We start from the raw sequence: 57,671 nt of genomic DNA, 5'->3' as shown, positions 1-57,671 counted from the left end.
TGCCCAGAAACGTGACCCAAAGCCTTCCAGCGAGCCATCCAGTTGGTGCGATAAATTGATTCGAACAACTCCTGCAGGCAACTCAGGTAACAGTTCTTCCGGGGAGAACGCATCTCCAGGAAGCACCTTAGCAACATGCACCGGACAAGATACAACAGGACTCGTTGCGCTCTGTCCCCAGCTTTCACCAGGGGTGGTAATGGCATCAATGCCTGCAGCCCACTGTAGGCAATGATCATCACCAACAATTTGCGCCAGCCAGTGACCTTTACCCTGGGTAAGTTGGCTCTCAGTGATAGGGCGGATGCATAATGTATTACCCGGCATACCTGACAATGCCGACAACTGATGGCGTATTTTCTCAGGTAACTCAGCTAATACAGTAGTGATTAACAGCTCGACCTTGCCTCCCGAGGATGCAAACCGCAATGCATCCTTCAATAGTGGCCACTGTGCAAAATCCCACTCTTCTGTCACTCCGGATATCACCAATGAGAGAGCACCGTAACGCCCTGAACTGATACTCTGCGATAAACGCAGCATCAGGGGGATAGTTTCAACTCGGCTGCTCTCCCCGAAGAATTGATATTCCGGTGCTAGTTTTAGCATCTGCAAACGCGTGCTGGCGAGCAATGGTAAGGGACGATGACGATCCAACTTACTGACATAGTGCTGGCTGTCGTAACTGAGTAAGCAGTGATGACAGAATTTATCGCATGAGCAATCCAGTAATTTTTTTGCGTAGTTAAAGACTTCGCCCCAGAGGTCAATTAGTTGAACCGCATAACCCGCACCACCAGCGTTATTGTCATAGATAAAAATGGAGTATCCATAAGCATTGTTACTGTCGCGGGATTGCTGTGTAGTGATGCCCAGCTCGGTATTTTCAATACCTAATTTATGCGCCAATCCTTCACGTAATGCGACAGCCAGGGAACGTGCAGCAACATCATCAGTAATCAGCAAACCGTTTTCGTCATTAAGCTGCAGTTCAACCATGTCTGTACGGCTGCTGTAACCTAACCACAAATCTTTATGAACATGACCATGGCATAGCTTGCTGCTGCCCTGCCGATCATTACTGCCGCCACGTAACAGAAGATGCGTATTTTCTAGTGCAGGATTTTTGAGTGCTGTCGGTGTGCGTTCAGCTTCCGTTTGTGACTCAGTGCGACCACAAGACAAGCAAATGGCATAGCCTTTACCGAACTCACCATCGCTGAAATGGAATAACTCACCACTATTACTGAAACGGTAACGCCCCAGTGATGTATCTGGCAGAGAAACCCATACAGCTGAAGGTACCAACACCCGAGGGTCCTGATAAGGCAATTGTGCGGGCATAGACACATCGTTATGGGCCTGATAGCGGATATCGGTTGCAAAACCAATCGGTTGCAAATATCGCCTCACAGTAAGTAGTGATTTTTCTGCACCACAATGGCTACAACCTGCAGGATATGTTGCGCTGGTAGACCCCGCGCCACATTGGCGGCAGTGCCAGAACCACGGAATATGATGGTCGCCTTTTAGCTCCTGCCCACTCCCCAATACTTTACCGAGCATAATTCCTGCGGACCGGTAGACTTTTCCGCCTAAAACCACATCAGCACCCGGTGCATATTCACGCAATGCTGTAGGCAAATCACGACTTGGCAGTTTCTCGAGACTACGTGAAAAGTTCTCTGTCCCCTCTTTCTGATCCAATTGACTGGCTTTTAAAGCTTTACGCTTTTCAAGTTCATCAGCTGTCAGGAAGTTAAAGTTAACCACCCCCACAGGGAAACCGTGTCCAGGAAGAAAAGCTTCACTGATCAGTTTTGAAAAAAGATATGCGCTACGATAATCACGTAATTGATAGGCAATTGCTTTACCGGCAGGGGTCTCTTCCCAGGCAATATTGTCTGCTTTCAAAGATTCAATATTTTGCAGCAAAATAGCGAGTTGATTACGCCAGTGAAGCTCCGCTTTCTTCATCATTGTATTGGTACGGGAAAGTAGCTGGGAAGCAGTCAGAGACGTTAATATCGTTCCCTGAACCAGCCGCTTCAGCTTGTTAGCCAATGCTTCTGATTGACCATCCATCCAATTCAAGAAACGCTGGCACTGGCTATCTTCCCCCTCAAAAAACCATTTACAACTCAGCTTCGTCGCATCCGGCACTTCTGCTCTTAAAAACAGACCGAGCACCAGCGCATTGACGTGGCGCTGGACAATGCTGTCGCTCTCAAAGCGTACCTGTGGTGCCTTGGAACTTGTATTAAACGGCCAGAGAGGGTCCTTGAAGACTTCCATACCATGAGCAGTATTTTTGCATAAGGTGATTGCTGCTGAAGCCGTTTCCCCTCTACGCCCGGCACGGCCAGCACGCTGCAAATAGTTAGCAGGAGCAGGGGGGACATTGTTCATCGCAACCAAACTCATACCGCCAATGTCTACGCCCATTTCCATAGTGGTAGAACAATTCAACACGTTCACTTTCCCTGTCTTAAACTGTTTTTCGTTAAACTGGTTTTGTTGTGGTGTACGCTGCGCCGAATGCTCTTCCAGACGATACCAGCCATCTTTCAGTGCCAGCCTGTCACTTCGGGTAGACCACACACCTTCACGACGAGCACTCTTGATTTGCGGATCATTTTCCAACCATTGCAACCGCTCATCTCTAGGCAACTCACCGCCACCAGATAACCGCCAGTGACGCATTGGCAATTCCGGCATCTCAACCAATACGGCTTTCTCAGGAGCAATGCCTTCGCTTCCAGGTAAATAAGGTGAGTGACCTAACAGAGTTACATCAAGTGCGCGCCGGGTATAAGGACAACGCCAGATCTCTTTTGGGCTATAAAAATAAGCTTGTTCTTTAATATCAAATTGATAACCCGACTCAAATTGACGTAGATTTGGCCTGATGGCATCCCAGGCCTCTTTCATTAAATTGTTAACTAAATCTTTCCAGTAAGTTTGATCTGGCTGAATAGCTGGGAATACAGCCACCAGTAACTTAATAACCCGGTTGTAATGGCGATCCCGAATTTGGGGCCAAAGTTGATCACGCTTCTGTTCTTTATATTTTTTATCCGGCCCTTGCAGCATTTTTACTGGGAAACGTGCCCCCATCCAACGGGGATATTGTTCATTTTCGTAAAAGACAGCACTGTTTTCGCGAATAAAGAAATCAAGGGTAATTTTCAGTAGATTACGCCATTCGGCAAGTTGCTTATCAGGATCTGGCAGAAGGCCTTTCCAATCCTGAGGACAACGATTCACGTTATCAATAAAAGGATAATGAATAGCAACGAGACCCAAATTTTCTAACGTCCATGCATTTTTAGGACGGCGTCCAAATTCACTGTACAGACAAAAATCGGCAAACTGATGTTTGGTTAAATCAAGCCCAGAGATTTCTTTGAAACTACCTCGCATTCGGTCAGCCAGATCTACACTACCGGATAGCTGCTCGACCAATGTTTGCCAGGAAACAGATTTAACCTTTTGACCACCCGAACCAGAAAGTAACACTTCCATTGCCTGAGCATGTGCTTCGCTTTGTGAACTGATGGCTGCCGCAATGGTATTCAAAGCGAGAATTTCATTTGGGCTTAACACTTCATGTGAGGCTATCGCCTTACTTAAAGCCTCGACTGCACTCTTAAATATTGGAACTACAGAAAATTGGGCAATATAAGGTTTGAGCAGTTCTTTCTGCTCATCGCTCAAACCAGCAGAATGCTCTGTTATGTTCGCTAACTCTTGATAGCAAAGGGTTCTTAGGGTTGATTTATCTGCATTTTGCTGTAAGCGTGCAGAAATTCGTGCCGTACCCTGACGGGAATCGGTAAAAGTCAGTAACCGACGACCATTGAAAGGCCCTTGCTGTTCTTCCAGGTTTTTTGGTAATGGGGAGAATTCAAGTAACGTTGGAATGATGTCACTTAGAAAGAAAGGTGCCCCCAAACGCAGTGGGCGAAATAAAGGGTTATTTTTCCGCTCAGCATCACCACAGCAAATACAAGTAAAAAACGTCGATTTCCCTGCATCACGGTTTTCCGGTCTCTGCAAATTCACTTCATAACCAACTGCGGAATTACTGACTATTTTCCCTTGGCTGTTCTCTTCGAGTGAGACAAATGTTTTCTCACCGGTATCAGCTAAAAGACGATCAAACTGGTGACCGCTCTCTTCGCTGTCTTCATCTTCATCATCACGATATAAGTCTACTTCAAGAGCAAACTCGTCTTCATCGGCAACAGTTGGTTGTGCAGACAACCATGTAGTGCCATCGTTTTTTAATTCTTCCTTTGCCGATAAATAAGCTGTGCCACAGCCGGAACAACGGAGTACTTCGAAGACTGGTGCACCACAATCACAAAACAGGCGTTGCTCAGACCAAATTTGTCCAAATGACCAATCCTTATTCTGTAATTCATGAGATTTATGGGCACATTGCCGATTTGAACACGCCCATAGCCCAGCCAGAGTTCGAATAAACCCGTGCATACGTAAAGGGGTAAAAGCCAGCGAATTATCTGATGTATCTGCACGTGCTTTAGCCATCAGATCAAGTAATTGCAATAATTCCCTGTTGGAAATTTCAGGCCAAATATGCCGAGCAATCGCCAGTAATTCACTTAAACGCACTGCTGGGTTCTTTTGCTGAGTTAAGGCTCGCCGTAGTTCTTGTGTCACTCGGTACTGACAAAGCTGCTGATAAAGTTCTTTCGGGGTAAGATTATTAAGTGAAGTTAATGACAATGGAAATTCAGCTCGAATATGCGTATCAGATATAGGTGGGATCTGACGGTAACCACGTACTACTTTTACATTCCGCTCAGTCACACCGGCCAAATCAGCGACAAATTTTGCCAATTCTTGATTGCCCTCGACTGAATCTTCACCAATCGTGGCCGATGTTGCAATGACCTGAACAGGATTATCAGTCCCTGGACCGACATTAAAGGCCTGCATGACACGGCGCAGTAATAATGCCAGCTCTGCCGCCTGGGAACCAATATAGCTATGCGCCTCATCAAGAACGATATATTTCAACATCCCCTGTGATTTATCAACGATAGGAGCATCTTTACGTCGAATAAGCATATATTCCAGCATGGTGGTATTCGTTACCATAATAGAAGGTGGGGACTCGTATATTTCCTCTCTACTCAAAGCTTGTTCTGGAACTTTTTTCTGCTCTTCCTGAACCTCATATTTCGTGTGTTTCGTTTCACCGTTATAAAGCGCAAAACGAATTTTTCCTTTAAACCCTTTGGTCCAGTCACGTAACCGTTCCTGTTGGCTGTTGATTAGGGCATTAAGAGGATACAAAAAAATAGCCTGAGTACCTATCAGTGGCTGCCTATGAGCCTCTTGCTGACGAATCAGATCTTCCAGTACAGGGACCATGAAACATTCTGTTTTTCCTGACCCAGTACCACTGCTCACTAATAAGGACTGTTTATCTTCAAGAATAGTACGCCAGGCTGTTAGCTGGTGGGAAAAGGGCACTGGTGCATGACTGAGTGCATTAACCAAATGGTTAGATATGAGCTTGTCTCGAAGCCCATCCATTGTTTCACTGGCAGGCATCCAACCAAAAGTACTTTCAAATACGGGATCGGCAAGCAGAGAACCTTGTAGCCCTGGTGCTCTGAAGTACTGAGATTCCAGATACTCAGTCAGCGATTTGCTACGCAATGCCAGTTGGCTCACCACCGAACGCACTGCACGCTGATGAAGTTGATTTAAAAGCGGCGCATAATGTAGTTGCTGGACTTTCATCAATGACAAACTCCTGCTTGCTCAAAATAATACTGATAAATGATCCCCAACTGTTGCGGGGCTTGTTGATAGTGTATTTCGAATAGTGAAGAAAGCTGGTGCATTACATTATTATCTTTATGAGATAACAACGCGGCGACCAACATCAAATTAAATAGTTTCTCAAATTTTTGTTGGTAACTGTCTTCGATCCAAAACTTTTTAAATATAGATTTCAGGTCAGGCGAGATAGCAGTTAACCATTGTTCCTTGGTAAAGGTTCCAACACGGCCAAAACTATCCGGAGTACGTAACAGCATCTGTTTTGCTTCATTAAACTGCTCACGATCAACAGATGTAATTCCGACACAGGCTGATTGTGATAATTTAAAATTCATTTGAAGCATATTGGCAATCGCTGCGAATCGACGGTCAATCGCTGCTCTATTACTAATAAATACAACAAATGGCTGTAATACATTTAACGCCAGCGCTTCATCACCAAATTGAGTTGTAAGAGAAACATAACAATCATGAAAAGATTTTCTCCAATGTTCGAATGGAATCCAACCCCATGAGAATGGCAATTCATTTTGCATGTCGTAAATAAGCTCACTATCACCAGACAAACAGGATGTGATTAAGAGCTGAATTAAAGCCAGTGGGTCCTTGGATAGTTTATTAAACAAATCGTGCACATGCAGAGGTAAGTCATCAGAGCTTTTATATTTTTTTAAATACTCGACTATTGAATAAGCAGACTGCTGTAATGGATTGTTTTTTACTTCGGAGAGCAGTGAGTTTATCTCACTCTTACGTTTTGACTGCTCCGGCTCACAAAGTGATTTTATTAACAATTCATCGTGTACGGGTAATATATCGCTCCATCTTAATAATGGTTCAACCCGAATATAGTTATCTAGCTTGCCAATTATTAACCAAGGTCCACTGCTATCACTCTTTGACGAAAAATCATAACCTAATGCATCTTTCGGTAAGGTCATAACGCATGAAGCAGGATCTGTAAGTGAAACTGCTTGTACAATTATTTCACTAGCTCGATCTTGTGGAAAGCTAATTGCGTCCTGAACATCAATATGTAGACGATCATCTCGTTCAATAAACTTACCATCATATCGTTTTATGTTTAGCGTTGAACCGACTTTTCCTAATTTTTCAGCGTAGAAATCAAGATGTAATGAGCTATATTTCGCCCATGAGCACGCTAGAAGTGATTTTAAGAGATTATATTTCTCATATAGAGAAATTTGTTGTAAGTTTTCATTTCGCCCAGTAAATAATGGAATATCCATAGATAAAAAATGAAGATCTTTAGAAAGTGGATTCTCATCTTTTAACTCAACGTTTAGAAAACCTTTCCCTGCTGGGGATATTGTAAGTAAATCAGCACTCACCCCATGTAAATGGTCTACTGATGCAATACCTTCAGAAAATGTCTCACCTTCTTGATTAACAAATCGACCACCGGCCACTGGAGAGGGTAATAATAGCTTAAGGTTACAACCATCCCGCCAGGTAACACGCAGGTCCATTGTGATATTTTTGGAAACACTACCATCGAAAGGAACTATGCACTCTTGAGCCAGATAGTCAGTTTTTAATAAATAATTTTCATTATTTATGTAACGTTCTACCCGCGTTTCAGCAATCCCGGAAAGAGTAATAATTCCTTTTTGGGCTGAGTCGGGAACAATTTTAATATCAAAATCTGCTGGTAGAACAACCATCCGACCACTGAATAACACTTCATTATTAACCACATGCCGTACTTCAATTTGCCCTTTAGGTATTGAAGTTGAGACTGAGGACCATGTCATATTCCCTGAACGTATTGAACGCCAATAAAGTTCCGGCTCGGGAACAATCCCATGCTGAAGGTCTTTTTTCCAGGCAATTTTAGGCCAGGCTCGATGAACAGGATAATCCGACTTAACAAGATCGACCTCTGATGGTTTAATAAAATATTCAGTGGATGAATCAGATATCTGCCGAGTACGAATAGTACAGATGGCACCATCTTGCAAAATAACGCTAAAAACACCACTGACTTTCGTGAGACTACGTGCACTATTCGTCAAAAGTCGTGGAATATCGAAGTCTCCCTCACCACTGATATCCAGATTGCTATTTGCTGGCAATGAGATAAATAGAGCGGCTTGCACAGAACTAACAGAACCCATTCCGAATAATTTCAGCTGTGACTCGCTCTCGTTCATAGCTTCAAAAACCCAAGGGAGATCTTCTGCCAGTTCGTATCCTCCTTTCGGGATGCCTTTGCCTATGAGCGCTGGCCCATCAAACAACATTAATGATATTTCTCCCAACGCTTCCATGCCTGAGATTTTTTGTGTCGCAGCTGGCAACAATTCAACCCGCCAATCTTGGTGTTCATGACGGCTTAGCATTGCCAGACGTGCCCCACCATTTATCCATTGTGCGGAAATAATCAGTCGCGATTGATCTTGTTGTATTTCACATTCAAATAAGGCTTTAAGCTGTTCATTACGTAGCATCCCAGGAAAACGGAATCGCGCATCACAGAACCAACTGTCATCGACATCGATCCACATTCTTTCTACTAAGATGCCAGAAGCGACTCGGGTTTCTGATGTTTGTGAAAGTAAACGCCTAACTATTTCTGCTGCATTTTCTTCCAGGAGAACGAGAGGTAGTTGGTGATGCCAGTTTGGCAATGTCTTGCGTAGTGAGGCAATAGGATCTCCCCCCTGATGACCACTTTCGTTAAGAAGTTTAGAAAGCGTCCAACAAAATTCACCCGCTACTTCATAGACAAGCTCGTTTTGCATTGTACCAGGAATAGTGTCACTCAAGTCTTCCGCAATCTTAACTGCTGAGACATTACCTTGTGACCCTCTCAACCCCTGATAAATCCGCCTAAAGTAGTTTATTAAATAACCACTCTCGTTTTCTATCATACGCACTGGCAATCCACCTTCGCAGGCCAGTGTATGTAAGTAGCCTGAAGCTTGCCCCAGACTCCTCACTTCTCTTTTCCAGTAGCGTATACCTTCACTGACAAGCTTCTGGCGATGCTGATATGGAATTTGCCAGTTTATGGACTGTAAAATAGCATCCCATTTGGGATGGCCAGCAGTGTGATTCCGACGAATAAATTCGGCTGCATAAAGACAGAACAAAGCATCGCTGTAAGAAATAAAGACCGTTTTGGGATAGGTCCGAGGGATATGACTGCTAAGAGTCTGAGCCAGTTTAGCGAATTCGACATCGTCACATCGATAGGCATAGAGAGCTCTACCATCTGTTAGTGCCAGCTTACGTTTTTTGAGAAATTCTTTAAGCCACAGCAGAAGGGGATTAGTTAACGTCTTCACAAGCATCCTTTTGTACGGAATCAGATTTCTTCACACATTACTACCATGAATGAAAAGCTCAATGGATAACCACCTTCAAGAGGCTTTGTTGAATAATTCGGATTTAGATAAAAGCGCCTCCCGTCACTGACCTCATCAGGCAATCCGCACGCTTTCTGGCATCCCTGCGCGCGTCATTTTGTTCAAGGCACGGATCATGGCCATAGCTTCTCCAACCTGCGCATCATAATCCCGCAGCGTCAGATGCCCACCAAACAGCTGTTTGACCCGGTACATTGCCGTTTCAGCCACCGACCGCCGGTTATAAGCCGTGTGCCATTTCCAGTAAGCATTGCTCCCGGTAATCCTCTGCCTGGCCACCGCCTGATTTCTGTCGGCATACTCCGCCGGCCAGTAACCGGCCCTCGTCCGCGGCGGGATTAATGCCTTAATTTTCTTGCGCCTCAGCTCGTTGTAGCACCTTTTTGTGTCATAAGCCCCGTCGGCGCAGGCGACCCTGATTTTCCTGTGCGTCTGACGGATCAGGCCCGGGAATGCCTCTGCATCCGTCACATTGTTCAGGGAAAGGTCAGCGCAGATAACCTCATGCGTTCCGGCGTCCACCGCCAGGTGCAGTTTACGCCACACGCGGCGTTTTTCCTGGCCGTGTTTTTTCACCTTCCATTCGCCCTCACCGAAGACTTTTAATCCGGTGGAGTCGATAACAAGATGGGCTGTTTCGCCGCGCGTGGGGGTTTTGAACGGAATATTGACGGATTTAGCCCGTCTGCTGACGCAGGAGTAATCCGGGCACCTGAGCGGGAGCTTCATCAGGGTAAAATGGAGTCAATAAATCCCTGCGCGGCGCGTAGCGTGAGGCGAAAAACGCGTTTGAGCATCAGTACGGTAGAAATAGCGAGCTCAGAATAACGTTGCGGACGACCACGTGAAGACGTGTCTGGCTCGTCATACCAGGCCTGGATAGCCGACTCATCAAGCCAGAATGTCAGTGAGCCCCGTTTGACGAGCGCCTTGTTGTAGTCAGCCCAGTTGATGATTTTGAACGTTTGTTTTGCCACGTGATACCGCTACATGATCGGGAATGTGGTGATCTGATCCTGACTACGGCCAAAAGTTCGATTTATTCAACAAAGCCCCTTCACGACTGATTGATGTCATTTATTATTAGATTATTTTTGCTACAATGATCACAAAAATCAGGTTTGTCCGCAGCACTTTGAAAGATTTTTTCCATTGTGCCTGCCGCTAAGCTTAAAAATTACAATTACGTAACACAGGAATCGTCATGTTAGCCCAGCTTTTTGAACATTTGTTTCACTCTGTTGATTCAATGCTTGTTACTAATATTTTTATTTGGGCCGTTATTTTAATTTTCGCCTTTGCCTGGTGGTGTGATTATAAAAATATACATAGCAAGTTTAGGGAGTATGCTCCAACATTAATGGGAGCATTGGGTATATTAGGTACCTTTATCGGCATAATTATTGGGCTACTAAATTTTAATACGGAAAGTATTGATACTAGCATCCCAGTACTACTTGGTGGATTAAAAACTGCATTCATCACAAGTATTGTCGGAATGTTTTTCGCTATTGCATTTAATGCACTTGATGCATTTTTCTTTGCGAATAAAAGAAATAAATCGGCAGTTAATGAACCAGAGCTTATCACTCCAGATCATATTCACCATGAACTGAAAGAGCAAAACCAATTTTTGGAAAAGTTAGTATCGGGAATGAGTGGTAGCGAAGAGGGTTCGTTGGTTGCACAGATAAAATTATTACGAAATGAAATAAATGATACATCTCGCACCCAACTATCTCATCATAACGAATTTAGTAATAAACTATGGGAGCAACTTCAACAATTTGCAGATTTAATGGCTAAGGGTGCGACTGAACAAATAATTGATGCACTGAGACAAGTTATTATTGATTTTAATAATAATTTGACGGAGCAATTCGGTGAGAACTTTAAAGCACTTGATGCTTCGGTAAAAAAACTTGTCGATTGGCAGGAGAACTATAAAACCCAAGTCGAACAAATGGGCGCACAGTACCAACAAAGTGTCGAGTCATTAGTTGAAACTCGTGGTGCAGTTGCTGGTATCTGGGAGGAGTGCAAAGAGATACCACTTGCAATGGCTGAATTACGCGATGTTTTGCAGGTTAACCAACATCAAATAAGCGAGTTATCTCTGCACCTTGATGCTTTTGTTTTATTACGTGATAAAGCAACCGATGCGATTCCGGCTATCCATGAAAAACTGGATGAAGTAGGTGAATTGCTTAAAGCGGGCGCTTTGAGTGTCAGCACCTCCCTGGGGCAAACAGGAGAGGAACTACTTACCAATGCAAATGCCATGCGCATTGCTCTGGATGAAGGTTCAGAAGGTTTCAGACAGTCGGTTACTCAGACTCAGCAAGCATTTGCATCAATGGCACATGATGTAAGCAACTCTTCTGAGACTTTAACATCAACATTGAGTGAAACCATTACTGAAATGAAACAGAGTGGTGATGAGTTCTTGAAGTCTCTTGAATCACATTCTAAAGATCTTCACCGTAATATGGAACAAAACACAGCCAGTGTTATTGACCTCTTCAGTAAAACCGGTGATAAGTTTAATCAACAGTTATCTAATAATGCAGATAATATGTTTGGAACCATCCAGTCAACATTTGACAAAGCAAGTGCAGGTTTAAATTCACAGGTCAAAGAATCAGTGGAGCGTTTTGGTAGTTCCATTAATGAACAGCTACATGCTTTTGAACAAGCTACTGAGCGTGAAATGAATAGGGAAATGCAGTCGCTAGGTAATGCGCTACTGGCAATTAGCAAAGGTTTTGTCACAAACTATGATCAATTGATAAAAGAATATCAAAGTGTTCTTGGCCAATTACAACCATTAATTAACTCTAGACAGAATCGTGGGTAACAATTAATGGATAAGATTATTGGTAAGCAAGCCCCAAAAAGCACCCAGGATAATGAACACTGGGTTTCCATGTCAGACCTGATGGCAGGTCTGATGATGGTGTTTATGTTTATTTCTATTGCTTATATGCATTATGTTCGTATTGAAAAAGAAAAAATAAAAGAAGTTGCTGTTGCCTACGAACAGGCACAGCAACAGCTTTATAATGCTTTGGAAATCGAGTTTTCAAAAGATCTACCTTCCTGGGATGCTGAAATCGATAAACAAACTCTTGAAGTAAGATTTAAATCACCAGATGTTCTTTTTGGATTGGGTAGTTCAGAATTAAAACCAAAGTTTAAAGAAATTCTTAACGATTTCTTTCCTCGTTATTTGAGAGTGTTAGACAAGTATAAGCAACATATCACTGAAGTACGTATAGAAGGGCATACCAGTACTGACTGGACGGGCGCTGCTAACCAAGATGTGGCCTATTTTAATAATATGGAATTATCTCAAGGAAGAACTCGCGCAGTTTTACAATACGTATACAGTTTAAAAGAATCAGAAACTCATCAAAAATGGGTAAAAAGTAAATTTGCTGCAGTGGGATACTCATCTTCACATCCAATTCTTGATGCAGCAGAAAAAGAAGATCCAAATCGCTCACGGCGGGTTACGTTTAAAGTTATTACAAATGCAGAATTGCAAATTCGTCGTATTATTCAGGAATAGTCAGAATGAAGTTAACTATTGATTTTTCTGAGTTGATTGCGTTAGGAAAAAAAATGCTTCCTTCTGGTGCTAAATTTTCCCTTGCTGAAGCACCTGTTGTCTTCGACCCAATTGATATTGAATTATCTGCTGGTAAAGAAGTCAGTATTGCCGACCTTGACCCTGGCAGTGGCTTAATTTCCTACCAGGGTCGTCAAGTCCTTTTATATATCCGTGATCATACCGGGCGCTATGATGCGGCGATTGAAGATGGTGAGAAAGGGAAACGTTTTCATATTGCTTGGTGTCGAACACTTGACGAAATGCGACAGAAAAATCGTTTTGAGCGCTACCATGCAACAAACCGTGTTGACGGTTTATTTGAAATTGATGACGGTTTAGGCCGCAGTCAAGATGCTGACTTAAGAGTTTGCATGAATTGCCTTGAGCGCCTTAATTACAAAGGTAGTATTGATAAACTACAAAAAAGAGTAGTATTTAAATCGTTCTCATTGAATAACTTCTTCTCTCACTACAGTACTTGCTTCCGTCATATGCCAAAAGGTATTCATGATAAAGCAAACAGTGGTTATGTAGATAATTGGAAAGATATTTCTCGTTCTGTTCGTGAACAGGCAGCTTATAAATGTAATGATTGCGGAGTTAATTTAATATCCTCACGCCAGCTCTGCGATGTTCATCATAAAAATGGTGTTAAATACGATAATTCAGCAGAAAACTTGCATGTTCTTTGCAAGGATTGCCATCGCAAGCAACCTCTCCACGAAGGAATATTTGTCACTCAAGCTGAAATGGCAATTATTCAACGCTTGCGATCTCAGCAGGGGTTATTAAAGGGTGATTCTTGGAAAGATATTTATGAGCTAACTGATCCATCTGTTCACGGTGATATTAACATTATGCAGCACAAAGGATATCAACCTCCGGTACCAGGATTAGACTTACAGAACTCTGCACATGAGATTATTGCAACTGTAGAAGCAGCATGGCCCACATTAAAAATTGCAGTGAATTTAACCGAAATACAAGTAGAAGGTTGGGAAATATTCACAGTTGGTGAACTCGTTAAACAGATACAATCTGGGGTTATATTTTAATTCGGTAAAAATTTGAAAGAGACCTGATATCCACTCAGGTCTCCATAGTTTTCTTTTGTGCAAAGTAAGTTTTATCGATGCACTCTTTCTTTATGACAGGGAGTTTTTAATCTTCGCATAGTCAAAAGGCGAGATAACGCTTTTCCGATTTGCATCGAGAAAATCAGCCCACCACTGCAGCATCAACCTACGCTCATCCAAATGCTCAGCCTTATGGATATAAGCCGCTCGCACAGAGTTACGCTCCATATGGCTCATTTGCCGTTCCACTGCATCCCTCGACCACAATCCCGATTCAATCAACGAACTACACGCCATGGTCCTGAAACCGTGGCCGCAGACTTCTACCTGTGTGTCATATCCCATCACCCGTAAAGATTTGTTAACCGTGTTTTCACTCATAGGTTTACGAGGGTTATGATCGCCAATAAAGATCAGTTCATGATCACCGCTGAACGTCTTTATCTGCTCCAGAATATTTAATACCTGTCGGGAAAGTGGCACCAGATGAGGTGTACGCATTTTTGAGCCACGCTGTGAATGCTTTACCCCTTCGATAGCTTCTCGCTCGGCTGGAATCGTCCACATAGGTGTTTCAAAATCGATCTCGGACCAACGAGCAAAACGCAGTTCACTTGAGCGGATAAAGACCAAGAGAGTTAGCTCAACAGCAAGGCGAGTCAGTGTCCTGCCTGTATAGCTGCCAATGCGCTGAAGCAGTTCGGGAGTACGCTTCAACTCTAGCGCCGGTCGATGCTGTCGGTTACATGAAGCAACGGCACCGACCATCTCCTGCGCGGGATTGTAGTCAAGCGAACCGCTCTGAATGGCATAACGCATAATTGCAGTAGTTCGCTGTTGTAGCCGGGAGGCCACTTCTAGCCTCCCCGAAAGTTCTACAGCTTTAATAGGGGCTAACAGGTATCGCGTTTTTAGTTCGGCAATATTACGTTTGCCAATGACAGGAAAGAGATTGTCCTCCAGGATTTTCAGCACACGTCGGCTATGTTCTTCCGACCACTTTTTATTTGTGACATGCCACTCGACAGCAATCTGCTCAAAAGTACGCGCTTCTTCCTATTCAACCTTATCATTTTTCTTTTTGTCTCCCGGATCGATGCCGTTTGCCAAAAGCTTCCGAGCATCATCACGACGCGCTCTGGCATCTGCAAGAGACACATCAGGATATACGCCTAAAGCCAGCATCTTTTGCTTCCCGCCGAAGCGGTACTGCAGACGCCAGTATCTTGAACCATTGGGGTGGACGAGAAGATGCATACCGTTGCCATCGGTCAGCTTGTATTGTTTATCCGTTGGCTTGGCTGTTCTGACTTTGATATCTGTTAGAGCCATGCTTATCCCCTCCCTGTTGGTACAAGCACTATCGAACCGGAAATACCATCATCTGTACCAACATCTGTACCAACATCTGTTGGTAGATGTACGTTGAAGTCGGTTAACCTTGAGAGAGTTAATTTAGTGGGAAGGGGAAATCCATACTGAATCGCAGGCACAAAAAAACCACCTTTCGGTGGCTTCTTGTTCGCGCTGTACTAATGGTGCCGAAGGCCGGACTCGAACCTAACACTCTGCAACCTGCTGATATCACGTAACCGCTTCGATAAAATTGTTAGTTCGTAGGAGTGCTTTGTAAGAAAGCCAGCCAATGAATAACCGGTGCAATCGCCCTGCAAGAACTGGCTTTACACTGACACTAAGCCATAAAACCAGCCCATCAAATATCACTTACTTCACATTGCCACCGACGCACTGATATTGCTTGGTGATGCTGCCATTCATTAACTGACCATACATATTTCGCTGGCCTTCAACTCGAGCATGAGGAGTTAACTCTTCCGAATGATCATAACCCCATTTGGCGCAAACTCTTGAAGCTATACCTGTAGCATCACTCCAACGAGCTTTACTACCATCATCAGTTAACGGCAAATTTTCGTTATGAACGAAGCCAACAGTAACGATGCCGCCAGCACGATCTGCATTAACAACCTCAACCGGTTTTCCAGTAGAACTTGCACAACTTGAGAGAGATATTGCTGCAACTAAAATCAAAAATGTTCCTTTCATTCTTACCTCTTATTTTTATCATTTCCCCTGAGAGGGTGCCATAATTTTATAAAAAGAAGCCAGACAGCTAAGCTGAAATAGCAAAAAAAGTATACCGTCAAAGAAATAACTTTGGAAACTAGTAGATCACAATCAATGTTGAAAATAAATGAATTATAAATCTAACCGACTAATCACCCGCTGGAGCTGCGACAAACGCCACTCGCCGCCTTTCGGGGCTGGAGTTCGAGCCATATTCAATACCTCAACCATTCTTCGTTGCGACAGCCCACGATCTTTCCAGCTTTCGATAAGCGGACGCAGATTTTCTGCGAATGTTTGTGCAACCTGTCTACGAGCTTCGGTGTTACTTTTGAGGTTAACGCTTCCTGCTGCGCCCAAAACCTTCCCTTGCTCCTTAGCAACCGCGAGAGCTGCTTTTGTTCGGGAGCTAATCTGGTCACGCTCCCATTCAGACATTACTGCATGCATCTGAATCATTACTTTGTTGGCTTGCGGCATATCTGCGGCAACAAAATCAATCCCAGTTTCCAGTAACCCGGATACAAAATGAACATTACGCGCTAACCTATCCAACTTAGCTATCAAAAGCGTCGCACCATACTTCTTACAAGCAGCAAGTGCTGCCCGTAGCTGAGGACGCTTATCAAGCGCATTTGATCCCTTACCAGTTTCGACCTCCTCAAACTCTGAGACAACAGACCCATCACCACCTTTTAAATACAACTTCACTGCTGCTCGTTGCGCCTCCAAACCTAAGCCGCTTTTTCCCTGCTGGGTAGTCGATACTCGATAGTAAGTAATGAATTTACTATTTGCCATGCTTGTGCCCTACCTGACCACATTGAAAAACGAACGTTTAATATGTAGTCACTATAACTAAACGAACAATAGGAAGCAATTGACATCCTATGTTGTGTTAAATTTGTTTTGTATGTTATTATTTCATAAAGTTATTAATACAGAGGAGGGTAAATTGTGAGTAATAAACCTAAAATCAGGACTGCCAACCTTATTGGAACAGGTCGCACCTCGTTAAAACTTGATGAAAGCGCATGGACGGCTATCGATATGCTGGCGGCAAAACGGGGAACAGACTGGAAGGTATGGGCGCGTAGCTTGCTAAACGCTAACCCTGATGCGTCAAACAAAGCAGCTTTGCTGCGAGCTGCTCTGACAGAAGAACTAATGACTGAGCAGCTAATGGCATTCGCTGAGACAGGGCCGGTAGAAACCAATACCATTCATGAAATTATTGGTAATGGTTACTGGCGGCTCAATGACGAACAGCTTCAAATTGAGCTGGGCGGTGCAACCATCACCACCCGTGATAGTTCGTTTGTGGCATTCACATTGCTGACTGGCTATCGAAATGAGGTAATGGGTGGTGAGCCATTTGTCATTATCCAGAACAACCTACGGGATCAATTGCATCTCATGATCGCACCAACAGTTGATTAAAGGGGATAATCTATGAAAGTTAAGACTCTTTCAGCAAGCGAGACGGCATATTACTTGAGATACAAACTGGGGAATTGTCGGGTTTGGGATAACCTTTTAGCAGATATGCGGCGCGGTAAAGCATCTTACTACGGCGAGACTTTGCTACCAGTTGGTCGGATAATTGATAGTCGCCATCCTCGTCCGGTTTATCTGTTTAGTGAGATTTTTGAGTTTGTAGAAAAAGCATCCCGACTACGCCCTTTGCCAGCCAAAGCATATATGCTTTCTATCCAAGAAATTGAAATCGATTTAACCGACAAGCGACACTGGAGCACTCGCCCTCTCTCAGTGGCAATCTGAAATGCATACAATGAATCTTAATCAACAGATACCGGAAATCACCCTGAAACCTTTCAGGGCTACCGCCGTCATTGACTGGCTAGATGTGGAGATCCACACCTCGCGTCGCACGCAACATCAACACGTTCGCAAAGCACTTGCGGAGATAACTGGCATTGATCACTGGTGGGCTGGCACAATAGATGTTCAGTCGGGCAATACTGCCAATACGTTCCGCATTCGTTTACATGACGATCTCGCTAACAACTACCAGCAACTGTGCGCAACACTCGACAATTTAGCCGAACGCTATCCCTTCGCATCCGAACCTACAATCACAGGTATCGAGATCAGCTGCGATTTTTTGCATAAGCAACAATCGGAGGAAGCAACTCGCGCCCTTATATACCGGCTGCAAACAAGCCTGTTCGTGCCGGGCAGCAATCACCGGCAATATAATAGCGATCTCCGGAAAAACCAATTTCTGGACAAGCCCGGTAATCGTATCAATCCCGTGCATAACCTGCGGATCGGTAACAAAAATGACGCCATTTCATGGCAGTGCTATTACAAAATAACCGACAAAAACAAACTGCCTCTACCGGCTAATCAGTGCTGTGCCCGCGTTGAGGTGACATTAAAGGGCTACGCACTGCAACAACACGGCTTTGACCTGCTCTCCGGGCTTCCATCTTTCAAGTTCGAAACCTTAGCTAGTCTATTCACACTCCGCCGTCCAATACCTGCGGTAACGCTGGCAAAAGGTGATCTGTTCAAGTTGACCTCAATCAACTGGAATCGGGAATATAGAGACGCAACAGCAGAGCGCGGCTTACACTCGTTTAGCACAATTGGACAACGTGACAAGAAAGGCAGATTGCGAGCAGAAAGTAGCCATTTGAAAGCTGATGCTGAACTAAGTAATCGGGTAAGAGAGGCACTGAGGAATCTTCGCCCGTAAACCGCCAATCCAAAAAAGTGCGGGATATTATTTCGAAATCCCCGTATGTTTACTGGGTCAGCGGACAGTTACCTAATAACTTAAAACATAGTGACTTAAAGTATAGTAATCATAATGATGAATGAAAAACGTAGCATAGAGTGTTTAGAGCAGTCCATGAACGCATGACATACAGATGATCTTGATTAAATAGAATCAAAATGAAACGTATCATTCGTTTCATAGAACTATAGGCAATCCCGAAAGATCGCACATCTATGCGTATCGGTGAAACAGAACTATGCTTTAGCGATACAAAAATTGAACCCCTAGAAAACGAAAGGTATTCATGGATAGGGAGCTTTCAAAAATTCCGGCAGTCGAAAAAATGATCCTTATATTAACGCTAGACTTATTTCTCGCAGAGAACATCCCAACGCACTGCTGATACCAGCCCCCAGTTTCCTGCAGAGTTTGGCCTGCGCCATTTAGCTGTCTCCATACCCCTCAAGTATTCAAGAGCTTCCAAAAACGTGCTAAATCGCTTTTGAGACATTTTTTCGCCAACTCGAAAGCTCCCATCTCGAGGACTTGATAATCCGGGATGAAAACATGTGCCATCAGCGGCATAAGGCACAAGCAAGTTGGTTGTATTTTCCTCAAACGTCTCATCTTTGAGTAGCTCTGATGCATTTACTTTCAAGGCATTCGCAAGTGTCTCAATAGCATCAAGAGAAGCATTCGAAGCACCTCTCTCAATTCTGCTCATGTAGCTACGTGCAAAACCGCAGCGATCAGCAAAAGCCTCCTGACTAAGCCCGGTTGCTATACGCAGATCTTTAACTCGTTTTCCAAAAATAGATCGCAGGTTCGTTTTCATCCCTGAAATGTGGCGCGTTGACCACTAACAGGCCACTCACTAATCGTGACATTTCAAACCCAGTATTTAATAATCATGGCAGCAAACAAAATGTAGTCCTGGGTAACACATCAAAACATGAGGATTTGTATGAAACGGAAGCCACTTAAAACTATATCAATGGGTTATGCACTATTTCTGAGTCTAGCTACTTTCGATACGTTCGCAGCAACAGGAGTTCAGCAACCAGTCATACACACGCAACTAGCGACTAACCAAACAAGCAATGAACCTTCAGTTTGCGAAAACACAGCAAATGTTGCGGAACATATGGCGCGAGATCGAGATGCGGGAATCACAAAAAAGCAGTATGTGAAGAGGATTCAAACAATTGAAAAATCGGGAAAAGTATCAGGACGAGAGATTGATCTTTTCTACTCATTACTAGCATTTGTTTATGTGGATCAGAAAGATAAATCCCCAGAGTATATAAGCCGCGTAGTTCAAACTGGATGCGAATTGACGAGATAACCAAGAGAAACTCTGATACAGAAATGAGCGCTGATAGTTAGTTATTATCAGCGCCTCAAAGAACTGAAGACTAAACAATACCGGCTATAGCAGCCCTAGAAACCCCGTAGCAACGTGATATAGAACTAATGCTATCACTGTTAGCTTTTTTGATAAAATTGCTTCTCGTTGCTCTGGTGTCGTTTTAGAGGGGCTACCCAATTTCTTACCCTCAGCTTTCGCTCTTGCTAGCCCTGCCTGAGTTCTTTCTATCAGTAAATCGCGTTCCATCTCAGCGACCGCTGCTAACATCGAAAGTAACAACTTTCCGGCAGTTGACGTGAGGTCTGTTGTGCCAAGCTGGTGGACTATCACCCGTGTAAAAACTTCGGAGGCGGCAGAATCATCCTTATAGTGGCATAATGGCTCAAATAATGAATTCTTTTAACGGTAGGTGTTCTATGGGAAAAACGGAGCTTTTTCTAAAAACCATGATATTTTCCGTTGTATTAATGTGTGTTGGTGCTGTAATAGGCCTCTTTGTGGGCTTTCACTACGGTTTTAAGCCTATCATTTCCGTTGTTGTATCTATGTCCATTTTCTCTCTGTATTTGGGGTATTGGATTTACAGTAGTGAGCGAAGAGCGGACAGGAATTTTGCGAAGTTTAGGCACATGCAAGCCAAGCATGAAATGACCACTCTGCTACTGAACGAAGCGCTCAAAGACACAAACAGGGAATTGTTTGACAGGATAGCTCCTGATGCACCTGATAGTGCTTTAAAACAACAATACCAGAGCCTGAAAAGGGTGGAACAACTCTGGAACACAAAGATTGAGAACTAAAACTAAAATATTCTCAAACAATGGACTGCATGTATTCGGCTAAACCAAACGCCCCGGAGAGAGCCACAAATCTGAAACCTACAAATCTACGCCCCTTTATAGAAAACGTGCCAGATAGCTTCCCAGAACGTCTGGGCCGCATATCGCGGTCTACTTACGAATAGCAGTCTGATTAGTTGCGGCCTCACGGATCAACCCAGTTAGGTTTATCTCCACCATCAAACAAGTCCCCAAAAGCTATCACCGGAGATAACGCTTTGAGAACCGTCGAAATACTGCAATACACATTACACAAAGACACCGGAGCTGCGTTTCACACCATCATGCGGGAAATCAGCGTTCCCTACACCAACGTCACGGGATAGATGTAGTATCGTTTAGTATCTCACTGCATGACCCGGATGTTACTGCCTGATTATCGCCGTTGACAGCGCTGAAAGCATGCCTGCGGCAGCATTAAAACAGTGATAAGGCTGCCGCAGGCAAGTGTGGACGGGCTGCGGGTGCAATCGTTAGTCATCTGGCTTAACCAGAAGCTCTCAAAGCGTGCCACAGATTCCCACATAATGATTTCACTACCCTTGATAGAGAACGTGACAAAATCGCTCTGGCACGTCTTAGTGATGTATGATGAGATTAGCCCCTAATCCCGCTTTCTTCGGAGTGCATCCCTGAGAGCATCCAAACCATCAGGAATGTTGAATTTAGCTATATCAGGCAGCGGAAAATAAAGTTTCTCAACAATTTCAACCATATGAATCGGTTTCAAATCCTTGCTATATCGAACCTCTGTTTCCGTTTTGCCACGCACATGTCCAACCAATTGAGCACGAAGTTCGGAGCTAACACCCTTTTCTTTCAGCAAAGTCGAGACTGTATGCCGGAATGAGTGAAAAGCTTTGCTTCTGTCCCTCACCATATTCAATCGATTACCAAGTAAAGAGTCATCAAACCAAGCAGAAACAGGTTTACCAAAACCCTTATTTTTATTGTGCTTAATCTCAGGAAATAGCCTGTCATACCCGGCATGTCTCAAAGACTGAGCATATTCGATCAACCCATGCTTAATAAGCGTTGTATGTATGGGGATCTTGCGGCGAGAATTTGCGTTTTTGAGCTTCTTGTTACTTTTATCATCACTTTCAAGATTAAAGTAATATACTCCGTCCTCTTCAAGAATGTCATCCAATAGTAACTGCGCCAATTCGTTGACTCTTGCCCCTGTAAACAAACCAAGTAGAGGCATCCAATAATGAAACGGTCGATAATGGTGGAAACGCCCCTGTTTATTACGTTCTACTGTGCCATTTTTAAACCATTGAAACGAGAAAATAGCCAAGAGATCAGCAGGTTCAAAAACTTGAGTATGATCCTGATCTCTATCTTCTTTATCGTCACGCGGGAAAAAGTTATCACACGGCGATTTAAGGAACTTACCATCATCAACAGCCCATTTCATAGCACCGTATAAGCCATTTATATATTTTCTTACGGCATCATCAGACATCAACTTATCACCGCTTTCCGCGGCTTTTACGATCAGCTCATCAAGTGTTTTAACGCCATGTTTCGTTTTTGCTAAATTTCGGTTTGCCGGAATTTGGCGTAACTTACTTTCATAATCCCTCAGAAAGTCACGATCGAAGTTTTCTAGATTAATATCACCCATCAGCTCAATCATGAGATCGAAATAGTAGCGAATATCTCTGACAGCAGCCTCGGAGACTTTCCCCTTGCTTCGATGTTTCAAATACTCATCACACAGCCACGACAGGTTCTTTGAGTAATGCCTGCGATGCACATACTCGTTAGCGATTACAGCAACAGGAGAGGGAAGAAATGCAGAGTGATGAATGCTAACCGCTGGTGGAGTGCTTTTAGCCAGCCAGTCAAGTCGGAGACTTTCTGCATGGACATTATTGATCGTCAGGTTATCAGGAGTGATGCTGACACCGGGTAAGTCAAAAAACCAACCGCCGTTGCGATTGTCTCCACTGGCCCGGAAAGCCGCCTCTTCTTCTGACACACCATTAGCCAGTAGACATTGTAGCGTATATTTCGGTTTGAATGGCTGTAGATAACCTTCCGCAAAACCTTCAACACCCACCGCAAACACACTGTTAAGCACGAAACCACCTGTTGCTGGGTCTCTTTCAACCTCACTGCGGTTCTGCACGTAGAAAGCAGCCTCACCCGTCGCCAGCCAGAACACTGGCAGGTTGCGATTCATCACCGACTGAATTAACTGGGCAACGGGTAACTCGATTGACTGAGCAAAGTTAGCAAGCGAAATCATACCGTCCCCGGCAAGTAGCGGGGCGCAGTCACTTAAAGTTCGATAATCCAATTGTTCATACTCTTGTAAGGTCTGATACCAGACCGCCAACAGGATCGCAGACTTCTGCTTTGCTTCTTGAAGATCGTGAGTGCCTGTTGAAGTGTGAATCTCACACTGTCCTGCGTATCGACGAAGACGTTGGGGAACGCTAATGCGGACAACATAAATGCCGCTGGTTCGACGATAGAGGTTATAACGTTGAGACATCGCCTCGTATACCCTTTTGTAGTAGGGCGACGCGATATTGAGGTCTAGAAACAAAAAAATCCTTACAAAATAAGGATTTAATTGACTAATGGTGCCGAAGGCCGGACTCGAACCGGCACGTATCTCTACGGTTGATTTTGAATCAACTGCGTCTACCGATTTCGCCACTTCGGCACTGCAAGTAGTATGCGGAAAACGTGTGCATTATACCTTTCAGCGATCCGCACGCAACACTTATCCGTTGTTCAATGAGTTAAGTGCTGAAAAAAACGCCGACATGCTTATATTAAGCCCGTTTTGTGGGCGAAATAAGCAGTGTCTCTACGAATAATATCGGCGATACCTGCGGTAAACAGCACGGGCGCAGCGTGCAGCGCCCCTACAAATGACATTGGTAATACCTGCGATAACAGCACGGGCGCAGCGTGCTGCGCCCCTACGGATGACATCGACGATAATTTGCACCTGTGCGTAGCGATATCAGCAGCAGCGCGTCCAAGAAGCACCAGAAACAAAAAAGGCGTAACCGCATGGCTACGCCTTCTTACATCGTCTGTCGCGTCGCTACTTGCGTTTTAGCAGCATATACACGCTGATCAACAAGAACAGCATGCTTGGCAGCAACGCGCCCAGTACCGGCGGCATGTTGTACACCAGGCTCAACGGGCCAAATATCTGGTCCAGCACGTAGAACAAGAAGCCGAAGCTGATACCGGTCACCACGCGTACGCCCATCGGTACGCTGCGCAGTGGCCCGAAGATGAACGACAGTGCCATTAGCATCATCACCGCAACGGAAAGCGGCGAGAACACCTTGCTCCACATGTTCAGCTGGTAGCGGTTGGCTTCCTGGCCGCTCTGTTTCAGGTACTTCACATAGTTGTGCAGGCCACTGATAGAAAGCGATGTTGGGTCCAGCGCCACCACGCCCAGTTTGTCCGGGGTCAGGTTGGTTTTCCATTCGCCGGTCAGCGTTTGGGTGCCGGTAACCTGTTTTTCGTTGGTCAGGTCGGACGTATCCACCTGCGAAAGCTTCCACACGCCGTCTTCAAAACTGGCGGTGGCGGCATAGCGCACCGTCTCCAGCCTGCGCTGGTCGTTGAAGTGGTAGATATTCACGCCGGAAAGCTCTTTCTCGCCCGCTACGCGTTCGATGTAGATAAAGTCGTTGCCGTCCTTCGCCCACAGGCCGCTCTTGGTGGAAAGCAGTGAACCGCCGTACATCTGCTGCGCACGGTAGTTACGCGCCATCTGGTCGCCCTGCGGGGCAACCCACTCGCCAATCGCCATGGTCAACAGCACCAGCGGGATCGCGGTTTTCATCACCGAACCGGCGATCTGCATGCGGGTAAAGCCGGAAGCCTGCATCACCACCAGTTCACTGCGCGTCGCCAGTTGCCCCAGCCCAAGCAGTGCGCCCAGCAAGGCCGCCATCGGGAAGAAGATCTCGATGTCCTTCGGCACGCTCAGCAGGGTAAACATCCCGGCGCCCAGCGCCGTATAGTCACCCTGGCCCACTCTGCGCAGCTGATCGACAAACTTGATGATGCCGGAAAGCGACACCAACATGAACAGCGTCATGATGATGGTGTTGAAAATCGTCTTACCGATATACCGGTCTAAAACACCAAACATCAGGCCGCTCCTCTCAGGCGTGCACGCAGCTTACGCATCGGCACGGTATCCCACAGGTTCAGCGCCAGCGCGATCGCAAAGTACACGGCGTTGACCAGCCAAAGCCACAGCATCGGGTCCAGCTTGCCTTTACCGGCGTTAGAACGCAGCGAGGTCTGCAGCAGGAAGAATATCAAATACAGCAGGATCGCCGGCAGCATGCTCAGCACGCGGCCCTGTCGTGGGTTCACCACGCTGAGCGGCACGACCAGCAAGGCCATCAGCACCACAGACACCACCAGCGTCAGGCGCCAATGGAATTCGGCGCGTGCGTCGGGATCGTCAGACTCCAGCAGCGTCTTCATCGACATCTGTTCGGCCTGGTTACCGTCCACGGCGACCGCACGGTGGCCGACCACCGCCTTATAGTCGTTGAAATCGGTAATGCGGAAGTCACGCAGCATCGCGGTGCCTTCAAAGCGGGTGCCTTTATCCAGCGTCACCACCTGCGAACCGTCCTTCAACTGGTTGATCTGGCCGTGTTCAGCCACCACCACGGATGGGCGTTGGTTGCCGTTCGGCCGCAGTTGCGCCAGGAACACATTGTTGAAGGTGCTGCCTTTAACGTTGCCGATAAACAGCACCGCGTTACCGTCTTGGGACGTCTTGAACTGCCCTTCTGCCAGCCCGGCAATGCTCGGGTTAGCCTTGGCTTCGGACACCACCACGTCCTGATAGCGCGAGGCCCAGGGCCCAACCCAGAACACGTTGGCCGCCGCAATCACGGAGGTGAAGAGTGCCAGCACCATTGCCGCGATGATCAGGGTACGTTTACCCAGCCCGCAGGCATGCATCACGGTGATTTCGCTATCGGTATACAGCCGCCCAAGCGTCATCAATAAGCCAAGAAACAGGCTTAATGGCAGGATTAGCTGCGCCATCTTCGGCACACCCAATGCGAGCAAAGAAAGAACTAAATTTGTCGGGACATCGCCGTCCACCGCATCGCCTAACACCCTGACTAAGTTCTGACAAAAGAAGATCAGAAGCAGGATGAACAAGATTGCGATTTGGCTCTTTAGCGTTTCCCGTACCAGATATCTTATGATGATCACGCTTATTACGCCTGTGAAAACTTGTCTTTTTGCAGGAAAATCGATAGTTTCATCGCTAATCCGCCATTTATTCTCATCATATGGCAACAGACACAGCTAAAATAGTATTACAACATCTAGCATTTGGGTGTCCTATAGGAACTTACTTATAGTCGCCAAAACAGAGCAATTTACGCCGTTCAGGTTAACATAGTTAGTTAACTCGACGGCCGGAGATCGTTACGGAGTGCGTCATTCTAGCCGTAGCGTCCGCCTTTGTCTTTAAGATTCAGGAGAGTGCATGGAGTTCAGTGTAAAAAGCGGTAGCCCGGAAAAACAGCGCAGTGCCTGTATTGTAGTCGGCGTTTTCGAACCGCGCCGCTTGTCCCCTATCGCAGAACAACTCGACAAAATCAGTGATGGTTATATCAGCGCTTTGCTGCGCCGTGGCGAACTGGAAGGTAAAGTCGGGCAGACGTTACTGCTGCACCATGTACCTAACATTCTCTCCGAACGCATCCTGTTGATTGGCTGTGGCAAAGAGCGCGAGCTCGATGAACGCCAATACAAACAGGTGATTCAAAAAACCATCAATACCCTTAACGATACCGGCTCCATGGAAGCGGTCTGCTTCCTGACCGAGCTGCACGTGAAAGGCCGTAACACTTACTGGAAGGTGCGTCAGGCGGTAGAAACCGCTAAAGAAACGCTCTACACCTTCGATCAGCTGAAAAGCAACAAAGTGGAGCCACGTCGTCCACTGCGTAAAATGGTGTTCAACGTGCCGACCCGTCGTGAACTCACCAGCGGTGAACGTGCGATCCAGCACGGTCTGGCGGTGTCTTCCGGCATCAAAGCCGCGAAAGATCTCGGCAATATGCCGCCGAACATCTGTAACGCCGGTTATCTGGCTTCGCAGGCTCGCCAACTGGCGGACGCGTTCAGCACCAACATCACCACCCGCGTCATCGGCGAACAGCAGATGAAAGAGCTGGGGATGAACGCCTATCTGGCGGTTGGCGCAGGTTCGCGCAACGAGTCATTGATGTCGGTGATGGAATATAAGGGCAATCCGAACCCGGACGCTAAGCCGATCGTGCTGGTGGGTAAAGGGTTGACCTTCGATGCCGGCGGCATCTCGATCAAACCTGCCGATGGCATGGACGAGATGAAGTACGACATGTGTGGCGCAGCCACCGTGTACGGCGTGATGCGTGTGGTGGCGGAACTGAACCTGCCGCTGAACGTGATCGGCGTGTTGGCCGGCTGTGAGAACATGCCGGGCGGCAGCGCTTATCGTCCGGGCGACGTGCTGACCACCATGTCCGGCCAGACCGTCGAGGTGCTGAACACCGACGCCGAAGGCCGCCTGGTGCTGTGCGACACCCTGACCTACGTCGAGCGTTTCGATCCAGAGCTGGTGATTGACGTTGCCACCCTGACCGGTGCCTGCGTGATCGCGCTAGGCCACCACATCACGGGCTTGATGTCGAACCACAACCCGCTGGCGCACGAACTGATCGGCGCGTCCGAACAGGCCGGCGACCGCGCGTGGCGCTTGCCGATGTCCGACGAGTACTACGAGCAACTGGACTCCAACTTTGCCGATATGGCGAACATTGGTGGCCGTCCGGGCGGGGCTATCACCGCAGCCTGCTTCCTGTCGCGCTTTACCCGCAAGTACAGCTGGGCGCACCTGGATATCGCCGGCACCGCATGGCGTTCCGGCAAGGCCAAAGGGGCCACCGGTCGTCCGGTCGCGCTGCTGTCACAGTTCTTACTCAACCGTGCAGGCCTGAACGGCGACGATTAAAATACCCTTCATCTTTCAAGCCGCAGCGTTGTTGGCTGCGTTTGTTCCCCCCAGTCACTGACTGTATGTCAGTTCCTGGGGATGAACGAACTTGCCGCCTGGCTGCAACTTGAAACCTATTGGGTATATAATCACGGTAACAAAGCGAAGGGCGCACAAGTTGCGCCCCTAATTTTTTCTAACGGCAATGAACTCATGAGCAAGCAGGCGACGTTTTATTTACTCGAACACGCGGAACCCGCAGGTGCGCTCAGCGCGCATGAGGCCGTGGCCTGCGCCGTTGCCGCTGAACGTTGGCGCTCCGGCAAGCGGGTGTTGATCGCCTGCGAAAGCCAGGAACAAGCCCAACGGTTGGACGAAGCGCTGTGGCAGCGCGATCCGCACCAGTTTGTGCCACACAATCTGGCCGGTGAAGGCCCGCACTACGGTGCGCCGGTCGAGCTATGCTGGCCCGGTAAACGCGGTAACTCGCCGCGCGATCTGCTGATCGCCCTGCTGCCGCAGTTTGCAGATTTTGCTACTGCTTTCCATGAAGTGGTAGACTTCGTCCCTTACGAAGACACCCTGAAACAGTTGGCGCGCGACCGATATAAAGCTTATCGCAGCGTCGGCTTCCATTTGACCACGGCCACGCCGCCAACTCACTGAACAACGATATAAAATGGAAAAGACAAACAGTCATCTCGATACCGCATACGACCCGAAAGAGATCGAACAGAAGCTGTACGATCACTGGGAAAACCAGGGTTACTTCAAGCCAAATGGTGATACCAGCCAGGAAAGCTTCTGCATCATGATCCCGCCGCCGAACGTCACCGGCAGCCTGCACATGGGCCACGCATTCCAGCAGACTATCATGGACACCATGATCCGCTACCAGCGCATGCAGGGTAAAAACACCCTGTGGCAGGCAGGTACCGACCATGCCGGTATCGCCACCCAGATGGTGGTTGAGCGCAAGATCGCCGCAGAAGAAAACAAAACTCGCCATGACTATGGCCGCGACGCGTTCATCGACAAAATCTGGCAGTGGAAAGCGGAATCCGGCGGCACCATTACCCGTCAGATGCGTCGTCTGGGCAACTCCGTGGACTGGGAGCGCGAGCGCTTCACCATGGACGAAGGCCTGTCCAACGCCGTTCGCGAAGTGTTTGTTCGCCTGCACAAAGAAGATCTGATCTACCGTGGCAAACGCCTGGTGAACTGGGATCCGAAACTGCGCACCGCCATCTCCGATCTGGAAGTGGAAAACCGCGAATCCAAAGGCTCCATGTGGCACCTGCGCTACCCGCTGGCCGACGGCGCCAAAACCGCCGAAGGTAAAGATTACCTGGTGGTCGCCACCACCCGTCCGGAAACCGTGCTCGGTGATACCGGCGTGGCCGTAAACCCGGAAGATCCGCGTTACAAAGATTTGATCGGCAAAGAGGTTATTCTGCCGCTGGTTGGTCGCCGCATCCGCATCGTCGGTGACGAACATGCCGACATGGAAAAAGGCACCGGCTGCGTGAAGATCACCCCGGCGCATGACTTTAACGACTATGAAGTCGGTAAGCGTCACGGCCTGACAATGATCAACATCCTGACTTTCGACGGCGATATCCGTCAGGAAGCAGAAGTGTTTAATACCCTCGGCGAAATCTGCACCGATTACTGCAACGAAATCCCGGCCCAGTTCCGTGGCCTGGAGCGATTCGCTGCGCGTAAAGCCGTGGTAGCCGCCTTTGAAGAGCTTGGTTTACTGGATGAGATCAAACCGCACGACCTGACGGTGCCTTACGGCGACCGCGGCGGCGTGGTGATCGAACCCATGCTGACCGACCAATGGTACGTGCGTACCGCACCGCTGGCCAAAGTCGCGGTTGAAGCGGTTGAGCAAGGCGAGATCCAGTTCGTGCCTAAGCAATACGAAAACATGTACTTCAGCTGGATGCGCGACATTCAGGACTGGTGTATCTCTCGTCAGCTGTGGTGGGGTCACCGTATCCCGGCCTGGTACGACGTGAACGGCAAAGTCTACGTTGGCCGCAGCGAAGAAGAAGTGCGCAGCGAGAACAACCTGGGCCCTGACGTGGTGCTGAACCAGGACGAAGACGTGCTGGACACCTGGTTCTCTTCCGGCCTGTGGACCTTCTCCACCCTGGGCTGGCCAGAGCAAACCGACGCGCTGAAAACCTTCCACCCAACCAGCGTGATGGTCAGCGGCTTCGACATCATCTTCTTCTGGATTGCGCGCATGATCATGCTGACCATGCACTTCATGAAGGACGAAAACGGCAAGCCGCAGGTTCCGTTCAAGACGGTTTACATGACCGGCCTGATCCGCGATGACGAAGGGCAGAAAATGTCCAAGTCGAAAGGTAACGTGATCGACCCGCTGGACATGGTTGACGGTATCTCGCTGGAAGACCTGCTGGAAAAACGTACCGGTAACATGATGCAGCCGCAGCTGGCGGAAAAAATCCGTAAGCGCACTGAAAAGCAGTTCCCGAACGGGATCGAACCGCACGGCACTGACGCCCTGCGCTTCACCCTGGCGGCGCTGGCTTCAACCGGCCGTGACATTAACTGGGACATGAAGCGCCTGGAAGGCTACCGCAACTTCTGTAACAAGCTGTGGAACGCCAGCCGCTTTGTGCTGATGAACGCAGAAGGTCAAGACTGTGGTTTCAACGGTGGCAAGAAAGTGCTGTCGCTGGCGGACCGCTGGATCCTGGCCGAATTCAACCGCACGGTGAAGGCATACCGCGAAGCGCTGGACACTTACCGCTTCGATCTGGCCGCCAACATCCTGTACGAATTCACCTGGAACCAGTTCTGTGACTGGTACCTGGAGCTGACCAAACCGGTTGTCAGCAACGGCAGCGAAGCGGAACAACGCGGCACCCGCCACACGCTGATCACCGTGCTGGAAGCCCTGTTGCGCCTGGCACACCCGGTGATCCCGTTCATTACCGAAACCATCTGGCAGCGCGTGAAGACCCTGACCGGCGAAACAGCAGACACCATCATGCTGCAACCTTTCCCAGAGTACGACGCCGCGTTGGAAGACGCACAGGCGTTGAACGACCTGGAGTGGATCAAGCAGGCGATCACCGCGGTACGTAATATCCGTGCCGAGATGAACATTGCGCCGAGTAAAATGCTGGACGTGCTGCTGCGCAACTGCAACGCCGACGCGCAGCGCCGCGTGCAGGAAAACCAGAGCTTTATCGAGCGTCTGGCGCGTCTGTCGTCTATCACTCTGCTGCCTGCCGGTGACAAAGGTCCGTTATCCGTCACCAAGCTGGTTGACGGTGCCGAGCTGTTGATTCCAATGGCGGGCTTTATCGATAAAGACGCCGAGATTGCGCGTCTGTCGAAAGAGATGGGCAAGCTGGATGCAGAAATCGCGTCAATCGAAGGCAAGCTGTCTAATGAAGGCTTTGTGGCACGTGCGCCAGAAGCCGTCGTCGCCAAAGAACGCGAACGTCTGGCCGCCTGCAAAGAAGGCAAAGTGAAGCTGCAGGAACAGCAGGCGACTATCGCCGCGCTGTAATCTGTCGGTTCGCTGCAGCAGCTGAAAACAGCGGGGATTTCCCCGCTGTTTTTTTATCGCCGTTGCATCCGGCCCGCTTAAGATGTTATTACAAGTTTTACCCTATAGCTTTCAAGTTGCAGCTAGGCGCCCAGCTCGCTCATCCCCAGGCGCTTACTCGAGTAAGTAACTGGGGTGAGCGAGTGCAGGTAACAACGCTGCAACTTGAAAGATGACGGGTATATTAATGCTGCATGGACGCCGCTGGAAAATAACCCCAGCGCGTTTTGTGTTGCGATAAAAACGAATGTGGTTCCCTTTAATGGCGAGTGTAAACATGACAACAGCAACCCCAGTACGTCTTCTGGTGCGCCCAATAACGGCTGACGACAATGCCGCTATTGCTAATGTCATTCGCGAAGTCTCCGCCGAGCACGGTCTGACAGCGGACAAAGGCTATACCGTTTCCGATCCCAATCTGGACGTCTTATATCAGCTCTACAGCCTGCCACGCAGCGCGTATTGGGTGATAGAAGTCGATGGCCGGATTGCCGGCGGCGGCGGTGTTGCGCCACTGCAAGGCGGTGAAGACGATATTTGCGAATTACAGAAAATGTATTTCCTGCCGCTGTTACGCGGCCAGGGCCTGGCAAAACGCCTGGCGCTGCAAGCACTGGAGTTCGCCCGTCAACAGAGCTTCCGCTGTTGTTATTTAGAAACCACCGCCAGCCTGACGCAGGCCATTGGCCTGTACGAGCATCTGGGCTTTGAGCACATTGACCACGCCATGGGCACCACCGGTCACGTCGACTGCGAAGTCACCATGCTGAAGACGCTATAGTCTTGCTTCTGCGCCCGTGGTAATCACGGGCGCAGCATGCAGCGCCCCTACTGGGCTCCCACCCTCTCCGTCTTCCTGCCCTTCACTGCCACTTCAATACGGCTGAGTACCACACTCGTCAGGTACGACACCACAATCAACAACAGCAAAATCAGCGGCGTATAGCGCGGCGCAAAAATCAGCTTTTGGGCGAAGTAATAGCAGTAGAAGCTGTGGGTCAGCCACATGTACATCGAATGCTTGCCCAGCTCGCCCACGACCCGGTTCACCGTGCTGCCCAGGCCGTCTGCGGTGTTCATCAGCGCGATAATAAACAGCGGCGTCACCAACAGCAGCCCTGGGTTATGGGCAACGATAAACACCGCCACCGTCACCATCAGCAGGATCAGCGGATGGGTGCGGCTCAGGGTGACAATCAGCTTCGCCAGCCACGAGTCCGCCGGCATCTGCTTGCTGCGGCCAAACACCATGCCAAAGCCGAAAGGCAACAGCCAGGTACAATATTCGATTAACACCTCCGGTGCCCAGGCGACATATTGCAGCCCCTTGCCGCACACCGCCGCCAGTACCAGCAGCCCCAATAACGGGTAGGTATTTAGCCGCGACAACAGCGGCAAAGAAAGTACGTACAAAACGTAAAGTTTGAAGAACCACCACTCGCTGTTATACGTGGATTTTAAGCCAATCAGGTTTTCGAAAAACAGCGACAGTGAGTGGGAATATCTTTCGCCTGGAAAGAAAAAAAGGCCAATCGGCACAAAGATAAAAAACACTATCCAGTAGCTGATATATAAGTTTTTCAGCTTTCCCCAACTATATTTAAACGTGACTTCTTTTTTAAGCGAGAATCCGTAACCGGATAAAAACAGGAACATCGACACGCAAATCTTACCGAACAGGCCAAGGTACATCTCAATGTCGACGCTGTTAACAATATGATAGACGGGGATATCCGGGCTAATTCGGAGAGGGTAGGCAAACAGGTGATGGACCAACATCAAAATGATGGCAATCCCTTTTAAATAATTAGACTTATTAATCGAAATGTCCATATTTCTTAATATCTTATCCAACCATAGAGTGATTCATCATATAGCAGCATTTTTGCGCTGGCATCCTCTTTCCTAATCGGATAAGTCTCATATTTAATATTCCGTTTAGAAACAATGCACCGAATATTTATAACAGCGTACTTTTTCCCACGCGCATCGCGCTATCCGGTAAACCAACAAAATTATTAATATAAGTAATTTATTTATTACCCATATAAATCAGTAAGATGATTAATGTTAAAAACATTTTATGTGATATTCATTAACAAATTAACGATTGCAAATTGACCTGCCGCCCGCTTGCGCTACTCTGCCAGAACAGGCTAATGCCGCAATCGCACAGGGAGCAGTCATGTCGGAAAACGCTTTTGATTACATCATTGTCGGCGCTGGTTCTGCCGGCTGCGTACTGGCAGCACAGTTAATCCGCCGTACTCAAGCGCGGGTGCTACTGCTGGAGGCCGGTGGCGACGACAATAATTTATTCATCAAGATGCCGGCTGGCGTCGCGAAGATTATCGCCAAAAAGAGCTGGCCGTATGAGACCGAACCGGAGCCACATGCCAACAACCGGCGTATGCAAATCGCCCAGGGCAAAGTGTTGGGCGGCAGCAGTTCGGTCAACGGCATGATCTACATCCGCGGTCAGCGGCAAGATTATGACGAATGGGCCGAACGTTACGGCTGCGTTGGTTGGGGGTACCAAGACGTATTGCCCTACTTTAAACGCGCCGAGGCTAACGAAAGCCTGTCCGATGCCTATCACGGGGGCGGTGGGCTGCTGCCGGTCAGCGAGAACCGCTACCGTCACCCGCTCAGCATGGCGTTTATCCGCGCGGGCCAAGAGCTGGACCTGCCCTATCGCAACGATTTCAACGGCGACAGCCAGCACGGTGTCGGCTTCTACCAAACCACCACCCACAACGGCGAACGCGCCAGCACAGCACGTACCTACTTGAAAGCGGTGCGTAACGAGCAACGCTTGGTCGTGAAGCTCAATGCGCTGGTACACCGCGTGGTGTTCGACAACAACGTCGCCACCGGGGTGGTGTATAGCCAAAATGGCGGCGCAGAAGTCACCGCGCATGCGACGAAAGAAGTGATCCTCAGCGCTGGCGCAGTAGGATCGCCGAAGATCCTGATGCTGTCCGGCATTGGGCCACGCGAACATCTGCAGCAGTTGGGCATCGAACCGCGCGCGGATCTGCCGGTGGGCAAGAACTTCCACGATCACCTGCACATGTCGATCAACGTCAGTACCCGCGACCCCATCAGCCTGTACGGCGCCGATCGCGGCCTGCAAGCATTGCGCCACGGCACCGAATGGCTGGCCTTCCGCAGCGGCGTCCTGAGCTCCAACGTGCTGGAAGGCGCAGCCTTCACCGACAGCCAGGGCGACGGCCGACCGGACGTGCAGATCCACTTTTTGCCGATGCTCGACAGCTGGGACGACGTGCCCGGCGAGCCGCTGCCCAATATCCACGGCTTCACGCTGAAAGTCGGCTACCTGCAACCCAAAGCACGCGGCGAAGTTCTGCTGCGCAGCCGCGACCCGCGCGATCCGGTGAAGCTGCATGCCAATTACCTCGGGCACCCGGAAGACCTGGCCGGCAGCGTGCGTGCCGTGAAATTTGGCCTGAGTTTCCTGCAAACGGCAGCCCTCAAGCCGCTGATCAAAGATCTGCTGATGCCGCAGCCGGCGTGGTTGAACGACGAAAGGCAGTTGGAAGAGTTTGTGCGCAACTTCTGCAAAACGGTGTACCACCCGGTGGGCAGCTGCCGCATGGGGCAATCCCCGCAGGATTCGGTAACTGATTTACACCTGCGGGTACATGGTTTTGAACGACTGCGCGTGATCGACTGTTCGGTAATGCCGCAGGTGACCAGCGGCAATACCAATGCACCGACCATTATGTTGGCAGAAAAAGCGGTGGATTTACTGCTGGGCGCACCGGAATAAAAACCCATCACGGCGGCCCGGTTATCAGGCGATGGCCGGTACGCCGCTATGGAAACGGAACTCGCTGTCCGGCGTTTGGATCAGCTCGGCTTCAATGCGGCCAAAGTGAGCCACCCGTTCACTGATATCGCCACCGGCAATTTGCTCGGCCAACGTCAGGTAATCCTGATAGTGGCGCGCCTCGGAGCGCAGCAGCGAAACATAGAAGCGGTTTAATTCGTCGTCCAGATGCGGTGCCAGCCGGGCAAAACGCTCGCAGGAACGCGCTTCGATATATGCACCACAAATCAGTTTGTCGATCAGCGTAGCGGGATCGTGGGTCCGGATCTCACGGATCATGCCTTTGGCATAGCGGCTGGCGGTGATCTTCTTGTACGGGATCTGCCGCGCCAGCATGATCTCCAACACCTGCGAGAAGTGGTGTAACTCTTCTTTGATCAACAACACCATCTTGTCCGCCAGATCCTGACCATAGGCCGATCCGTTTTTTGGCAGGATCTTACGGGTGAAGTTATTCTGCTGGAACAAGGCTTCCGGCACGCCCTGCGCTTCATGCAGAAACGCCTCATAAGGCCTGAGCAACGCCAACAGCGCGTCGCCGCTCTCCTTGTCAGCCACGTAGCGGCGGATCAACCACATGCCGGTCTGCGCCGCTTTCAGCTCACACACCATATGGTCAGTCAGCAACAGAGGCAGGTTTTCCGGGCGGCGTGCGGCATCAATCCAGGCGTCCGGGGTTTCGCAATGCAGGAAGTGTAAAATGGGGGCTAACAGGGATTGGTATTTCATAGGCTTCAACGAAGAAAGAGGGGCTGGCACACACCGGCCCCCAGAGCAGAATTGATTAGTGGCGTTTACCGTCGTCGTCTTCGTCGATGAAGTCACCTTCTTCTTCGTCGTCGTCGCCTTCTTCGCCGTTGGGATCTTCAAAGTAGGTGCCCCAACCGTCGTAGTTAACGCCGCAACGTGCTGCCAGCGCCACCAGTTGTTCTACCTGAGTGTCGATCAGTTCGGCGTTCAGGCCGATTTCGCTGATCACGTCACAGCACATCACCAGGGTACCGTCTTCCACTTCCAGCTCTTCGGCGTCGGTCACTTCGTAGCCCAGTTTGAAGGCTTCGACAGCGGCTTTCTCCAGCACTTCAAACTTTTCAGCAGAAAGGTGGTGTTCGATAGTGTAGAGCGCCTCTGGATCACTGCCGTCTTCCAGCAGTTCTTCGATGATCAGGCGGGTCTCTTCACGTTGTTCTTCTAGCTGTTCGCGGTTTGCCATGCCTATATCCTCAAGTCAAATGGCCTGTATTCCTTCTATTTTCACACACCGCTGGCATTGCTTCCACGATAAACGTGAAAGATTTCTATCTCGGGGTTGAAATTGAATATTCATACATATAAAGTGAATTTAAATTCAATTTAAGCGATAAGGATATACGGCAATGAGTAGCATAAACCCGTTCTACAAACGTCACTTCCTGAGGTTAATGGATTTCACCCCGGCGGAACTGCAGATGCTGTTGCAGCTGTCGGCCGACTTGAAGCAGGCCAAAAAGCAAGGCAAGGAAACTCGCCACTTGCAGGGTAAAAACATCGCGCTCATCTTCGAAAAAGACTCGACCCGCACACGATGCTCTTTCGAAGTTGCCGCTTTCGATCAGGGCGCTCAGGTCACCTATCTCGGCCCCAGCGGCAGCCAGATCGGTCACAAAGAATCGATGAAAGACACCGCCCGCGTGCTGGGCCGCATGTACGACGGTATTCAATACCGCGGTTACGGTCAGCACCTGGTGGAAACCCTGGCGAATCATGCCGGCGTACCGGTGTGGAACGGGCTGACCAATGAGTTCCACCCCACTCAGCTATTGGCGGATCTGCTCACGGTGCAAGAACACCTGCCGGGCAAATCACTCAATGAGGTGAAGTTCGCCTACCTGGGCGATACCCGCAACAATATGGGCAATACCCTGCTGGAAGCTGCAGCATTGGCGGGCATGGATCTGCGCCTGGTGGCACCAAAGGCCTGTTGGCCACAGGCCGACCTGGTGGCAGAGTGCCAGGCGTTAGCGCAAAAGACCGGTGCCAAGATCACCCTGACTGAAGACATCGCCGAAGGGGTTAAAGACGCGGATTTCCTCTATACCGACGTATGGGTGTCGATGGGTGAGCCGAAAGAAACCTGGCAGGAACGTATCGCACTGCTCAAGCCGTATCAGGTCAACATGGCGATGGTGAAACTGACCGGCAACCCGCACGTCAAATTCCTGCACTGCCTGCCGGCATTTCACGACGACCAAACCACCCTCGGCAAACAGATGGCAGAACAATACGGGCTGCACGGCGGCATGGAAGTCACCGATGAAGTCTTCGAATCAGCGCACAGCGTGGTGTTCGATCAGGCCGAGAACCGTCTGCACACCATCAAAGCGGTGATGGTCGCCACCTTAAGCGAAACGTTTTAAGCATTACCCTCATCAGTGGGGTGGCTTTCTCGTCACCCCACGCCCAACCGATTAACTATTCCGCCCTCTCTGGGGGTATCGCAGATTTTTATGCACCTGACGTACATAATATCGCCCTCATTAAGCCAATGCCCTTCGCTAATGCTTTGTTTATTCTCTTGGAATAAAATAGAAGCCACCCGCATCACAAAATAAAAAACCATCCTCTTTTACCGGCCGGAATAAAAATTCAAAATAATGTGCCCGCATAAGAATATTAATAACCTGAAAATGCATAACTACGCCAGCCGATAGATAAAACTCAATAATTACAATGCATTAAACAAATCACCTTTAAGATACCCTGACTTCCCCATGGATAATTAACACGACAAATGGGTATTAATGCATTTTGGTAAATGAAATTTCCAATAAAAAAATGACGTTAATCAATTGATAATCCTTTTCATTCACTTCGCCTTCTCAATGTGACATTTATCACAAAACAACCTAAGGCAATGTTTATTATCAGCGGCAACGGAACGGCACCCATTCTCAATAAATGAAATAACTCTTTATTTCGTTTTGTTCGATGTTACCTAAATCTGATAATAGGAAATGACATGGATAAGAATTATGTAGGTTCTGAAATAGGCCAGCTGCGCAGCGTTATGCTTCACCGACCTAATTTAAGTTTAAAGCGATTAACCCCATCAAACTGTCAGGAGTTATTATTCGACGACGTATTGTCCGTCGAACGCGCTGGTGCGGAACACGATATATTTGCGCAAACATTACGTGCACAGAATGTTGAGGTCTTACTGCTGACCGATCTGCTGACCGAAACCATGAGCATTCCCGCCGCCAAGCAGTGGTTGCTGTCGGCGCAGGTCTCTGACTTCCGCCTGGGGCCGTCGCTTGCCGCCGATATTCGCGGCTGGCTGGGCGATTTACCCGACCGCCAATTGGCGCGACATATGACCGGTGGCCTGACCTATGAGGAAGTGCCGGCCAGTTTCAGTAATATGGTGGTCGATACCCATCAGGGTACCGACTTTATTATGAAGCCATTACCTAATCATTTATTTACCCGCGATACCTCATGCTGGATATATAACGGCGTATCGATTAACCCTATGGCCAAACCCGCACGCCAGCGTGAAACAAATAACCTGCGCGCTATCTATAAATGGCACCCGTATTTTGCCAACGGCAATTTCACCACCTATTTTGGCGATGAGGAACGTAATTACGATCATGCCACACTGGAAGGCGGCGACGTTTTGGTCATTGGCCGTGGTGCCGTATTAATCGGCATGTCGGAGCGTACTACGCCGCAAGGGGTCGAATTCCTGGCGCAGGCGCTGTTCAAATCCCATCAGGCTGAGCGGGTTATCGCGCTGGAATTGCCGAAGCACCGTTCCTGCATGCACCTGGACACCGTCATGACTCACATCAATCTGGATACCTTCTCGGTCTACCCGGAAGTGGTGCGTAAAGAAGCGCAGTGCTGGACGTTAACGCCTGACGGCAAAGGGGGTTTGCATCGCCAACAGGAAAAACACTTCCTGACTGCCATTGAACGCGCACTCGGCATCAGCCAGGTGCAGCTCATCACCACTGGCGGCGACAGCTTTGAGGCCGAGCGCGAACAGTGGAATGACGCCAACAACGTTCTCACCATCCGGCCTGGCGTGGTCGTCGGCTACGAACGCAACACCTGGACTAACGAAAAATACGATAAAGCCGGCATCACCGTCCTGCCGATCCCCGGCGATGAGCTGGGCCGTGGCCGCGGTGGCGCACGCTGTATGAGCTGCCCGCTGGAACGCGACGCCATCTGACCCCAACGGAGTAAACATCATGACTAAACCCACAGTGGTGATTGCCCTGGGTGGGAACGCCCTGCTGCGCCGCGGAGAACCGCTTGAAGCGGATATCCAACGCCGTAACGTTCTGCTCGCCAGCCGCCAAATTGCGGCACTGACCGAAAGCTGGAACGTCGTGCTGGTGCACGGCAACGGCCCGCAGGTCGGTTTGCTGGCACTGCAAAATAGCGCCTATCCGCAAGTTGCCCCCTACCCGCTGGACGTACTCGGGGCGGAAAGCCAGGGCATGATCGGCTACCTGCTGCTGCAGGCGCTGAAAAACTGCCTGCCAAAACAGCAGATCAGCGCCCTGCTAACCCAAGTGGAGGTCGACCCCGATGACAGTGCGTTCGGCAACCCCAGCAAATACATCGGGCCGGTCTATGACCAGAAAAGTGCACTGGCGCTGAGCCTGGAGAAAGGCTGGACGATCAAGCCGGACGGGCAATACTTCCGCCGCGTCGTGCCGTCCCCCAAGCCGCTCAACATCATCGAGGCGGACGCGATTAACACCCTGATTGCGCAGGGGCATCTGGTGATCTGCGCCGGTGGGGGCGGCATTCCGGTGTTACGCCGCGAGGGCCGCCTGGAGGGTGTCGAGGCCGTGATCGATAAAGATCTGTCCGCCGCGTTCCTGGCAGAGCAGATCAAAGCCGATGCGCTGCTGATCCTTACCGATGCCGACGCGGTGTATCTCGGCTGGGGTACGCCACAACAACGCGCTCTGGACAAGGCCACGCCAGACGATCTGGCCGGTATCGCCTTCGACGCGGGTTCGATGGGGCCGAAGATCTCGGCCGCCAGCCATTTTGTGCGCTACGCCCAGGGCATCGCCGGCATCGGCGCGCTACAGGATGCCACCCGTATCCTGGCCGGTGAGAAAGGCACGTTAATTACGCCAACGCGTTGAACAGAGAGGAACACGATTATGAGCATTAACTTACGTCACCGTCATTTCCTGAAACTGCTGGATTTCAGCAGCGATGAGATCCAACACCTGATCGATCTGGCCTTCACGCTGAAAAAAGCCAAATACGGCAATGTAGAAAAGCAGCAACTGCGCGGCAAAAACATCGCGCTAATTTTCGAGAAAACCTCCACCCGTACCCGCTGTTCATTTGAAGTCGCGGCGTTCGATCAGGGTGCTCAGGTGACCTATCTCGGCCCAAGCGGTTCCCAGATTGGCCATAAAGAGTCGATGAAAGACACCGCTCGGGTATTGGGCCGCATGTATGACGGCATCGAGTACCGGGGTTTCGGGCAGTCTATCGTGGAAGAGCTGGCCGAGTTTGCCGGGGTGCCGGTATGGAATGGCCTGACCGACGAATTCCACCCGACGCAAATCCTGGCTGACTTGATGACCATGCTGGAACATGCGCCAGGCAAAAGCCTCGATCAGATCTCGTTCGCCTACCTCGGTGACGCGCGTAATAACATGGGTAACTCGCTGATGGTGGGCGCAGCAAAAATGGGCATGGATATCCGCCTGGTTGCGCCGAAGGCCTTTTGGCCGGACGAAGCCTTGCTGGCGCAGTGCGCAGACATCGCCCGCGATACCGGTGCACATATCACCGTAACCGACCAGGTTGAGGAAGGCGTGAAAGGCGTCGATTTCCTCTATACCGACGTGTGGGTATCAATGGGTGAACCGAAAGAAGCCTGGGCAGAACGCGTCAGCCTGATGCAGCCTTACCAGATCAATGCTGCAGTGCTGAAAGCCACCGGTAACCCGCAGGTTAAATTCATGCACTGTCTGCCGGCCTTCCACAACGAGCAGACCAAAGTAGGCAAGGAAATTGAACTCGCCTATGGCCTGAAAGGGCTGGAAGTCACGGATGACGTGTTCGAGTCGGCCCACTCCATTGTGTTCGATGAAGCGGAAAACCGCATGCACACCATCAAGGCCGTGATGGTCGCCACCCTCGGCGACTGATTGACGACGCGGCGGTATCGTCTGCCGCCGCGTCCTCTCTCCCTCTGAATCATTATTTTCCTGCTGCCCTGCGCAGCTGGAGGAACCCTCATGTCTGAAAAAAAACTGGGGCTGATAGCCCTGATTGCGCTGGTCATCGGATCCATGGTGGGCGGCGGCGTGTTCAGCCTGCCGCAAAACTTCGCCTCCGTCGCCTCGCCTGGCGCATTGCTGATTGGCTGGCTGATCACCGCGGTGGGGATGATCTGCCTGGCATTAATTTATCAGAACCTAAGCGCCCGCTGCCCACAGCTAGAGGGCGGTATTTACAGCTACGCTCGCGCGGGATTTGGCGATTTTATTGGCTTCCAATCCGCCTGGGGCTACTGGTTCTCGGCCTGGTTGGGGAACGTCTCTTATGCGGTGCTGCTGTTCAGTGCCCTTAGCTTCTTCTTCCCGGTGTTCGGCCTGGGCAATAACTGGCAATCGATCCTCGGCGCATCCATCGTTTTATGGCTGGTGCACGCGCTGGTACTGCGCGGCGTGCAGGAAGCGGCGATGATCAATACCGTGTTAACGGTGGTCAAAGTTCTGGTGTTGTTGGTGTTTATTGTGGCGGTCGTGATCGCCTTCCGCATCGGCATTTTTACCGCAGATTTCTGGGGCCGCATGATGGTGATCGACGGCAGCCATCCCGCGCTGTTTGATCAGGTCAAAAACACCATGCTGGTCACCACCTGGGTATTTATCGGTATTGAGGGCGCCACGGTCGTCTCCGCCCGCGCCGCCAGGCGCGCTGATATCGGCAAAGCGACGGTGATAGGTCTGCTGGGTTGTCTGGTGATTTATATTCTGGTCAGCGTGTTGTCGATGGGTGTGCTCGATCAGGCAACGTTGAACGGATTAAAAAACCCGTCAATGGCCGGGGTGCTGGAGTCCGTGGTCGGTATCTGGGGGGCACGCTTTGTCGCCGCCGGCGTGATTTTGTCGGTTGCCGGTGCGCTGCTTGCCTGGACGCTGTTCGCCGCAGAGCTGCCGTTTGTCGCAGCCAAAGACGGCATGTTCCCGCAGGTATTCACCAAAACCAACGCCAATGGATCGCCAGCGGTGTCGCTGTGGATCACCAACGGCCTGATACAGCTCTTTTTGTTGCTGACATTGGTCTACAGCGCGGGCTATCAGGCGCTGTTCTCCATCGCGACTGCCGCTATCCTCCCCCCTTATTTGTTCAGCGCCGCCTATGGCCTGAAGCTGGCGATCACCGGTGAAAGCTACCAACCAGGTGAAACGCGTACCCGCGATCTGATCCTCGGGCTGATAGGCACCGTCTACGGTTTCTGGCTGTGCTATGCCGCCGGTAGCCAGATGCTGCTGACTTCATTGTTGTTTGTCCCTGGTTTGCTGGTCTTCCTCTGGCATCAAAAAAACCAGCATGCAGAGCGGTTATTGAAGGGTTATGAAGCGCTCATTGCCGTTCTTTTGGTCATTGTCGCCCTTATTACCCTTTATATGATTGCGACGGGTCATATCACCCTCGGTTAACCCATCTTCATTGCATTGATTTATATAGAGTTGTCACTCATTTTTAAACCAAGGCAACATAATGGCGAATAAAACAGAAACCCTGTGGGAGAAAGAACAACGGAAACTGGCCCTGTGCCGCAAGCTGGTCGTGAGCCAACGCTATTCATCACAGGAGGAGATCCGCAGTGAAATGATACGAGGGGGTTATACGGGCATCAGCCAGTCGACCGTTTCCCGCCTGCTGAAAGCGCTGGGAGTCATGAAGGTGCAAAATGCCAAAGGGAAAAAGGTCTATTCCCTTAATGCACTGCATCATCCGGCCCCCTGTATCAGCGAACCCCTGTCAGCCATGCTGATTGATGTCGAGCATAACGACAATTTTGTGCTGATCCACATGAATTCCGGCTATGCAAAAGCCATGGCGCGGATCATCGATCTTTGCGCCTGGCCCGCCGTATTGGGTGTTATCGCCAGCAGTAATGTGGTGTGGGTAGCACCGCGTGATACGCGCTATGTCGCGCAGCTGCACCAGCGCCTGAAGGCGCTGTTGGAAAACGTCCCTCTTCTTTAGCCAACCTTCCAAGCCCTCTTCATGAGGGCATTTTGCTAAATGGGTAGGGGTCGAACATGTTCGACCCGCCTTTTTCCCTGCTTACCGTTATAACGGGCGCAACATGCAGCGCCCCTGCGCCAGGCACCGGTGAAGGTTTTGCCAGCAGTCTCACACCCTCTGCATGAGGGCTTTATTTTCTGTCGCGGTGGGCGGAGGATGGCTCGGCGTCCTATAGTGCTTTTGGACATATCAAATAGCCGATTGACCTTTGTCAGTCGCCGACAAAGATTCTACCGTGGCATCCTGGCGGTGAAAACGCCGTGAAAAACAATGATAACAATGCGTTCCAGACACCGGAGACCACGGTGCATTCAAGGGAAAACATCAATGAAAGCCAAAGTTCTGCCGCTATTCGTCCTCGCAGCCCTGTCTACCCCCGCACTGGCTGCAACCCCACCCAACACGCTCGTGGTGGTGCAATCGCTGGACGATATTGTCAGCCTCGATCCGGCGGAAGCCAACGAATTATCCAGCATCCAGACCGTACCCAGCTTGTATCAGCGGTTGGTACAGGCGGATCGCGATGATCCGGCAAAAGTCGTGCCCGTACTGGCAGAAAGCTGGAAGGGCGATGCCGCAGCGAAAACGCTGACGGTCAAACTGCGCCCGCAGGCGGTGTTCGCCTCCGGCAACCCGCTCACTGCCGACGATGTGATCTTTTCCTACAGCCGCGCCGTGAAGATGAATAAGTCACCGGCATTTATCCTTAACGTGCTCGGCTGGCAGCCGGACAACATCGACGCGCAGCTCAAGAAAATCGACGACCACAGTCTGCAACTGAGCTGGACGGCAAACGTAAGCCCGGCGGTGGCGCTGAACATTCTCTCCACGCCGATCGCCTCGATCGTCGACAGCAAGGCGGTGCAGCCTAACGCCAAAGACGGTGACTACGGCAACGCCTGGCTAAAAATGCACTCCGCCGGCAGCGGGCCTTTCAAAATGCGCGTCTACCAACCCCATCAGGCCATTGTGCTGGACGCCAACCCGACGTCACCGGGCAGTAAGCCATTGCTGAAAAGCATCATCATTAAAAGCGTGCCGGACTCCGCCACCCGCCGCCTGTTGATCCAGCAAGGTGACGCCGACGTGGCACGTGAGCTTGGCCCAGACCAGACCGTCGCATTAAAGAATCAAGCGGGCGTGAAGGTGCTGGAGATCCCCTCAGCCGAGCAGAACTATCTGGTATTCAATACCGGCAATACCGCTAACCCATTGCTGAAAAACCCGGCCTTCTGGGAAGCGGCGCGTTACCTCATCGACTATCAGGGCATCACCAAAGATTTACTGAAGGGCCAATATTTTGTTCATCAGAGCTTCCTGCCCGTCGGGTTGCCGGGTGCACTGAAAGAGAACCCGTTCAGCTTCGATCCGGCAAAAGCCAAGGCGATCCTGGCCAAGGCCGGTATCACCCAGGCTTCTCTGACGCTGGACGTAGAGAACAAACCGCCGTTTATTACCATCGCGCAGGCGTTGCAGGCCAGCTTTGCCGAAGGCGGCGTGAAGGTAGAACTGTTGCCAGCGGCTGGCAGCCAGGTCTATTCACGTGTCAGAGCCAGACAGCATCAAGCCGCGATCCGTTTGTGGATCCCGGATTATTTCGATGCCCACTCCAACGCCAGCGCCTTCGCCTATAACGACGGCAAGACCAGCACGGTCGCAGGCCTCAACGGTTGGCAAATCCCACAGCTGAACCAGCAGACGCTGGCGGCAGTTGCCGAAGCCGATCCGGCCAAACGCACCGCGCTGTACACCGCCATGCAGCAGGAACTGCAGCGCAGCTCGCCGTATGTCTTTATCGATCAGGCGAAAACCGAAGTGGTGCTGCGCGATAACGTCAAAGGCTATCAGCAAGGTCTGAACGCCGATATGGTCTACTACGATCGCGTCAGCAAGTAAGCCGCGGCAAAACGCCGGGCCTGATGCCGGGTAACATCCGGCGTTTGGCCCGCGCGATACAGATCCGATCCCAACCCGGCGCCGCTGCAACCGGCAGCCAGATAGTCCGCCAGATTTTCCGGCGTAATGCCGCCAACGGCATACAGCGACGTACCTTTAGGTAATACGCTGGCCAACGCCCCGATGTAGCTCACGCCCAGCACGCTCGCCGGGAAGACTTTCACGGTATCGGCCCCCGCCGCCAGCGCGGCAAACATCTCGCTCGGCGTCATCGCCCCGATGCAGGTCATCAGCCCCGCCGCTTTGGCACGGCGGATCAACCCCGGATCGGTATTGGGCGTCACCATCAGCGACGCGCCGCTGGCGATCAGCGCGTCCAGCTTTTCGTCATCCACCACCGTTCCAGCACCAATCTGTGCACGCCCACCGTAGTGTTGCTGCAGCAGTTGCACGCTTTGGCGCCAGTCGGGCGAGTTGGTCGGCACTTCTATCATGTCAAACCCGGCCTCAAGCAGGGCAGCTGCGTGCTCCAGTACCTCGGGCGGCGTAATGCCACGCAAAATAGCCACCAGCGGTAATTTACAAGGCTGCATAAATCCTCCCGAATCCGTTCAACATGGCGACCTGCGCCTCAACAACCACTGCCTTTTGCTCAGCGATGCGACACGCGGCCAGGTAATGCGTCACCAACGGAGTGTCCCCCACCAGCGCTAACAGTTCGCTCTGCGGCCAACGCCGCGCCAGCTGTGCCAATTCGTCACCTATCAGCACACCGGATAACCAGGACGCCACGCTCGCCGCCGGCAGATACCCTAAAACCCGTCGCGAACGCGCGTAGAACAGGCGATTCAACAGGCTGCCTTCCCCACGCAGCGACGCCAGCACGCCGTCGGCGAATGCCTGAGGATCGCTCTCGCCTTCCGGTAGCCCCTGCCCCAACAGGCTATGCTGGAGCAGCAACTGATACATCTCGCCGGTGATGGCGGTCGAGAATTCCGCTATCCACGCCCCCTGCGGCGTAATCACGGGTTTCACCCACTTGCTGTGCGTGCCGGGGAACAGATAAACGTCCGCCTGCTGGCAAGCCAGCGCCCCCAACAGTTGCACCTCTTCACCGCGCATCACGTTAGCGCGTTCCTCTTCTGGCAACGCCAACCCTGGGCGCAGCCACACCGCGCTGCGCAACGAGGAGGGCACCGCAATGCAACCGGCGGCGATCGCCGTTACCGGCAGTGGCAGCTTTTGATAACCGCTGTCCAACCAGCCGCGATCGCTGCCGATCATGCCGGCCATCAGCACCGGAATTTGTCGCGCCTCGATCCAGGCCCGCCAGGGGGCCAGCAGCGCCATCAATACCTGGTCGTGGCTGCCCGGTTCAATGAACTTCACCCCCTGCGCCGTCTGCTGGTGCGCAACGCATTCACCGTTCTCTATCCGCCAGGCGCGCAGGTGGCTGGAGCCCCAGTCAATGGCGATATAATTTGCTGTCATGTTGCTTTCCTGGCCTTAAACGTTGCGGTTAGCGGTGGCATTTTTACCCAGCGGTACCTTGACCGTTGGGCGGCTCTCCCGCTCGCGGGTGATCATGTCCAGTGCCTGTTCGCGGCTCATTTTGTTGGCCGGTGTCACCAGCGTGACCACCACCGCCCCGATCAGGCTGAACAGCACCGACGGGAAACAAGGATTGCCCCAGAACGCCAGCCAGTGGCTGTTCATCAACACGGCCATCGAGGTTGCCGCCCCGGCGATCAGCGCCGCCAGTGCGCCCTGCCAGTTAAAGCGGATCCAGAATCGGCCCAGAATCGAGCAAATAAACAGGCCGGACATGATCATCGAGATCATCTTGGTGATGTAGCTAATGATGTCGTTGGAGGTCAGGGCAAACACCAGCGCCAGCGCAATCACCAGCACCAGGAAGATCCGCGACAGCCGAATCGCCTTGTCTTCCGCCGGCATATGCCCGGTAAACAGCGTGTAGAGGTCGCGCAGGATAATCGACACCCCGGCGATGGCGTCCGAGCTGCCTGAAGACATGTTCGCCGACATACCGGCCACCAGGATCACCATCGCCACCGCGTGCGGCAGCACCTGGGTGCCGTACAGGAAGGCAAAGCCGCTGTTTTCCAGATTGGGATCCATGGTCCACACCGCCATGCCGATGATTGCCGGCAGGAAGGAGAAGAACAGATAAAGCACGCCGGTAATAGTGAATGACTGACGCACCGAGGAGACGGTTTTGGCCGAGTAAATCCGTTGACGGTAAGAGGGCGTCGCCAATACGCCCACGGCGATCACCAGTGCCAACGAGAACGCCGGCAGCATGCCCAGTTTATCGATGGCAAACAGGCTTTGCGCCGCCGGATCCACCGCGTGCTGGATGCTGGACCAGCCGCCGACGTGCTGCACCGCCAACACCGCCATCAAAATAAAGCCGAGGAACAACACAATAGATTGCACCGTGTCGATCCACACCACCGCAGAATAACCGCCAATTCCGACATACACCACAAAGGCCAGGGCAATAATCACTTTAGCCACATTAATATCAATGCCGCTGGCCCAGGCCAAATATAAACCGCCCCCTAAAATATGCGCACCCAGCCAACCAATAGACGCAATGAATATTAATAGGGCAACGACGTTTTTAATTATTTTACTGCCGCCGGTATAATAAGATATCTCTTCGCTCATGGTCATAAAACGCATTTTTCTGACCGGTGCAAACAGCCACGCCACCAAGAGTATTCCCACCGCGCCGCCAATACCGTACAGCATGCCGGCCCATCCGTTGGCGTAGCCAAAGCCCACCGCACCTACGCTGGAGCCGGTGCCGACCATAGTGCCCACCGTCGAACCGAGCGTCAGGATCATCGGCAGGGAACGACCGCCCAATAAAAAGTCATCGCCGTTTTTTTGATTGCGTGAAACGTACCAGCCAAGCGTAATCATGGCCAGGGCATATAGAGCAAACCAGATAAGGAAGGATAAATTATTCATGTCTCACATCCAGTTAGTGTTGGGTAGCAGTAAAATAAGAAAAATAAAATAGCGTTATGCCGCCCGAATTAAATCAGGCGTTTATTATTAAGGGTGGTTTAACCACCCTATACAGTTTTATATTTTAGAAAGGACTTATCGGGTAATACGTGCTGCGTTATAACAGGTAATATCAACTTCGACTTTGCAATCCACCACCAGATCGGCAACCGCACAAATACGTGCCGGTGGGTGAGCGGCAAAAAATTCACGGAACACTTTATTGAATGACTGGAAATAACGCGCATCGGTCAGAATGACCTTCACGTGCACCACATCTTCGAGGCCGTATCCCGCTTCTGCCATAATATCCAGACAGTTTTGAATCGCCAGGCGGGACTGCTCAATAATCCCCCCCTCCACCACTTCGCCGTCTTTCATCGGCGTTTGGCCAGAAATGTACAACCAGCCGCCGGCTTCTACCGCGCGGGAAAACGGCAAGTGTTGCCCGCCGGTTCCGGTGCCACCGTCAATGCCGTATCTTTTAATCGTCATGCCTTGCTCCTGTCTATTTTGTTGCCCTGGCGGCACAAAAACCGCCCGGCGCGCAGGCCGGTCACGGCCTGATGTTCGTAACTCAGTACGCCATTCACCCACACCGCGTCGATTCCGGCAGCGGGTTGCCGAGGGTTGCTGAACGTCGCGCTGTCTTTCACTTTTAACGCATCAAACAATACCAGATCGGCGTAATACCCTGTTTTGATCAGCCCACGCTGCGGCAACTGATAACGCGCCGCGGACATGCCACTCATTTTGTGCACCGCCACGGTCAGGGGGAATAACCCTTCGTCACGGCTGTAATGGCCAAGTACCCGCGGGAACGCGCCCCACAAGCGCGGATGTGGCATAGGATCGTTCGGCAGGCCATCCGAGCCCACCATGGTCACCGGGTAGCTCAACACGCGGCGCACATCCTGTTCGTCCATGTTGTAGTAAATCGCACCCGCCGGCATCAACTGCTTGCCGGCATCATTCAGGCTCATCGACCAGGTACCGGCGATATCCCGCAATGATTGCCCCGCCATCTCCGGATGTGGCTCTGACCAGGTAATGACAATATCGAATTCATCGGTGATCTGCTTTAAGTCCAGTGTGGACGAGCTGGCGGAATAGGGGTAGCAATCGCAGGAGACATCCTGCGTTTGGCGCACCTTGTCGAACAGCTTTAGCGTTTCCTGCGTACGGCCCCAGTTTTTGGCCCCGGCGCATTTATGGTGCGAAATCACCACCGGCACTCGGCCATGGCGCCCAATGCGGAATGCTTCCTCCATTGCGTCGAGTATGGGTTCGAACTCCGAACGCAGGTGGGTGGTATAAATGCCCTGCTCGCCCGCCAGTTCTTCCGCCAGCGCCATCACCTCTTCCGTGGGGGCCGAGAACGCCGTGGCGTAGGCCAGGCCAGTGCTCAGACCCAAGGCGCCCTGCTGCAACGCGGTGCGCAGTTGCTCGCGCATCGCGGCGATCTCTTCGGCACTGGCCGGGCGGAACAGGTCATCCATCTGATTGCTGCGCAGCGTTGTATGCCCAATCAGCGTCGCCACATTTACCGCTGGCGTCACCGCCTCGACCTGCTGACGGTAGGCGGCAATCGTCGGATAAACGAAGTGCGCTTTTTCGCCCAACAAGTTCATCGGGTCGGGTACGCTGGTTTTGATTACCGCCCCGGCAGCGCTGATGCCGCAGTTGCCGACAATCACCGTGGTCACGCCCTGCGAAATCTTCGGCAGCATCTCGGGCATACGGATCACGTTGGTATCATCGTGGGTATGCACGTCAATAAATCCCGGAGACAACACCCGGCCTCGCCCGTCGATCACCACCTCGGCGTCGGCGTCGAGGGCAGGCGCAATCGCCGCTATCCGATCGTCTTTTACCGCCACATCGGCGCGATATTGCGGCCCGCCGCTGCCGTCGATCACCGTGACATTTTTAATCAGATACTGATACCGCATGAATCATCATCCTTCCGTTAGTGTCTTGGCTCACCGACTCAGTCCCCCAGCGGCTGGCGATCTGCCCCTCCGCGGTGGCTGTCCAGCGCCAGCTTGATGCGACGCAGCCGGTCACGAGACTGGCGCTTGTTCGCCATGGCCAGCGCCGTCGCCAGCACATCGACCATCGCTAACATGGCATAGCGCGACGTGCTGGGTTTGTAGATGTAATCATTTTCCCGCACCACCAGCGCCAGCAACACATCAGCCTGCGCCGCCAGCGGCGTTCCCGCTGGGGTAATCGCCACCACTTTGGCCCCGTACTGGCGCGCAATGGCTGCGCTTTCGACCATTTCCTGCGTGTAGCCGCCCAATGACAACGCCACAACCACATCTTGCTTCGTCACCGCCGCCGCCATCATCCGCACCAGCAGACCGTCGCTTTGCGCGGTCACCGGTAACCCAAGGCGGAACAGACGATGCTGGACCTCCGCTGCGCAAATGGTTGAACCGCCTCCCATGCCTAGCGCCAGAATGTGTCGCGCATCGCCTAACCACCCCACCGCCTTGGCCAGCGCAGGCTCATCAATCGTCCGACGATTAATATTCAGGACATTGATGATGGTTTCATAAATCCCCTGGATCCCTTCAAGATCAGGCTCCTCATGAATGAACCGCTGCCCCACCGCCAACGACTGCGCCAGTTTGACCTTAAGATCGCGTACGTCTCGACACCCCAAGGTTTTGGCAAAACGCGTGATCGACGCCTGACTGACGCCGGCCTGTCGGGCCAGTTCGGCAATCGGCAACGCGGTCACCGCCTCTGCATCGTCCAGAATGAATTGCGCGATGCGTTTTTCGGTGCTGCTCAGCTCAATAAAACGCTCTGTAATACGCGAGATAATGTCGATATCAACACCCATCGCTTCACCTCATAGTGGTTAAATTTTGTCATTTACAATGCAAGAAAACAGTGGAAGACTACACAAAAAACAGTTCAAAAAATGATACTTTGTACCCGAATATCGATAATAAATATTAAAAATACAGTTAAATCAAAGCAATTAATCAAGATACCTAATTTCAAAAAGATAGAGCACCCAAAGGATAATGTTATGAAATACCAAAACGATTTCACCGTTACCCACAAAGCCGCCGTGATGCGCAGTGACGCGACTGCGCCAGCGAACCTGCTGAATGAAGATGTCTGCCTGCCGGCCGCCGTGATTAAGCTCAGCAGCCTGGAAAACAATATCGCCTGGATGCAACACTATGCCGATGCCCGCGGCGTCTCGCTGGCGCCGCACGGGAAAACCACCATGACACCCTGGATCTTCCAGCGCCAGGTGGCTCAGGGCGCCTGGGCCGTTGGCGTCGGTTCCGCCTGGCAGGCAAAGGTAGCGATGGAAGCCGGTGTGCCACGGGTGCTGATGGCTAACCAACTGGTTGGCAAGGCCAACATGCGCTTGATTGCCGAACTGAAAGCGCAGCATCCCGCGACAATGTTCTTTTGCTGCGTCGACAGCCTAAGCAATGCACAAAGCCTCTCGGCATTTTTCAGCCAGCAGGGGCAAACGCTGGATGTTCTGTTGGAATTGGGCGTCCCTGGCGGCCGCTGCGGTTGCCGCAACGTGGCGCAAGCAGAGCAACTGGCGCAGGAGATAGCCAGGCTGCCGGGGTTACGACTGCACGGTATCGAGCTGTATGAAGGCGTGATGCACGGCGACGATGCCCAGCGCAAAATCGAACAGTTTCTGCGTGACGCTGCCGGCTTGCTGCGTGAACTGCACCGGCAAGGTGTATTTGGCGGTGAAGAAGCGATCCTCACCGGGGCCGGCTCTTCCTGGTATGACGTGGTCTGTAGCGTCTGGAGCCAAGAGACGCTGCCGGCAAACTGCCGTCTGGTGATTCGCCCCGGCTGTTACATCACCCACGATCGGGGGATTTACCAAGACGCGCAAAATGCCGTGTTAGCCCGTGACAGCTACGCCTGCGACCTGGCAGGAGAGTTAACCTCAGCGCTGGAACTGATTGCGCTGGTCCAGTCTGTACCGGAACCCGGCAGGATTATCGTCAATTTCGGCAAACGGGATGCGGCCTTCGACGCCGGCTTGCCACAGCCGATCGCCCATTACCGCAGCGGTGTTCAGCAACAAAGCGACGTCCAACGCCTGACAACCCAGGGGATTATGGATCAGCACGCCATGCTGAGCTGTCCGGCAACGTTCCCGGTACAGGTCGGTGATATTCTGGTGTTCGCCACATCGCACCCGTGCCTGACCTTCGATAAATGGAAAACGCTATTTTTGATTGATGATGATTACAATGTCATCGAAACCATAGAGACGTTTTTCTGATAATGGAAAAGGATATCTGATGAATAACCTGCCCACCGACAGTCTCTTGTCGGTGCAGAATCTCTCCCTGGCAAGTCCAGGGAAGCCACCGCGGATTCATGGCGTCACCTTTGCCCTTCAGCAAGATGAATCCGTCACCATTATCGGCCCAAACGGCAGTGGAAAATCCACGTTATTACGGCTGCTTACCGGTGAGCTAAAACCGAGTGGCGGTGAAATACGCTTTCAGGGAACGCCCTTATCCACCATCAAGCCGCATCAACGTGCCCGTTCTATCGCTTTGCTTAGCCAGCACGATAATGCCGATTTACGGCTTAAGGTTAACGAGTATGTGGCCCTGGGTCGGTTGCCCTGGCAGGCCGATAGCCTGCCATCTGAGCATCTACGCATTGTGGCAAAAGCGATGGATGACGTGGGCCTCCACTCCCTGCAACATGTGCCGTTGGGCAATCTTTCGGGTGGCGAACGCCAGCGTGCCGGATTCGCCCGGGTATTGGCGCAGCAGCCGATGCTGCTCTTACTCGATGAACCCACCAACCATCTCGATCCGCTAGCCCGCCACCAACTGCTGTCGCTGATTCATAAAAAAAAGATAGCCACGTTAAAAGTGCTGCATGATCTGGAGTTGGTACAGCCCTTTTCACACCAGGTCATCATGATGAATCAAGGGAAAATCGTTTGCCATGGCAGCCCTGATGCCGTGCTGGAGTCGGTGCACCTGCAACAGGTGTTTGGGATGAAATCCCTGCAAGCCCGCCATCCTGAAACCGGCAAAGCCCTGCGCTTCTTCGAGGCATTGCCGACATAAACCCGCTCAAATCCCAACAATCGACGGTTGTTTGATCTAACTACATTTGTCATATGAATTATTCAGGTATGTTGCCCCCGTATCCAACAAGCCGGGTTACTGACTTCGGTTTTTGAATCTGGAGTCGATGTGAAAAAGTTAACCCTCGCCACATTACTGGCATTAACTGCAGGAAGCGCCGGCGCTTCTGGTTTCCCTGTCACGGTGGACAACTGTGGTCAGCCACTGACCTTTACCCAAGCCCCACAGCGCGCCGTTATTCAAGACATTAATATGTCGCAAATGGCGTTTGCCCTGCGGCTGCAGCCGGCGATGGTTGGCGTGACGGGGATCTCCGGCTGGTATAAAAATATCCCTGAATTCACGCAACAGCAGGGGGCGATCCCTGAACTGGCGCCGAAATACCCAACGATCGAAAACCTGCTCGCCGTGAGTCCTGACCTGTTCTTTGCAGGCTGGAATTATGGTCTGCGTGGTGACGTTACCCCGCAAGCGCTGGCAAAATTCAATGTCAAAACGCTGGTGCTGAGTGAAAGCTGCATCCACGTCGACAAGCATCGCCCACGCGCCAGTATGGATTTGTTATACGGAGACATCATTAGACTCGGTAAAGTATTTGGTAAACAGGAAGATGCGGAAACACTGGTCAATGGCTGGCAAAAACAGGTGGAAGGTATCCATCGCAAAATTGCGACGCAAAAACCGATAAAGGTGTTTCTTTATGATTCCGGTGAAGAAAAGCCCTATACCAGTGGGCCTTACGCCATGCCGACGGCAATTATTGAAGCCGCTGGGGCAAAGAATGTGATGGAAACCCTGAACACCAGTTGGACGACCACCAATTGGGAAAGTGTCGCGGCGATGGAACCTGAATTTATCATTCTGGTAGATTACCAATCAGAGGCATCCAGCGATACCGACGCACGGCAGCTTTTCCTTGAACAACATCCCCTGATGAAAAAAACACTGGCGGTTATTCACCACCGTTATTTGAAATTAAAATATCAGGAACTGACGCCGGGGCCGGCCAATATTGAAGCCATCCATAAACTGGCTCACGCTCTTTATCCCGCCGCCTTCAGCTAATGTCGGAAAAAAACCGTTTTAGGCTGGCATGGGCAGTCGCCCCACTGCTATTGGCAGGGCTCATCCTCGGCAATATCGTGCAAGGCAGTGTGCCACTCTCTTTTTCTCAGGTGATGACCGCGCTGGGTATCACCCAGGGTGATGTGCCGCCAATGATTAAAAGCATTGTGCTGGAACTGCGTTTGCCACGAACGCTGCTGGGTTTACTGGCAGGAGCCGGATTGGCACTGGTCGGCGCACTCTTGCAAACCACCACCCGCAACGATCTGGCCGATCCTTTTCTGTTCGGCCTTTCCTCGGGCGCCTCTGCCGGCGTGGTGCTGGTGATTACCCGTCTCGGTAATAGCCTGGGGGCGTGGGCTTTACCCGTTTCCTCTTTTGTTGGCGGAATACTCTCCGCCGCGGTCGTGATGCTTATTTTCATGACCCAATCGCAGAAAGGCACCGAGAAACTGATCATCTGCGGCCTGGCGGTCTCTTTTTTATTCGGGGCCTTCACCAATTATCTGGTTTTTTCCGGCGATCAACGAACAGCCGGCAGCGTACTCTTCTGGACACTGGGCGGGCTGGGTCTGGCCCGTTGGGATAATTTGATTTTTGCCTTGATCGCGCTGCTGTTACTGGTGGTATTGATTACATTACGCTGGCGATCGCTGGATGCTTTACTGGCGGGTGAACAGACTGCCGGCACGCTGGGCATCAACACCAGCCGATTACGCATGGAAGTCTTTCTGTGTTGTTCGCTGGCGACCGCGTTACTGGTGGCATTAACCGGAGTGATTGGGTTTGTCGGCTTAATGGTTCCCCATCTGGCACGCCCCTTTACCGGCGTACGTCACCGGCGCCTGCTGCCGTTGGTTGGCGTCATGGGAGCAATGTTACTCTCTGCCGGCGATCTGCTAAGCCGCGTCATTGCCGCGCCCCAAGAACTGCCCATCGGGATTATTACTGCCGGTCTTGGCGGGATTTTCGTGCTGGTTATTTTACTGCGGCGCACTCACTGATCCTTGATTTACAGGGCAGGTTCCTAAAAGCAACCAGCCAATCGATTGCGAAATGGCAAAAAATCGGCGTTTTAGCGCTTGCAGTGTCCAAAAGCGCGAGTATAATGCGCGACAATTTGCCAGGAGAAAGCATGAAAAACGACGTTTGTTTTGTTAGCCACAACCGACAAAACCGACTGCCAATCGGCAGCCAACTGCCGTTATTTCTCCTGTTGCTAAACCGATCGTTTCAAGCCCCTCGTTGAGGGGCTTTTTTTTGCCTTAAAAAATCATGCCCGAGAGATTTCGGGGCGCAGCCAGAGGTAACCGCTTGAATCACCCTGCGCTTAGTCAGCTAAGTGACGGGGGAAAAGCGAGAAGCCAACACCGCTGCGGTTCGAAAGATGACGGGCATTCCCGCGCCACGGGCATGTGTCGAGAAGGAGTGAAAAATGGCCAATCCGCTGTATCACAAAAATATCATCTCTATTAACGATCTCAGCCGCGAGGATCTGGAGCTGGTGCTACGCACCGCCGCCAGCCTGAAATCCAATCCACAGCCTGAGCTGCTAAAGCACAAGGTCATTGCCAGCTGCTTCTTTGAAGCGTCAACCCGTACCCGCTTGTCGTTTGAAACCGCGATGCACCGCCTGGGGGCCTCGGTGGTTGGCTTTGCCGACGGCAGCAACACCTCACTCGGCAAGAAAGGCGAAACCCTGGCTGACACTATCTCGGTCATTGGCACCTACGTCGACGCCATCGTAATGCGCCACCCACAGGAAGGCGCTGCACGGCTGGCAACCGAATTCTCCGGCGGGATCCCGGTGCTCAACGCCGGTGACGGAGCCAACCAGCATCCGACGCAAACGCTGCTGGACCTGTTCACCATTCAGGAAACGCAGGGCCGCCTGAACAACATCAATATCGCTATGGTGGGTGACCTGAAATACGGACGTACCGTGCATTCACTGGCACAGGCGCTGGCTAAATTTGAAGGCAACCGCTTCTTCTTCATCGCCCCGGACGCGCTGGCCATGCCGACCTACATCCTGAAAATGCTGGAAGAAAAAGGCATCCAATACAGCCTGCACAGCAGTATCGAGGAAGTGGTGCCTGAACTGGATATTCTCTACATGACCCGGGTGCAGAAAGAGCGCCTGGACCCTTCCGAATACGCTAACGTGAAAGCGCAGTTCGTCCTGCGTGCAGCGGATCTGGCAGACGCACGTACCCATCTCAAAGTCTTGCACCCGCTGCCGCGCATTGACGAGATCACTACCGACGTGGATAAAACACCCTACGCCTACTACTTCCAGCAGGCAGGCAACGGTATTTACGCACGTCAGGCACTGTTGGCGCTGGTATTAAACGCAGATTTGGCTCTTTAAGGGGGAACCGTCATGACTCACGATAACAAACTGCAGGTTGAAGCAATCAAATGCGGTACGGTGATTGACCATATTCCGGCACAGATAGGGTTTAAGCTACTGACGCTGTTTAAACTGACTGCCACCGATCAGCGCATCACTATCGGCCTGAACCTGCCGTCCAATGAGCTGGGCCGCAAAGATCTGATTAAAATCGAGAACACGTTCCTGACGGAGCAACAAGCCAACCAATTGGCGATGTACGCCCCCAAAGCGACGGTTAACCGCATCGATAATTACGAGGTGGTGCGTAAACTGACTCTCAGCCTGCCGGATCATATCGACGGCGTGCTGACCTGTCCGAACAGCAACTGCATCAGCCGCAGTGAACCGGTATCGTCCAGCTTTAGCGTGAAATCCCGCGACGGTGACGTACACCTGAAGTGCCATTACTGCGAGAAAGAGTTCGAACACCAAGTCGTATTGCAGGCAGACTAAATCTGCGGTTTTCGCCG

Annotated in this window: 43 protein-coding genes, 1 tRNA gene and 4 pseudogenes (1 of these 48 running past the window's edge); 27 read left to right on the top strand and 21 right to left on the bottom strand. The window is 50.9% G+C overall.

Annotation, left to right across the window (positions count from 1 at the left end):
- The 3 genes and pseudogenes from JOE25_RS09805 to JOE25_RS09795 all read right to left on the bottom strand — a co-directional run.
- Positions 1-5,778: the 5' portion of a DEAD/DEAH box helicase gene (locus JOE25_RS09805; RefSeq protein ID WP_209634536.1), read on the bottom strand. The gene continues 552 nt to the left of window position 1, outside the view; the window shows 5,778 of its 6,330 coding nt (coding positions 1-5,778); the start codon lies at positions 5,776-5,778; its stop codon lies off the left edge, out of view.
- On the bottom strand, positions 5,778-9,137 hold the full coding sequence (locus JOE25_RS09800) for an STY4851/ECs_5259 family protein (protein ID WP_209634534.1): 3,360 nt from the start codon (positions 9,135-9,137) through the stop codon (positions 5,778-5,780). Before JOE25_RS09800 ends, JOE25_RS09805 begins: the two co-directional genes overlap by 1 nt.
- Before the next feature lie 129 nt (positions 9,138-9,266).
- A pseudogene (locus JOE25_RS09795) lies at positions 9,267-10,189 on the bottom strand (IS5 family transposase).
- 227 nt (positions 10,190-10,416) lie between these two features.
- On the opposite strand from JOE25_RS09795, the gene zorA2 reads away from it, so the two are divergent.
- From zorA2 to zorE, 3 genes are read left to right on the top strand one after another with little or no spacing between them, the layout of a single operon-like run.
- A complete protein-coding gene (gene zorA2 / locus JOE25_RS09790) occupies positions 10,417-12,069 on the top strand; it encodes a type II Zorya anti-phage system protein ZorA2 (protein ID WP_209634532.1) in 1,653 nt (550 codons plus the stop codon).
- A gap of 6 nt (positions 12,070-12,075) precedes the next feature.
- Positions 12,076-12,783 (top strand): type II Zorya anti-phage system protein ZorB2, encoded by a 708-nt coding sequence (gene zorB2, locus JOE25_RS09785; RefSeq protein WP_209634530.1) that lies wholly within the window; start codon positions 12,076-12,078, stop codon positions 12,781-12,783.
- A 5-nt stretch (positions 12,784-12,788) separates the two neighbouring features.
- Positions 12,789-13,880, top strand: a complete 1,092-nt coding sequence (gene zorE / locus JOE25_RS09780; protein WP_209634528.1) for a type II Zorya anti-phage system protein ZorE — start codon at positions 12,789-12,791, stop codon at positions 13,878-13,880.
- Positions 13,881-13,970: 90 nt separating this feature from the next.
- On the opposite strand, the pseudogene JOE25_RS09775 reads toward zorE, so the two are convergent.
- From JOE25_RS09775 to JOE25_RS09765, 3 genes and pseudogenes are all read right to left on the bottom strand, one after another.
- Positions 13,971-15,233, bottom strand: a pseudogene (locus JOE25_RS09775) (integrase arm-type DNA-binding domain-containing protein).
- 393 nt (positions 15,234-15,626) lie between these two features.
- Positions 15,627-15,968, bottom strand: coding sequence for a YecR family lipoprotein (yecR, locus tag JOE25_RS09770; RefSeq protein ID WP_209634526.1), 342 nt, complete (start codon positions 15,966-15,968; stop codon positions 15,627-15,629).
- 153 nt (positions 15,969-16,121) lie between these two features.
- Positions 16,122-16,790, bottom strand: a complete 669-nt coding sequence (locus JOE25_RS09765) for a recombinase family protein (protein ID WP_209634524.1) — start codon at positions 16,788-16,790, stop codon at positions 16,122-16,124.
- A gap of 156 nt (positions 16,791-16,946) precedes the next feature.
- On the opposite strand from JOE25_RS09765, the gene JOE25_RS26580 reads away from it, so the two are divergent.
- Genes JOE25_RS26580 through JOE25_RS09750 form a run of 3 tightly spaced genes read left to right on the top strand, consistent with a single transcriptional unit; the run spans position 16,947 to position 18,711 of the window.
- Positions 16,947-17,429 (top strand): hypothetical protein, encoded by a 483-nt coding sequence (locus JOE25_RS26580; RefSeq protein ID WP_245209811.1) that lies wholly within the window; start codon positions 16,947-16,949, stop codon positions 17,427-17,429.
- A gap of 12 nt (positions 17,430-17,441) precedes the next feature.
- Entirely contained in the window at positions 17,442-17,771 is a 330-nt protein-coding gene (locus JOE25_RS09755) for a hypothetical protein (RefSeq protein WP_129934102.1), read from the top strand.
- A 10-nt stretch (positions 17,772-17,781) separates the two neighbouring features.
- Positions 17,782-18,711 carry a hypothetical protein gene (locus JOE25_RS09750; RefSeq protein ID WP_209634523.1) on the top strand — a complete coding sequence of 310 codons (930 nt, stop codon included), beginning with the start codon at positions 17,782-17,784 and terminating at the stop codon, positions 18,709-18,711.
- 391 nt (positions 18,712-19,102) lie between these two features.
- On the opposite strand, the gene JOE25_RS09745 is transcribed toward JOE25_RS09750, so the two are convergent.
- Complete coding sequence (locus JOE25_RS09745) at positions 19,103-19,570, bottom strand: helix-turn-helix transcriptional regulator (RefSeq protein WP_129934100.1); 468 nt, start codon at positions 19,568-19,570, stop codon at positions 19,103-19,105.
- A 129-nt stretch (positions 19,571-19,699) separates the two neighbouring features.
- Here JOE25_RS09745 and JOE25_RS09740 point away from each other — a divergent pair, with 129 nt between their 5' ends.
- Positions 19,700-20,080, top strand: a complete 381-nt coding sequence (locus tag JOE25_RS09740; RefSeq protein WP_129934099.1) for a hypothetical protein — start codon at positions 19,700-19,702, stop codon at positions 20,078-20,080.
- Positions 20,081-20,150: 70 nt separating this feature from the next.
- On the opposite strand, the pseudogene JOE25_RS09735 reads toward JOE25_RS09740, so the two are convergent.
- Positions 20,151-20,475, bottom strand: a pseudogene (locus tag JOE25_RS09735) (recombinase family protein); the annotation flags it as partial.
- A 45-nt stretch (positions 20,476-20,520) separates the two neighbouring features.
- On the opposite strand from JOE25_RS09735, the gene JOE25_RS09730 reads away from it, so the two are divergent.
- Complete coding sequence (locus JOE25_RS09730) at positions 20,521-20,904, top strand: hypothetical protein (RefSeq protein ID WP_129934098.1); 384 nt, start codon at positions 20,521-20,523, stop codon at positions 20,902-20,904.
- Between the two features lie 257 nt (positions 20,905-21,161).
- Positions 21,162-21,416, top strand: a pseudogene (locus tag JOE25_RS09725) (NIPSNAP family protein); the annotation flags it as partial.
- 131 nt (positions 21,417-21,547) lie between these two features.
- On the opposite strand, the gene JOE25_RS09720 reads toward JOE25_RS09725, so the two are convergent.
- The 4 genes from JOE25_RS09720 to lptF form a co-directional block, all read right to left on the bottom strand.
- Positions 21,548-23,449 carry a site-specific integrase gene (locus JOE25_RS09720; protein WP_129934097.1) on the bottom strand — a complete coding sequence of 634 codons (1,902 nt, stop codon included), beginning with the start codon at positions 23,447-23,449 and terminating at the stop codon, positions 21,548-21,550.
- A gap of 89 nt (positions 23,450-23,538) precedes the next feature.
- Positions 23,539-23,623, bottom strand: a tRNA-Leu gene (locus tag JOE25_RS09715).
- Positions 23,624-24,013: 390 nt separating this feature from the next.
- A complete protein-coding gene (gene lptG, locus JOE25_RS09710; protein WP_209634521.1) occupies positions 24,014-25,084 on the bottom strand; it encodes an LPS export ABC transporter permease LptG in 1,071 nt (356 codons plus the stop codon).
- A complete protein-coding gene (gene lptF / locus JOE25_RS09705) occupies positions 25,084-26,178 on the bottom strand; it encodes an LPS export ABC transporter permease LptF (protein ID WP_209634519.1) in 1,095 nt (364 codons plus the stop codon). Before lptF ends, lptG begins: the two co-directional genes overlap by 1 nt.
- A gap of 280 nt (positions 26,179-26,458) precedes the next feature.
- On the opposite strand from lptF, the gene pepA reads away from it, so the two are divergent.
- The 4 genes from pepA (at position 26,459) to JOE25_RS09685 (ending at position 32,328) form a co-directional block, all read left to right on the top strand.
- Positions 26,459-27,970: a leucyl aminopeptidase gene (gene pepA, locus JOE25_RS09700; RefSeq protein WP_037424420.1), complete on the top strand. Its 1,512-nt coding sequence runs from the start codon at positions 26,459-26,461 to the stop codon at positions 27,968-27,970.
- A gap of 195 nt (positions 27,971-28,165) precedes the next feature.
- On the top strand, positions 28,166-28,618 hold the full coding sequence (locus JOE25_RS09695) for a DNA polymerase III subunit chi (RefSeq protein ID WP_209635274.1): 453 nt from the start codon (positions 28,166-28,168) through the stop codon (positions 28,616-28,618).
- 13 nt (positions 28,619-28,631) lie between these two features.
- The gene (locus JOE25_RS09690) at positions 28,632-31,508 is read left to right on the top strand and encodes a valine--tRNA ligase (protein ID WP_209634516.1); all 2,877 of its coding nucleotides are present in this window, start codon (positions 28,632-28,634) and stop codon (positions 31,506-31,508) included.
- Positions 31,509-31,824: 316 nt separating this feature from the next.
- The gene (locus tag JOE25_RS09685) at positions 31,825-32,328 is read left to right on the top strand and encodes a GNAT family N-acetyltransferase (RefSeq protein WP_209634513.1); all 504 of its coding nucleotides are present in this window, start codon (positions 31,825-31,827) and stop codon (positions 32,326-32,328) included.
- A gap of 47 nt (positions 32,329-32,375) precedes the next feature.
- Here the strand turns inward: JOE25_RS09685 and JOE25_RS09680 are convergent, their stop codons facing one another.
- Positions 32,376-33,380, bottom strand: a complete 1,005-nt coding sequence (locus JOE25_RS09680) for an acyltransferase (protein WP_209634510.1) — start codon at positions 33,378-33,380, stop codon at positions 32,376-32,378.
- A gap of 352 nt (positions 33,381-33,732) precedes the next feature.
- Here JOE25_RS09680 and JOE25_RS09675 point away from each other — a divergent pair, with 352 nt between their 5' ends.
- Positions 33,733-35,340, top strand: a complete 1,608-nt coding sequence (locus JOE25_RS09675; protein WP_209634509.1) for a GMC family oxidoreductase N-terminal domain-containing protein — start codon at positions 33,733-33,735, stop codon at positions 35,338-35,340.
- 24 nt (positions 35,341-35,364) lie between these two features.
- Here JOE25_RS09675 and miaE read toward each other — a convergent pair whose 3' ends face one another.
- Positions 35,365-36,129, bottom strand: a complete 765-nt coding sequence (gene miaE / locus JOE25_RS09670; protein ID WP_209634507.1) for a tRNA isopentenyl-2-thiomethyl-A-37 hydroxylase MiaE — start codon at positions 36,127-36,129, stop codon at positions 35,365-35,367.
- A 55-nt stretch (positions 36,130-36,184) separates the two neighbouring features.
- Entirely contained in the window at positions 36,185-36,613 is a 429-nt protein-coding gene (gene rraB, locus JOE25_RS09665) for a ribonuclease E inhibitor RraB (protein ID WP_209634505.1), read from the bottom strand.
- Between the two features lie 163 nt (positions 36,614-36,776).
- On the opposite strand from rraB, the gene argF (JOE25_RS09660) reads away from it, so the two are divergent.
- The 7 genes from argF (JOE25_RS09660) (at position 36,777) to JOE25_RS09630 (ending at position 45,588) form a co-directional block, all read left to right on the top strand.
- A complete protein-coding gene (gene argF / locus JOE25_RS09660) occupies positions 36,777-37,796 on the top strand; it encodes an ornithine carbamoyltransferase (protein ID WP_209634503.1) in 1,020 nt (339 codons plus the stop codon).
- A 602-nt stretch (positions 37,797-38,398) separates the two neighbouring features.
- A complete protein-coding gene (gene arcA, locus JOE25_RS09655) occupies positions 38,399-39,619 on the top strand; it encodes an arginine deiminase (RefSeq protein ID WP_209634502.1) in 1,221 nt (406 codons plus the stop codon).
- A gap of 16 nt (positions 39,620-39,635) precedes the next feature.
- Complete coding sequence (locus tag JOE25_RS09650) at positions 39,636-40,553, top strand: carbamate kinase (RefSeq protein ID WP_348539697.1); 918 nt, start codon at positions 39,636-39,638, stop codon at positions 40,551-40,553.
- Positions 40,554-40,571: 18 nt separating this feature from the next.
- Complete coding sequence (argF, locus tag JOE25_RS09645; protein ID WP_209634499.1) at positions 40,572-41,576, top strand: ornithine carbamoyltransferase; 1,005 nt, start codon at positions 40,572-40,574, stop codon at positions 41,574-41,576.
- Between the two features lie 90 nt (positions 41,577-41,666).
- Positions 41,667-43,097 carry an arginine-ornithine antiporter gene (gene arcD, locus JOE25_RS09640; RefSeq protein ID WP_209634497.1) on the top strand — a complete coding sequence of 477 codons (1,431 nt, stop codon included), beginning with the start codon at positions 41,667-41,669 and terminating at the stop codon, positions 43,095-43,097.
- Between the two features lie 61 nt (positions 43,098-43,158).
- A complete protein-coding gene (locus JOE25_RS09635) occupies positions 43,159-43,650 on the top strand; it encodes an ArgR family transcriptional regulator (RefSeq protein WP_209634494.1) in 492 nt (163 codons plus the stop codon).
- Positions 43,651-44,019: 369 nt separating this feature from the next.
- Positions 44,020-45,588 carry an ABC transporter substrate-binding protein gene (locus tag JOE25_RS09630; protein ID WP_209634492.1) on the top strand — a complete coding sequence of 523 codons (1,569 nt, stop codon included), beginning with the start codon at positions 44,020-44,022 and terminating at the stop codon, positions 45,586-45,588.
- Here the strand turns inward: JOE25_RS09630 and JOE25_RS09625 are convergent.
- The 6 genes from JOE25_RS09625 to JOE25_RS09600 all read right to left on the bottom strand — a co-directional run bounded on the left by JOE25_RS09625 (position 45,567) and on the right by JOE25_RS09600 (position 51,478).
- Complete coding sequence (locus JOE25_RS09625) at positions 45,567-46,181, bottom strand: 2-dehydro-3-deoxy-6-phosphogalactonate aldolase (RefSeq protein WP_209634490.1); 615 nt, start codon at positions 46,179-46,181, stop codon at positions 45,567-45,569. The two genes, JOE25_RS09630 and JOE25_RS09625, sit on opposite strands and share 22 nt — an antisense overlap.
- Positions 46,168-47,079 (bottom strand): 2-dehydro-3-deoxygalactonokinase, encoded by a 912-nt coding sequence (locus JOE25_RS09620; RefSeq protein WP_209634488.1) that lies wholly within the window; start codon positions 47,077-47,079, stop codon positions 46,168-46,170. The genes JOE25_RS09625 and JOE25_RS09620 overlap by 14 nt, the downstream gene beginning before the upstream one ends.
- 15 nt (positions 47,080-47,094) lie before the next feature.
- Positions 47,095-48,585 carry a sodium:solute symporter family protein gene (locus tag JOE25_RS09615; protein WP_209634485.1) on the bottom strand — a complete coding sequence of 497 codons (1,491 nt, stop codon included), beginning with the start codon at positions 48,583-48,585 and terminating at the stop codon, positions 47,095-47,097.
- 135 nt (positions 48,586-48,720) lie between these two features.
- Complete coding sequence (locus JOE25_RS09610; RefSeq protein WP_209634482.1) at positions 48,721-49,119, bottom strand: RidA family protein; 399 nt, start codon at positions 49,117-49,119, stop codon at positions 48,721-48,723.
- The gene (locus tag JOE25_RS09605; RefSeq protein WP_209634479.1) at positions 49,116-50,576 is read right to left on the bottom strand and encodes a D-aminoacylase; all 1,461 of its coding nucleotides are present in this window, start codon (positions 50,574-50,576) and stop codon (positions 49,116-49,118) included. The genes JOE25_RS09610 and JOE25_RS09605 overlap by 4 nt, the downstream gene beginning before the upstream one ends.
- Before the next feature lie 38 nt (positions 50,577-50,614).
- Positions 50,615-51,478: a MurR/RpiR family transcriptional regulator gene (locus JOE25_RS09600; protein WP_209634476.1), complete on the bottom strand. Its 864-nt coding sequence runs from the start codon at positions 51,476-51,478 to the stop codon at positions 50,615-50,617.
- A 192-nt stretch (positions 51,479-51,670) separates the two neighbouring features.
- On the opposite strand from JOE25_RS09600, the gene JOE25_RS09595 reads away from it, so the two are divergent.
- From JOE25_RS09595 to pyrI, 6 genes are all read left to right on the top strand, one after another.
- A complete protein-coding gene (locus tag JOE25_RS09595) occupies positions 51,671-52,912 on the top strand; it encodes an amino acid deaminase (RefSeq protein ID WP_209634473.1) in 1,242 nt (413 codons plus the stop codon).
- A gap of 19 nt (positions 52,913-52,931) precedes the next feature.
- Complete coding sequence (locus tag JOE25_RS09590; RefSeq protein WP_209634470.1) at positions 52,932-53,720, top strand: ABC transporter ATP-binding protein; 789 nt, start codon at positions 52,932-52,934, stop codon at positions 53,718-53,720.
- 129 nt (positions 53,721-53,849) lie between these two features.
- Positions 53,850-54,806 (top strand): ABC transporter substrate-binding protein, encoded by a 957-nt coding sequence (locus tag JOE25_RS09585; protein ID WP_209634467.1) that lies wholly within the window; start codon positions 53,850-53,852, stop codon positions 54,804-54,806.
- Positions 54,806-55,810 carry an iron ABC transporter permease gene (locus JOE25_RS09580; RefSeq protein ID WP_209634464.1) on the top strand — a complete coding sequence of 335 codons (1,005 nt, stop codon included), beginning with the start codon at positions 54,806-54,808 and terminating at the stop codon, positions 55,808-55,810. The genes JOE25_RS09585 and JOE25_RS09580 overlap by 1 nt, the downstream gene beginning before the upstream one ends.
- A gap of 431 nt (positions 55,811-56,241) precedes the next feature.
- Entirely contained in the window at positions 56,242-57,177 is a 936-nt protein-coding gene (pyrB, locus tag JOE25_RS09575) for an aspartate carbamoyltransferase (RefSeq protein WP_209634462.1), read from the top strand.
- A 12-nt stretch (positions 57,178-57,189) separates the two neighbouring features.
- Entirely contained in the window at positions 57,190-57,654 is a 465-nt protein-coding gene (gene pyrI / locus JOE25_RS09570) for an aspartate carbamoyltransferase regulatory subunit (protein WP_209634459.1), read from the top strand.
- Positions 57,655-57,671 lie beyond the last annotated feature (17 nt).

Origin of the sequence: Serratia sp. PL17, assembly GCF_017832355.1 — a bacterium.
In the GTDB taxonomy this organism is placed as follows: domain Bacteria; phylum Pseudomonadota; class Gammaproteobacteria; order Enterobacterales; family Enterobacteriaceae; genus Serratia.
The sequence above is the reverse complement of the archived record's forward strand: the minus strand, read 5'-3'. Positions and strand labels throughout refer to the sequence as shown.

Bases quoted from the DNA above. Each gene is read 5' to 3' on its own strand.
- JOE25_RS09680 (WP_209634510.1), bottom strand. From the start codon at position 33,380: ATGGACATTTCGATTAATAAGTCTAATTATTTAAAAGGGATTGCCATC.
- pepA (WP_037424420.1), top strand. From the start codon at position 26,459: ATGGAGTTCAGTGTAAAAAGCGGTAGCCCGGAAAAACAGCGCAGTGCC.
- JOE25_RS09695 (WP_209635274.1), top strand. From the start codon at position 28,166: ATGAGCAAGCAGGCGACGTTTTATTTACTCGAACACGCGGAACCCGCA.
- JOE25_RS09605 (WP_209634479.1), bottom strand. From the start codon at position 50,576: ATGCGGTATCAGTATCTGATTAAAAATGTCACGGTGATCGACGGCAGC.
- JOE25_RS09720 (WP_129934097.1), bottom strand. From the start codon at position 23,449: ATGTCTCAACGTTATAACCTCTATCGTCGAACCAGCGGCATTTATGTT.
- JOE25_RS09595 (WP_209634473.1), top strand. From the start codon at position 51,671: ATGAAATACCAAAACGATTTCACCGTTACCCACAAAGCCGCCGTGATG.
- JOE25_RS09620 (WP_209634488.1), bottom strand. From the start codon at position 47,079: ATGACAGCAAATTATATCGCCATTGACTGGGGCTCCAGCCACCTGCGC.
- JOE25_RS09580 (WP_209634464.1), top strand. From the start codon at position 54,806: ATGTCGGAAAAAAACCGTTTTAGGCTGGCATGGGCAGTCGCCCCACTG.
- argF (WP_209634499.1), top strand. From the start codon at position 40,572: ATGAGCATTAACTTACGTCACCGTCATTTCCTGAAACTGCTGGATTTC.
- pyrI (WP_209634459.1), top strand. From the start codon at position 57,190: ATGACTCACGATAACAAACTGCAGGTTGAAGCAATCAAATGCGGTACG.
- JOE25_RS09755 (WP_129934102.1), top strand. From the start codon at position 17,442: ATGAAAGTTAAGACTCTTTCAGCAAGCGAGACGGCATATTACTTGAGA.
- JOE25_RS09590 (WP_209634470.1), top strand. From the start codon at position 52,932: ATGAATAACCTGCCCACCGACAGTCTCTTGTCGGTGCAGAATCTCTCC.
- pyrB (WP_209634462.1), top strand. From the start codon at position 56,242: ATGGCCAATCCGCTGTATCACAAAAATATCATCTCTATTAACGATCTC.
- JOE25_RS09635 (WP_209634494.1), top strand. From the start codon at position 43,159: ATGGCGAATAAAACAGAAACCCTGTGGGAGAAAGAACAACGGAAACTG.
- lptG (WP_209634521.1), bottom strand. From the start codon at position 25,084: ATGTTTGGTGTTTTAGACCGGTATATCGGTAAGACGATTTTCAACACC.
- JOE25_RS09630 (WP_209634492.1), top strand. From the start codon at position 44,020: ATGAAAGCCAAAGTTCTGCCGCTATTCGTCCTCGCAGCCCTGTCTACC.
- zorB2 (WP_209634530.1), top strand. From the start codon at position 12,076: ATGGATAAGATTATTGGTAAGCAAGCCCCAAAAAGCACCCAGGATAAT.
- JOE25_RS09600 (WP_209634476.1), bottom strand. From the start codon at position 51,478: ATGGGTGTTGATATCGACATTATCTCGCGTATTACAGAGCGTTTTATT.
- JOE25_RS09685 (WP_209634513.1), top strand. From the start codon at position 31,825: ATGACAACAGCAACCCCAGTACGTCTTCTGGTGCGCCCAATAACGGCT.
- JOE25_RS09675 (WP_209634509.1), top strand. From the start codon at position 33,733: ATGTCGGAAAACGCTTTTGATTACATCATTGTCGGCGCTGGTTCTGCC.
- JOE25_RS09690 (WP_209634516.1), top strand. From the start codon at position 28,632: ATGGAAAAGACAAACAGTCATCTCGATACCGCATACGACCCGAAAGAG.
- JOE25_RS09800 (WP_209634534.1), bottom strand. From the start codon at position 9,137: ATGCTTGTGAAGACGTTAACTAATCCCCTTCTGCTGTGGCTTAAAGAA.
- arcA (WP_209634502.1), top strand. From the start codon at position 38,399: ATGGATAAGAATTATGTAGGTTCTGAAATAGGCCAGCTGCGCAGCGTT.
- miaE (WP_209634507.1), bottom strand. From the start codon at position 36,129: ATGAAATACCAATCCCTGTTAGCCCCCATTTTACACTTCCTGCATTGC.
- JOE25_RS09750 (WP_209634523.1), top strand. From the start codon at position 17,782: ATGAATCTTAATCAACAGATACCGGAAATCACCCTGAAACCTTTCAGG.
- JOE25_RS09730 (WP_129934098.1), top strand. From the start codon at position 20,521: ATGGGAAAAACGGAGCTTTTTCTAAAAACCATGATATTTTCCGTTGTA.
- zorA2 (WP_209634532.1), top strand. From the start codon at position 10,417: ATGTTAGCCCAGCTTTTTGAACATTTGTTTCACTCTGTTGATTCAATG.
- JOE25_RS09610 (WP_209634482.1), bottom strand. From the start codon at position 49,119: ATGACGATTAAAAGATACGGCATTGACGGTGGCACCGGAACCGGCGGG.
- JOE25_RS09745 (WP_129934100.1), bottom strand. From the start codon at position 19,570: ATGAAAACGAACCTGCGATCTATTTTTGGAAAACGAGTTAAAGATCTG.
- JOE25_RS09625 (WP_209634490.1), bottom strand. From the start codon at position 46,181: ATGCAGCCTTGTAAATTACCGCTGGTGGCTATTTTGCGTGGCATTACG.
- JOE25_RS09615 (WP_209634485.1), bottom strand. From the start codon at position 48,585: ATGAATAATTTATCCTTCCTTATCTGGTTTGCTCTATATGCCCTGGCC.
- rraB (WP_209634505.1), bottom strand. From the start codon at position 36,613: ATGGCAAACCGCGAACAGCTAGAAGAACAACGTGAAGAGACCCGCCTG.
- JOE25_RS09740 (WP_129934099.1), top strand. From the start codon at position 19,700: ATGAAACGGAAGCCACTTAAAACTATATCAATGGGTTATGCACTATTT.
- yecR (WP_209634526.1), bottom strand. From the start codon at position 15,968: ATGAAAGGAACATTTTTGATTTTAGTTGCAGCAATATCTCTCTCAAGT.
- arcD (WP_209634497.1), top strand. From the start codon at position 41,667: ATGTCTGAAAAAAAACTGGGGCTGATAGCCCTGATTGCGCTGGTCATC.
- zorE (WP_209634528.1), top strand. From the start codon at position 12,789: ATGAAGTTAACTATTGATTTTTCTGAGTTGATTGCGTTAGGAAAAAAA.
- JOE25_RS09765 (WP_209634524.1), bottom strand. From the start codon at position 16,790: ATGGCAAATAGTAAATTCATTACTTACTATCGAGTATCGACTACCCAG.
- argF (WP_209634503.1), top strand. From the start codon at position 36,777: ATGAGTAGCATAAACCCGTTCTACAAACGTCACTTCCTGAGGTTAATG.